Annotated in this window: 53 protein-coding genes (2 of these 53 cut by a window edge); 11 read left to right on the plus strand and 42 right to left on the minus strand. The window is 42.9% G+C overall.

Features of this window, described 5'->3' with window-relative positions; translation table 11 throughout:
* The 12 genes from DBT50_RS08330 to DBT50_RS08385 all read right to left on the minus strand — a co-directional run.
* Positions 1–1,855 carry the 5' portion of a G5 domain-containing protein gene (locus DBT50_RS08330; protein WP_181566088.1) on the minus strand. It extends 1,472 nt beyond the left edge of the window, so 1,855 of the gene's 3,327 nt are visible here — the first part of the coding sequence; its start codon is at positions 1,853–1,855; its stop codon lies beyond the left edge, outside the window.
* Between the two features lie 546 nt (positions 1,856–2,401).
* Entirely contained in the window at positions 2,402–3,334 is a 933-nt protein-coding gene (gene trxB / locus DBT50_RS08335; protein ID WP_111852033.1) for a thioredoxin-disulfide reductase, read from the minus strand.
* Positions 3,335–3,421: 87 nt separating this feature from the next.
* Entirely contained in the window at positions 3,422–4,297 is an 876-nt protein-coding gene (galU, locus tag DBT50_RS08340; RefSeq protein WP_111822242.1) for a UTP--glucose-1-phosphate uridylyltransferase GalU, read from the minus strand.
* A gap of 168 nt (positions 4,298–4,465) precedes the next feature.
* Entirely contained in the window at positions 4,466–5,548 is a 1,083-nt protein-coding gene (locus DBT50_RS08345) for an NAD(P)H-dependent glycerol-3-phosphate dehydrogenase (protein WP_111852032.1), read from the minus strand.
* A gap of 42 nt (positions 5,549–5,590) precedes the next feature.
* Positions 5,591–6,481, minus strand: a complete 891-nt coding sequence (gene lgt, locus DBT50_RS08350) for a prolipoprotein diacylglyceryl transferase (RefSeq protein WP_111852031.1) — start codon at positions 6,479–6,481, stop codon at positions 5,591–5,593.
* On the minus strand, positions 6,478–7,458 hold the full coding sequence (gene hprK / locus DBT50_RS08355) for an HPr(Ser) kinase/phosphatase (RefSeq protein WP_064293228.1): 981 nt from the start codon (positions 7,456–7,458) through the stop codon (positions 6,478–6,480). Before hprK ends, lgt begins: the two co-directional genes overlap by 4 nt.
* Positions 7,459–8,032: 574 nt before the next feature.
* Positions 8,033–8,398, minus strand: a complete 366-nt coding sequence (locus DBT50_RS08360; RefSeq protein WP_111852030.1) for a phage holin family protein — start codon at positions 8,396–8,398, stop codon at positions 8,033–8,035.
* Positions 8,391–8,747, minus strand: coding sequence for a PspC domain-containing protein (locus tag DBT50_RS08365; RefSeq protein WP_224785067.1), 357 nt, complete (start codon positions 8,745–8,747; stop codon positions 8,391–8,393). Before DBT50_RS08365 ends, DBT50_RS08360 begins: the two co-directional genes overlap by 8 nt.
* Before the next feature lie 513 nt (positions 8,748–9,260).
* Positions 9,261–12,383, minus strand: coding sequence for an AAA family ATPase (locus DBT50_RS08370; protein ID WP_111852028.1), 3,123 nt, complete (start codon positions 12,381–12,383; stop codon positions 9,261–9,263).
* 23 nt (positions 12,384–12,406) lie between these two features.
* Complete coding sequence (locus tag DBT50_RS08375; protein WP_111852027.1) at positions 12,407–13,573, minus strand: exonuclease SbcCD subunit D; 1,167 nt, start codon at positions 13,571–13,573, stop codon at positions 12,407–12,409.
* 745 nt (positions 13,574–14,318) lie between these two features.
* Positions 14,319–17,150 (minus strand): excinuclease ABC subunit UvrA, encoded by a 2,832-nt coding sequence (uvrA, locus tag DBT50_RS08380; protein WP_390624487.1) that lies wholly within the window; start codon positions 17,148–17,150, stop codon positions 14,319–14,321.
* A gap of 217 nt (positions 17,151–17,367) precedes the next feature.
* The gene (locus tag DBT50_RS08385; RefSeq protein WP_224785066.1) at positions 17,368–18,009 is read right to left on the minus strand and encodes an alpha/beta fold hydrolase; all 642 of its coding nucleotides are present in this window, start codon (positions 18,007–18,009) and stop codon (positions 17,368–17,370) included.
* A 159-nt stretch (positions 18,010–18,168) separates the two neighbouring features.
* Here DBT50_RS08385 and DBT50_RS08390 point away from each other — a divergent pair, with 159 nt between their 5' ends.
* Together DBT50_RS08390 and DBT50_RS08395 are read left to right on the plus strand one after the other, a co-directional pair.
* Positions 18,169–18,417 carry an AbrB/MazE/SpoVT family DNA-binding domain-containing protein gene (locus DBT50_RS08390; RefSeq protein WP_111852026.1) on the plus strand — a complete coding sequence of 83 codons (249 nt, stop codon included), beginning with the start codon at positions 18,169–18,171 and terminating at the stop codon, positions 18,415–18,417.
* The gene (locus DBT50_RS08395; RefSeq protein WP_111852025.1) at positions 18,392–18,649 is read left to right on the plus strand and encodes a hypothetical protein; all 258 of its coding nucleotides are present in this window, start codon (positions 18,392–18,394) and stop codon (positions 18,647–18,649) included. Before DBT50_RS08390 ends, DBT50_RS08395 begins: the two co-directional genes overlap by 26 nt.
* A 189-nt stretch (positions 18,650–18,838) precedes the next feature.
* Here the strand turns inward: DBT50_RS08395 and DBT50_RS08400 are convergent, their stop codons facing one another.
* Positions 18,839–20,731 (minus strand): purple acid phosphatase family protein, encoded by a 1,893-nt coding sequence (locus DBT50_RS08400; protein ID WP_111852024.1) that lies wholly within the window; start codon positions 20,729–20,731, stop codon positions 18,839–18,841.
* A gap of 233 nt (positions 20,732–20,964) precedes the next feature.
* Entirely contained in the window at positions 20,965–21,132 is a 168-nt protein-coding gene (locus DBT50_RS08405; protein WP_181566087.1) for a hypothetical protein, read from the minus strand.
* A 216-nt stretch (positions 21,133–21,348) separates the two neighbouring features.
* On the opposite strand from DBT50_RS08405, the gene DBT50_RS08410 reads away from it, so the two are divergent.
* The 3 genes from DBT50_RS08410 to DBT50_RS08420 are packed head-to-tail and all read left to right on the plus strand — an operon-like array spanning position 21,349 to position 23,102.
* Positions 21,349–21,660, plus strand: coding sequence for a PadR family transcriptional regulator (locus DBT50_RS08410; protein ID WP_111852023.1), 312 nt, complete (start codon positions 21,349–21,351; stop codon positions 21,658–21,660).
* Between the two features lie 3 nt (positions 21,661–21,663).
* Positions 21,664–22,275 (plus strand): DUF1700 domain-containing protein, encoded by a 612-nt coding sequence (locus DBT50_RS08415; protein WP_111852022.1) that lies wholly within the window; start codon positions 21,664–21,666, stop codon positions 22,273–22,275.
* The gene (locus tag DBT50_RS08420) at positions 22,275–23,102 is read left to right on the plus strand and encodes a hypothetical protein (protein ID WP_111852021.1); all 828 of its coding nucleotides are present in this window, start codon (positions 22,275–22,277) and stop codon (positions 23,100–23,102) included. The genes DBT50_RS08415 and DBT50_RS08420 overlap by 1 nt, the downstream gene beginning before the upstream one ends.
* Before the next feature lie 70 nt (positions 23,103–23,172).
* Here the strand turns inward: DBT50_RS08420 and DBT50_RS08425 are convergent, their stop codons facing one another.
* From DBT50_RS08425 to DBT50_RS08435, 3 genes are all read right to left on the minus strand, one after another.
* Complete coding sequence (locus DBT50_RS08425) at positions 23,173–23,340, minus strand: 2-hydroxymuconate tautomerase (protein WP_013669234.1); 168 nt, start codon at positions 23,338–23,340, stop codon at positions 23,173–23,175.
* Between the two features lie 652 nt (positions 23,341–23,992).
* A complete protein-coding gene (gene rihC / locus DBT50_RS08430) occupies positions 23,993–24,910 on the minus strand; it encodes a ribonucleoside hydrolase RihC (RefSeq protein ID WP_111852020.1) in 918 nt (305 codons plus the stop codon).
* Between the two features lie 320 nt (positions 24,911–25,230).
* Entirely contained in the window at positions 25,231–26,463 is a 1,233-nt protein-coding gene (locus DBT50_RS08435) for a NupC/NupG family nucleoside CNT transporter (protein ID WP_224785065.1), read from the minus strand.
* Between the two features lie 268 nt (positions 26,464–26,731).
* On the opposite strand from DBT50_RS08435, the gene DBT50_RS08440 reads away from it, so the two are divergent.
* Both DBT50_RS08440 and DBT50_RS08445 read left to right on the plus strand, forming a co-directional pair.
* The gene (locus DBT50_RS08440) at positions 26,732–28,702 is read left to right on the plus strand and encodes a fructose-1,6-bisphosphatase (protein ID WP_111852018.1); all 1,971 of its coding nucleotides are present in this window, start codon (positions 26,732–26,734) and stop codon (positions 28,700–28,702) included.
* Positions 28,703–28,740: 38 nt separating this feature from the next.
* Positions 28,741–28,959: an antitoxin of toxin-antitoxin stability system gene (locus DBT50_RS08445; protein ID WP_111852017.1), complete on the plus strand. Its 219-nt coding sequence runs from the start codon at positions 28,741–28,743 to the stop codon at positions 28,957–28,959.
* 60 nt (positions 28,960–29,019) lie between these two features.
* Here DBT50_RS08445 and DBT50_RS08450 read toward each other — a convergent pair whose 3' ends face one another.
* Complete coding sequence (locus tag DBT50_RS08450; protein ID WP_111852016.1) at positions 29,020–29,952, minus strand: NAD(P)H-dependent flavin oxidoreductase; 933 nt, start codon at positions 29,950–29,952, stop codon at positions 29,020–29,022.
* A gap of 176 nt (positions 29,953–30,128) precedes the next feature.
* Entirely contained in the window at positions 30,129–31,349 is a 1,221-nt protein-coding gene (locus DBT50_RS08455; RefSeq protein WP_181566086.1) for a CaiB/BaiF CoA transferase family protein, read from the minus strand.
* 490 nt (positions 31,350–31,839) lie between these two features.
* On the opposite strand from DBT50_RS08455, the gene DBT50_RS08460 reads away from it, so the two are divergent.
* Positions 31,840–32,352, plus strand: a complete 513-nt coding sequence (locus tag DBT50_RS08460; RefSeq protein WP_111852014.1) for a type 1 glutamine amidotransferase domain-containing protein — start codon at positions 31,840–31,842, stop codon at positions 32,350–32,352.
* Positions 32,353–32,495: 143 nt separating this feature from the next.
* Here the strand turns inward: DBT50_RS08460 and DBT50_RS08465 are convergent, their stop codons facing one another.
* The 6 genes from DBT50_RS08465 to DBT50_RS08490 are packed head-to-tail and all read right to left on the minus strand — an operon-like array spanning position 32,496 to position 37,644.
* Complete coding sequence (locus DBT50_RS08465) at positions 32,496–32,852, minus strand: PTS glucitol/sorbitol transporter subunit IIA (protein ID WP_111852013.1); 357 nt, start codon at positions 32,850–32,852, stop codon at positions 32,496–32,498.
* Positions 32,853–32,903: 51 nt separating this feature from the next.
* Positions 32,904–33,923, minus strand: coding sequence for a PTS glucitol/sorbitol transporter subunit IIB (gene srlE / locus DBT50_RS08470; RefSeq protein WP_111852012.1), 1,020 nt, complete (start codon positions 33,921–33,923; stop codon positions 32,904–32,906).
* An 11-nt stretch (positions 33,924–33,934) separates the two neighbouring features.
* The gene (srlA, locus tag DBT50_RS08475) at positions 33,935–34,489 is read right to left on the minus strand and encodes a PTS glucitol/sorbitol transporter subunit IIC (RefSeq protein ID WP_111822222.1); all 555 of its coding nucleotides are present in this window, start codon (positions 34,487–34,489) and stop codon (positions 33,935–33,937) included.
* 3 nt (positions 34,490–34,492) lie between these two features.
* Positions 34,493–34,975: a transcriptional regulator GutM gene (locus DBT50_RS08480; RefSeq protein ID WP_111852011.1), complete on the minus strand. Its 483-nt coding sequence runs from the start codon at positions 34,973–34,975 to the stop codon at positions 34,493–34,495.
* The gene (locus DBT50_RS08485) at positions 34,972–36,828 is read right to left on the minus strand and encodes a BglG family transcription antiterminator (protein ID WP_111852010.1); all 1,857 of its coding nucleotides are present in this window, start codon (positions 36,826–36,828) and stop codon (positions 34,972–34,974) included. The genes DBT50_RS08480 and DBT50_RS08485 overlap by 4 nt, the downstream gene beginning before the upstream one ends.
* Positions 36,829–36,843: 15 nt before the next feature.
* Positions 36,844–37,644, minus strand: a complete 801-nt coding sequence (locus DBT50_RS08490; protein WP_111852009.1) for an SDR family oxidoreductase — start codon at positions 37,642–37,644, stop codon at positions 36,844–36,846.
* A gap of 246 nt (positions 37,645–37,890) precedes the next feature.
* On the opposite strand from DBT50_RS08490, the gene DBT50_RS08495 reads away from it, so the two are divergent.
* Positions 37,891–38,562: a fructose-6-phosphate aldolase gene (locus DBT50_RS08495; protein ID WP_111852008.1), complete on the plus strand. Its 672-nt coding sequence runs from the start codon at positions 37,891–37,893 to the stop codon at positions 38,560–38,562.
* Between the two features lie 11 nt (positions 38,563–38,573).
* Entirely contained in the window at positions 38,574–39,254 is a 681-nt protein-coding gene (locus tag DBT50_RS08500; RefSeq protein WP_111852007.1) for an HAD family hydrolase, read from the plus strand.
* Between the two features lie 176 nt (positions 39,255–39,430).
* Here DBT50_RS08500 and DBT50_RS08505 read toward each other — a convergent pair whose 3' ends face one another.
* The 12 genes from DBT50_RS08505 to DBT50_RS08560 all read right to left on the minus strand — a co-directional run bounded on the left by DBT50_RS08505 (position 39,431) and on the right by DBT50_RS08560 (position 52,802).
* Entirely contained in the window at positions 39,431–40,480 is a 1,050-nt protein-coding gene (locus DBT50_RS08505) for an ABC transporter ATP-binding protein (RefSeq protein ID WP_111853280.1), read from the minus strand.
* Positions 40,446–42,170 (minus strand): ABC transporter permease, encoded by a 1,725-nt coding sequence (locus DBT50_RS08510; protein ID WP_181566085.1) that lies wholly within the window; start codon positions 42,168–42,170, stop codon positions 40,446–40,448. Before DBT50_RS08510 ends, DBT50_RS08505 begins: the two co-directional genes overlap by 35 nt.
* A 43-nt stretch (positions 42,171–42,213) precedes the next feature.
* Positions 42,214–43,266 (minus strand): ABC transporter substrate-binding protein, encoded by a 1,053-nt coding sequence (locus DBT50_RS08515; protein ID WP_111852004.1) that lies wholly within the window; start codon positions 43,264–43,266, stop codon positions 42,214–42,216.
* Between the two features lie 451 nt (positions 43,267–43,717).
* Complete coding sequence (gene celB / locus DBT50_RS08520; RefSeq protein ID WP_111853279.1) at positions 43,718–45,082, minus strand: PTS cellobiose transporter subunit IIC; 1,365 nt, start codon at positions 45,080–45,082, stop codon at positions 43,718–43,720.
* A gap of 2 nt (positions 45,083–45,084) precedes the next feature.
* A complete protein-coding gene (locus DBT50_RS08525) occupies positions 45,085–45,597 on the minus strand; it encodes a hypothetical protein (protein ID WP_111852002.1) in 513 nt (170 codons plus the stop codon).
* A complete protein-coding gene (locus DBT50_RS08530) occupies positions 45,597–45,929 on the minus strand; it encodes a PTS cellobiose transporter subunit IIA (RefSeq protein ID WP_111852001.1) in 333 nt (110 codons plus the stop codon). The genes DBT50_RS08525 and DBT50_RS08530 overlap by 1 nt, the downstream gene beginning before the upstream one ends.
* A gap of 15 nt (positions 45,930–45,944) precedes the next feature.
* On the minus strand, positions 45,945–46,262 hold the full coding sequence (locus tag DBT50_RS08535; protein WP_198434784.1) for a PTS cellobiose transporter subunit IIB: 318 nt from the start codon (positions 46,260–46,262) through the stop codon (positions 45,945–45,947).
* Positions 46,263–46,276: 14 nt separating this feature from the next.
* Positions 46,277–48,262 (minus strand): BglG family transcription antiterminator, encoded by a 1,986-nt coding sequence (locus DBT50_RS08540; protein ID WP_181566084.1) that lies wholly within the window; start codon positions 48,260–48,262, stop codon positions 46,277–46,279.
* Between the two features lie 150 nt (positions 48,263–48,412).
* A complete protein-coding gene (locus DBT50_RS08545) occupies positions 48,413–49,000 on the minus strand; it encodes a histidine phosphatase family protein (RefSeq protein ID WP_111851998.1) in 588 nt (195 codons plus the stop codon).
* Between the two features lie 31 nt (positions 49,001–49,031).
* Positions 49,032–50,468 (minus strand): 6-phospho-beta-glucosidase, encoded by a 1,437-nt coding sequence (locus DBT50_RS08550; RefSeq protein WP_111851997.1) that lies wholly within the window; start codon positions 50,466–50,468, stop codon positions 49,032–49,034.
* Between the two features lie 22 nt (positions 50,469–50,490).
* Positions 50,491–51,327, minus strand: a complete 837-nt coding sequence (locus tag DBT50_RS08555; RefSeq protein WP_181566083.1) for a Cof-type HAD-IIB family hydrolase — start codon at positions 51,325–51,327, stop codon at positions 50,491–50,493.
* A gap of 41 nt (positions 51,328–51,368) precedes the next feature.
* A complete protein-coding gene (locus tag DBT50_RS08560) occupies positions 51,369–52,802 on the minus strand; it encodes a 6-phospho-beta-glucosidase (RefSeq protein WP_111851995.1) in 1,434 nt (477 codons plus the stop codon).
* 186 nt (positions 52,803–52,988) lie between these two features.
* On the opposite strand from DBT50_RS08560, the gene DBT50_RS08565 reads away from it, so the two are divergent.
* Positions 52,989–53,864 (plus strand): MurR/RpiR family transcriptional regulator, encoded by an 876-nt coding sequence (locus DBT50_RS08565; RefSeq protein WP_111851994.1) that lies wholly within the window; start codon positions 52,989–52,991, stop codon positions 53,862–53,864.
* 383 nt (positions 53,865–54,247) lie between these two features.
* On the opposite strand, the gene DBT50_RS08570 is transcribed toward DBT50_RS08565, so the two are convergent.
* The 5 genes from DBT50_RS08570 to DBT50_RS08590 form a co-directional block, all read right to left on the minus strand.
* A complete protein-coding gene (locus tag DBT50_RS08570) occupies positions 54,248–54,931 on the minus strand; it encodes an HAD family hydrolase (protein ID WP_111851993.1) in 684 nt (227 codons plus the stop codon).
* Between the two features lie 108 nt (positions 54,932–55,039).
* Entirely contained in the window at positions 55,040–55,756 is a 717-nt protein-coding gene (gene araD, locus DBT50_RS08575) for an L-ribulose-5-phosphate 4-epimerase AraD (protein ID WP_111851992.1), read from the minus strand.
* Entirely contained in the window at positions 55,749–56,606 is an 858-nt protein-coding gene (locus DBT50_RS08580) for an L-ribulose-5-phosphate 3-epimerase (protein WP_111851991.1), read from the minus strand. The genes araD and DBT50_RS08580 overlap by 8 nt, the downstream gene beginning before the upstream one ends.
* A gap of 39 nt (positions 56,607–56,645) precedes the next feature.
* Complete coding sequence (locus DBT50_RS08585) at positions 56,646–57,341, minus strand: GNAT family N-acetyltransferase (protein WP_111851990.1); 696 nt, start codon at positions 57,339–57,341, stop codon at positions 56,646–56,648.
* A gap of 76 nt (positions 57,342–57,417) precedes the next feature.
* On the minus strand, positions 57,418–57,671 hold the 3' end of the coding sequence (locus tag DBT50_RS08590; RefSeq protein WP_111851989.1) for a 3-keto-L-gulonate-6-phosphate decarboxylase UlaD. It continues 385 nt past the right edge of the window; the window shows 254 of its 639 coding nt (coding positions 386–639); its start codon lies off the right edge, out of view — the gene reads right to left on this strand; the stop codon is at positions 57,418–57,420.

Below are 57,671 nucleotides of genomic sequence, written 5' to 3' on the forward strand. Positions count from 1 at the left end.
GGCGCTCACCTTTTGGAAGGTTGGAATTTTCACGAGTGATGGTTTGGTAAGGAATTTCCTTAACGGTTACTTGAGACTCTTGGCGAACCTCTTGGGTGCCCACTTCCACAATTTCGTCACGTTTGTCGCGAAGGACGCGGCGGGTGACTTGAGGGTTGGGCTGTGGGCGTCCATTGACGTAGGTCGTTGTTGTGGTTTCTTCAACACGACCTGTGATCCCGCTTTGGATCACCCGGCGCTCACCTTTTGAAAGGTTAGGATTTTCATGAGTGATGGTTTGGTAAGGGATTTCTTTAACAATTACTTGAGGAACTTTTTTAACTTCCCGGGTGCCGATTTCGATGATGCGATTTTGCCCTTGTTGAAGGACTCTTTCGCTCACTAAGCGGCGACTGACTTCTTTCTTGTTGATGGTTTTGATATGGATTTGGCTTTCGACAATGTTTTTCTTGCCTTCTTGGATCGTCCGTCTCAAGCCTTTGTCAAGATTGGGGTTGTACTTGTAAACAGTATCGAAACCACTTTCTCTTTCTTGGCGGACCAGGCGGGTTTCTTCGACCCGGGCTTTTTCTTGCTTAGAGTAAGTGATTCGAGCCGTACCGTCTTGACGAACAGCCACCCCAGCACCGCCACGATAGTAAGGGGCTACTTCGGAGGTAATGGCAAAGGTATATTGCTTACGGCGGTCAATTCCCAAGGCTTGGGCATTGATGGATTGCACAATACGACCGGCCCCGTCTCCATAGATTGCTTGGAATTGACCACTACGCGCACTATATTTCAAAAGAAGAGGTTCGAATTCTTCAGGACGGAATTGGTCAACGTCCCGTTCATAGCGTCCTTGCATCCGCTTATTATTGTATTCAAAGCCATGGCTAGATCCGACAATCCGACTGTTTCCTGCTTGGTCATTGCGAACGAAGGCTGTGTAGCCACGATGTTGGTTACCGGCAATACGGTTAGACATCCCTTGTTTATCCATCTGACTGGTTTCGGGGTTGTAACGAATGTCAATCTTATAACCGAATGCCTTGGCAACGCCGCGATTCTTGAGGATTCCGCCTTGATTGAGGTAGGCTTGCCCTTTGTTGGCACCTTCGATAAAGAGGAAGCCAAAACCGTCTGCGGCAGTCGTATTGTTGTGGTGGTCTAGGCGGACTTCTAAATTCAACTCGAAGTCTTTATCGAAGCTTACAGCTTCTTTTTTCACCAGGGCACCCCGTTGGCTCTGAACATTGTGAATCATCCGTGATCCTAAGGCATTGCTATTGCCGAATTGAACCGCTTGAACATTCTCTGGGCCACGGTCGGCCTTGGCTGGGTTATATTCTGTTGGGTCATACTTTGTCACATTGGGGCCAATCCGGTCAAAGTGGTTTCTGCCCAGTCCCGTTTCAGTGACGGTTCGGCTATCAGCCACTTCCTTATGGTCAATGACCCGATCTTCTACGGTGCGGGTTTGGTCAGCTTCTCGGTTCCGTTCAACGTAAGTGGGTTGCTCGTCTCCACCCACAAGTACTTCATCGCTGGCTTCCAGGTCGCTATAGTAAGCCGCCCGATTTTCTATACTGGAGACTGGTTGGCTCGCTGACTCGCCCACCTTCTCAGTCAAGGAATGACTGCTGTCTAGTGAAAGTGCCCGGCTGCCATGATCTGCCTCTTTTGAAGAATGACCTTGGCCGTTTGCAAGACCGGCGACATTTGCACTTGTTACGCCTTCATTTGAAGCCGCCTGAACCACAGAGGCCTCTCCCATAAAGAGCAAACCAACCGCAACAGCGACTGAAGCGACACCCATATTTAAACGTCTAATGGCATAGCGATAAGAGCGATTGCAACTTTTTTCACTGATCATTTTAAAATTATTCTTCCCTAGCATATGTTTTGATTACCCTCTTTATATTCTTCTTAGTTTTTAAGTGTAAAAAGCAAATAATGTATAATAAAATATAAAAATTCGCTATTAGTTAAGCAAAAAAGAAATTGAAAAACTAGCAGATTTTTAAAATTAAATCAAATCTCCTGATTATTTTTTAAACTAATAAGTATTTATCACTTGAAAAAACCCAGGAAGCTTGATATAACGGCATTCCTCTTTTGCTTATGGTATATATTTTTCAAAAGGATAATAGTCCAAAAACATTTTATTGTATTTATTATTAACTTTATTTGGTAATAATTTAATTATTTTTCGTTTTGCTGAACAAAAGCTTTTTTTACTTGATTAATATAAACGATTACTTATAATCGGACAAAACTTTCACCAGCTTAGCTAACCAGTCCTCTCCAGAAAATCTCTTCCCTGAGCGCACAAAAAAAGAGACCAGGACAAAAGTTCCAGTCTCTTAATAAAATATAAACTACATCATCAAAATTTGTTCTTCGACGCGCTTGTCGCACTCTATCCTAAAGCTTCCACGTATTGGTAGGCTTCTTGGCCTGCGCTGCCGGCGTCACCGACTGCAGTGGAGACTTGGCGTAATTTCTTCTTACGGACATCCCCACAAGCAAAGATTCCCGGCACGGCGGTAGCCATGTTTTCATCAGTTAGGATCCAGCCTTCTTCATCGGTAATCCCCAAGTCACTGAAGGGCTCACTATTAGGCAAGAGCCCTACATAGATGAAGACCCCACCGGCTGGGACTTCCGTCACTTCATGGGACTTCACATTTTCCACCACAATGCTGGTGACTTGCTTGCCGTCGCCTTTAATTTCTTTGACCACGCTATCCCAGGTAAAAGAAATCTTGTCGTTAGCAAAGGCGCGGTCTTGGAGAATTTTTTGGGCCCGTAATTGGTCACGGCGGTGAATAATGTCAACCGTGTTGGCGAATTGGGTCAGGTAGCTGCCCTCTTCCACGGCAGAATCGCCCCCACCGACTACCTTGATGTCGCGGCCCTTATAGAAGGCCCCGTCACAAACGGCACAGTAGGAAACGCCGTGGCCATTATATTCTTCTTCCCCCGGCACATCCAAGGTCCGATGTACTGATCCGGTGGCGATCACGATGGCCTTGGCCTTAAAGTCGCCATTATCGGTTTCAATCAGGTGGTAAGGCTTGCCAGGAGTCACTTTCTTCACATTGCCGAAGACATACTCAGCCCCAAATTGCATGGCACTTTCGTACATCTTGTTGGCTAGGTCAGGGCCGGAAATGCTCTTGTAACCGGGGTAGTTTTCCACCGTGGCGGTATTAATTAGTTCTCCCCCTGGGACTCCCCGTTCCAAAACAGCAACCTGTAAATTAGCCCGTGACGCATACAGGGCCGCAGTTAGGCCGGCTGGACCGGCACCAATAACGATCACATCATAAGTTTTACTTGCTTCACTCACGTTGATTCCTCCACTTTTTTCACTTTAGTCACACTTTATCCCCAGCCTCCACCAAGACGGGCGCACTGGGACTTGGAAACCGAGAGATTATTTCAAATCCTTTTCTAAGTCAAGTAGGTAGGCGCGTAAGTCGTCTTTGATTTCTGGATGGCGGAGGCCATAGGAAATACAGGTTTTCATATATTCTAACTTATTACCGACATCATAGCGTTGGCCAGTGAATTCGAGGGCAAAGACCCGTTGTGTTTTGTTCAAACGGTCAATGGCATCGGTCAATTGGATTTCGTTTCCGGCCCCAGGTTCTTGGGTTTCCAAGAGGTCAAAGATTTCTGGAGTGAGAAGATAACGACCGATAATGGCCAAGTCACTCGGCGCTTCGCTAGGATCAGGTTTTTCCACGAATTGGCGAACATTATAGATACCGTCCTTATATTGGGCTTCGGGATCGATAATGCCGTACTTGCTGGTATCTTCGTGGGGAACCCGCATAACGGCAATATTTGAGGCATGGGTATCATGATAAGCGTCGATCAATTGTTTTGTCAAAGGAACTGCATCTTCCATCAAGTCATCGCCCAGCATCACCACAAAGGGTTCATCGCCGACAAAGGCCTTGGCTTGTAAGACCGCGTCCCCTAGTCCCTTAGGATAGGATTGGCGCTTGAAGAAGAGGTTAAGGCCAATGGTTTCTTGAACAATTTCCAGTAAGTCGTCCTTACCCTTGGCGTGGAGGTTTTCTTCCAGTTCAATATTGGAGTCAAAGTGGTCCTCGATGGGGCGTTTGTTTTTCCCGGTAATAATTAGAATATCTTCAATCCCACTGGCCAGGGCCTCTTCCACGATAAATTGGATGGTGGGTTTATCAACAATTGGTAACATTTCTTTGGCCATAGCCTTGGTGGCTGGTAAGAAACGGGTTCCTAAACCAGCGGCAGGGATAATGGCTTTTCTTACTTTTGTCATAGCTACTCCTTTATTTGTGAATCAGACTTCACGGTAATTATTGTGACAGTTTGGGTCACTAGTCTCTTCTCTTAATGTAAAAGTTGTTTCGCAATTTAGCAAGCCTTAAGGGGATTCTTATCACTTTTTTATCGATTGCTAGTTCCCAGTGAGCGCTAAAAAATGCGCCTAATCCTTCAAGCGGGCTTGCTTGGCCAAGGACTGTTCTAAGGCCAGGCGGTCTAAGCCGACTTCTTGCTTGCCTTGGCGTTTCATTAGGTCCTCGACTAATTTTCTGAGGTCCTGGTGGTCATAGAGGACCTGGTAGGTAGTTTGGGTGATTGGCATTTCGATCCCTACCGACTGGGCCAATTCATAGGCCGACTTGGTGGTATGGACGCCCTCAACGATCATTCCCATGTGGTCGAGGACTTCACTGACCGACTTGCCCTGGCCAATTTGATAACCGGCCTGCCAGTTCCTAGAAAAGGGTGAGGTACAGGTAACGATTAAGTCGCCAATCCCACTCAAACCGGCAAAGGTAAAGGGATCCGCTCCCAAGGCTACCCCTAGCCGGGTAATTTCCGCCAGGCCCCGGGTCATCAAGATGGCCTTGGCATTATCACCAAAGCCTAGACCAGCTAGAGCTCCGGAACAGAGGGCAATAATATTTTTCAAGGCACCACCGAGTTCTACTCCGACCACGTCGTCATTGGTGTAGACCCGAAAATAAGCATTCATAAAGAGGGCTTGGAGAGCTTCCGCCGCCTTCAAATCTTGGCAGGCAGCGGTAATTCCGGTGATATCATGGCGGGCCACTTCTTCCGCATGACTGGGGCCCGATAAGACCACCGGCCCTTGAATGGCCAAGTCCTTAAAACTGTCTGCTAAGATCACCGAGACTCGCTCATGGGTCTCTAATTCCAGACCCTTAGCCGCATGGAAAATCAACGGCCGGTCTGCCTGTGCATCCTCGGCTTGTAAAATAGCGGCCACTTGGTCGGCTACCCCGCGGATGGCATTGGTCGGCACCACAAAGCCGATCACTTGGGCGCCTTTCACGGCCGCTTCCAAATCAGAGGTTGCGACAATGTCTTTGGGCAAAGTGACCTCTTTTAAATAGGCGGCATTGGTATGTTCTTGGTTAATTTCATCCGCCTGATTTTGCCGGTGGGTCCAGAGGGTCACCTGGTGGCCATTTTCCGCTAAGACCATGGCCAAGGCGGTCCCCCAGGAACCAGCACCGAGTAAGCTGATTGCTTGTTTTACCATTATCTTCTCCTTTAATTCACTTTCATCCAAATTGACTTGCCCTTAGGCTGATTTTTTGGCTTGGGCCCGCCGCTTGGTCAAGTAGTTATAGTCGCTGTAATAAGGCAGGTCTCCTTGCTTGGTACGGCGGTAGATCAAGAGGGCAATCCCCACAACCACCAGGACTAAGGACAGGGCTTGGGAGACCCGGATCGGTCCCAGGTAGAGAGAATCAGTCCGTAAGCCTTCAATGAAGAAACGGCCGGTCCCGTACCAAATCAAGTATAAGAGTCCGGTCTCGCCGAGTTTTAAGGTCTTATGACGGTGGCGGAGGAAGAGTAAGACCCCTACCCCCAGTAAATTCCACAGGGATTCATAGAGGAAGGTGGGGTGGTAGTATTGGCCGTTAATATTCATTTGTTCAACGATAAAATTCGGTAAGTGCAAGGTCTCCCGTAGGAAAGCTTCACTAACCGGGCCACCATGGGCTTCTTGGTTAACAAAGTTACCCCAGCGGCCAATTCCTTGAGCTAGGAGTAAATAAGGCATAATCACGTCCGCCAAGAAGCTCACCTTCATCTTGTGGCGCTTGGCATAAATAATCGCCGTCAAAGCCCCCGCAATCACTCCTCCATAAATAGCAATACCACCCTGCCAGATGGCAATAATTTCGCCCAGGTTTTCCCGGTAGTAGTCCCATTCAAAGATCACATAATAGAGCCTGGCCCCGATAAAACCGATGGGAACTGCCCACATGATCATATCCATGACCTTGTCACTATCAAAACCCTTGCGTTCAATCTCTTTAAGGATCAATTCCACCGCTAAGAACATGCCCAGGGCAATAATAATTCCGTACCAACGAATCTCAATTCCTAAGAAGGAAAAGGCCACCGGATCAATAGCTAGCAGGTTAAGGCTGGGTAAAAGTTTTCCAAGTAAAGTCGTCATCATGACTCATCGCCCGCTTCCGCCTGGTCTTTTTCGGCGTGAGTTTTGGCATCCGCTTCCTGGTTGGCTTGGATTAAATGGGTCAGTCTTTCCTCGAATTCCTTACCGGCATTGTAGCCCATATTATTGGCCCGAAGATTCATAGCCGCCACTTCCACGATATTAGAAGAATTCCGCCCAGTGCGGACAGGCACAGTAATTTGAGGGACATCTACTCCGAGTAGGGAAACCATTTCCGGTTCCGATCCTAAACGTTCATAGTCTTCATCATCGTCCCACATGACTAAGCGGACAATCAAGTGGAGTTGTTGGGCCTGTTTAACCGCCCCGGCCCCAAAGAGGGTGAGGACATTAATAATGCCCAGGCCGCGGATTTCGATCATATTTTGTAAGATGGCCGGCGCCTCGCCCACGATGGAATAGTCATCGCGTTTATGGAGTTCCACCCGGTCATCAGCCACAAGCCGGTGGCCGTTTTTAATTAATTCCAGGGCGGTTTCGGACTTACCGATCCCGCTGTCCCCTATAATCATAATTCCCAAACCATAGACATCCACAAAGACGCCATGCTTGGACACCCGGGGCGCCAGACGCTCTTGGAGGTAGGTAGTAATATTGGAATAGAGCCGGGTTGTCACTGCACTTCCCTGTAAAATTGGGATTTTATTTTCTTCTGCCGCTTGAAAGACCTCGTATTCCGGCATCAAGTCGCGGGAGAAAATAAAGACTGGCGTATCTTCCCGGGACATCCGCCGCATAATCAAGAGCCGCTCATCACTAGTCATTTTCTTCAAATAGGAGTGCTCATTCCGGCCAAACAATTGGACCCGTTCCGAGGGATAGTAGTTAAAATACCCCGATAATTCCAAACCCGGACGGGAAATGTCGCTGGTTTGAATCAAACGGTCTAAATACTCCTCTCCCTGGAGCACCTTCAGCCCAAGCTGGTCCCTGAGCTCTTTAACGGTTACTGCTTCCATAATTGTTTCCTTTCTCTTTTTAAATCTCACTTCATTTTACCATAGGCCCAAGCCATTAGTAAGGCTTGAGAGTGTGACGAGTGCACCAAAGATCGATAACACTGGAGCTAAAGAGCAAAAATTCTTGAAAAGAATTTCTTGCACTTTAGTGAAGTGGAGTTCGATCTGCACCCGGAGCACGTTTTGAGAGTGTGACAGTCACAACAAAGGACGAAATCGCTGGAGAAAACTGGGATAAGCTCAGTGAAGCTGAGCGTTACCAGTTTTTGAAGCGGACGTTCGTCCTGTGACTGGAACACGTTTGAAGAGAGTGCGACAAGCGCAAAAAGAGGGGAGAAAGCTACGCATACTATATCTGTAACTCGCTTTGCTTCGAACAGCTATAGCAATTGGAAGAAGTGCGCAGTAAATCCTCAAAGAGGATTTGCAAGGGCTTCTGAAATGGAGCTCACCTCGCGCTTGGAGCAGGTTTTGAGAGTGTGACAGTCACAACTTATAAAAAAGACTGCAACAGGCGTCGCAGTCTTTTAACGATTAATAACATTTAAGTAAAAACCTTCTCCCGTAGCACTCTCTAATAGTCGCTTCGATAAGGATCAAATATCTTCTTCAACAACTCTTGAGCCAGGCCATAAATTAAGGCCAAAACCATACAGTAGAAGAAGGAAGAAATCCAGAAATAAGCTGTTCCCATCAGGGAGGAAGCCAGCCAGAAGATAAACCCATTCAAGACCAGGTTAAATAAACCCAGAGTCAGAAAGTTGATCGGCAAGGCTAAAATTCTCAAAATCGGGTAAACCAACTTGTAAAGGATAGCGATGACTAAAACCACAATCACCGCCGAGGCAAAGTCTTGAATATAAACCTCTGGCCAGAAAATCCGGCCCAGTCCTTGGAGGAGGATGGCTTGGATCAAGAGACGAATAATATTTCTAATCATGGTCGACCTTAACCTTCTCCACTTCCTTAATTTGACGTTTGTTTAAGTCCCGATAGACCGGTTCCACATCGTCTTCACGCTGTGTGTAGGCCTCTTGGCGCGGATTGGTCCGCTGTCTAGTGCCTTGTCCCCCACCAAAGAAAGTCCGCTTAAAGTTAATCACACTTTCATTAGGAATTAAAACCATCAGGGCCAGGTAGATAAAAATAGCCAGGTAGCGTAGCGGGGTAAAAAGAGCCACCGCAAAGGCAATCCGGAGCCAAACTGCGGAAATGCCAAAGTAGTCAGCAAAACCACCACAAACCCCAGCAAACACACGGTTGGTTAATGAGCGTTTCAGTGCTTTCATAAAATCTCTCCTTATCTTGATTAAAACAAGTACTATCGATCCCGCTGTTCAAACGATTGAGAAATCGCTGCTAAGATATAAACAAAATTAGGTATTAGATAGCGGGATATAAGAATATTTTACCATAAGCACGCTCAAGACACGACTCTCCCTGCCTGACAAACAGCGAATTTAAAGGATTCTAAAGAATTCAGAGTGCGACGGGTCGTCAAAGATCGATAGAGCTACGCATACTATATCTGTACGTTGCTTCGCTTCCTACAGCTATAGCAACTAGAGCTAAAGAGCAAAAATTCTTGAAAAGAATTTCTTGCACTTTAGTGAAGTGGAGATCGATCTGCACCCGGAGCACGTTTGGATAGAGTGCGACAAGCGCAAAAAGAGGGGAGACCATTGGAAGAGGTTTGTAGAAAATCCTCTTTGAGGATTTGCAAAAGCCTCTGAAATGGAGCTCACCTCGCGATTGGAGCACGCTTGGAAAGGATGTGAGGAAGGACCAGGGAGGGAGATTCCCTACCCCTCCACTCCCGGCAAACCTTGCCAGTGACATTGGCTGCCGCTAGGGGTCATTTCGACCGCTAGCTGGATGGGTAATTCCTGTTTCAATTCTTCCCGGTGGGAGATGACAGCAATCAAGCGGCCCGAGCGTTGGTGGAGGTCCACCAGGGTATCGAGGGCCTGTTGGAGGGTTTCCGAGTCCAGGGTTCCGAAACCTTCGTCAATAAAGAGCATACCCACGTCAACCGTCCCAGCTTCTTCCTGGATCACATCACTAAGTCCCAAAGCTAAAGCCAGGGAGGCTTGGAAACTTTCGCCTCCTGACAGGGAATGGACGCTGCGCTCGCTAGCCGTATAGGAATCGAAAACATTGAGGTTAAGCCCCTTAGCCTGGTTGCCACCAATCTCGTCCTCCGCTCGTTTAAAGTAATACTTGCCATTGGTCATTTGATAGAAACGCTGGTTAGCCCGCTCGACGATCCAATCCAAGTAAATTCCTAAAATATAGCGTTGGAAGGAAATCCGCTGACTCTTGTTGAGCTTCCCATTAGCGACATCCGACAACTTCTTCAAGTCACCAAAGCTCTGGTAGCGGTCTTGGTAATCCTGCCATAAGTCAGTCAGGAGAGCGACTTGGTCCTTGAGCCGGATTAAATCTTCCCGGTCCTGACTTAATTGGCTAGCGGCTTGGGCATAGCTTTGGTCGAGCTCGCTTTTTTTCTTTTGGTAAGTGGCTTGGTCTTGATCAATAGCCAAGTCTTTTTCTTTTGCCTTTAAGGCCTCCAGCGACTTTTTATAGGCATATACCTGGTTAGAATAAGCAGATAGAGTTTGGCTGATGGCCTGCCAGTCCCGATCACTTTGGTGGAGGGCCTTGACCTGGTCGTCACTGAGATCCGATTCTCTTCGGGCTTGGGCTAAACGCTCAGCAATGGCCTGAGACTGTGCTTGATTTTTCTTAACCGCCGCTTCTTGGTAGTCCCGCTTGGTGGTTAAAACGGCAGCTTTTTCTTTCAAAGCTTGCTCTTTTTTGGCTAATTTTTGTGCTAAAGCTTCCAAGTCTTTGGCTTCCGTCTTAAGGGCTTGGGCTTTTTCTTCTAAGGTAGCTTGAGAGTCTCCAATCAAGAGAGTCTGGGCTTGTTTGAGTCGGTCTTTCACTTGATCCAAAAAAGCTTTCTGGCGGCTGACCTGGCCTTCACTTTTAGAAAGTTCCTGCTTAAGGGTTTGCAGCTGAATTTCTTGGCCTTTGACCCTTTCCTTTTCTTCCGCCAGGGCTTTTTGATTAGCCTGGTCTTTGTCATATTTCTCTTGGTAAGCCGCACTGGCTTGCTTATAGGCGCTTTTAGCTTGGTCCAGCCGGTCTTGCCAGTCAGTGATAGTGGCCTTAGGGTCAAAATCATATTGCCTGCACAAGTCGGCCCGACTCTGCTTGTGGTAGTTGAGGGCCTGGCTAGCTTCTTGGTAGGCTTGGCTAGTCTTTTGAGCCTGGGATTCTAATTGGTCCACTTGGCCATGGTCCAGGTCTTCAGTGGAAGTATCAGCGCTGACTTGGGCCGGATCAGGATGGTCCAAGCTCCCACAAACTGGGCAAGGACTTTCAGGGATTAAATTCTGAGCCATGATCCCGGCCAGATTGCGCTGGTAGGCCTGCTTAGCATTTAAATAGGTCTGGTTGGCTTTTTGCCAGGTATCTTCCGCCTGGTTGAAGTCCGCTTCTCCCTTTTTAATGGCTTGGTCGAAGGATTGGACCTGGTCGAGCCCGGCTTTTAAGTCAGTCAATTGGCGGCCGGACTCTTTGACCGCTTCCTTTTCCTGGTTCAGGCTGTCGGGATCAAGAATGGCCTGGCTTAATTGGTCCAATTGGGCCTGTCCTTGGCTGATGGCTTCTTCTAGACTAGCGACTTGGCCTTGCCCTTTTTGATAGCTGGCCTCTAGGTTTTCTAATTCAGTCTGACCGTCCTGGACTTCCTTTTGGGTGCTTGTATAAGTGGTCCAGTCCTTGAGGCCAGCTTGAACTTGGTTGATGGCTTCTTTAATTTGCGGCAAGCGGTCCAAGTTTTCTTTTTGATCCTCCCGCTCCTTATCATAGTCAGCTTTGGCAGCTTGATAATCTTTTTCCTCCTGGTCCAGTCGGGCCTGACTTTGGGCCAGGTCCTTGGCCTCTGCTTGAGCCTGGGCTTGGTCTTTTAAGGCCTGGTAAAAGGATAAAGACCCCTGGTAGTTTTGATAGGCCGTTTTTAAATCAGCCATCTGGCTTTGCTTGGCTTCTAGGCGGTCTTTTTCTTGTGCCAGGTCGGCTTGAGCGTCAAAGTAGTCTAGGACTTGGCTGAGCTGAGTTCGCTTGGTTTCCAGTTTTTCCAACGCTTGGCTAGCTTGTTTGAAGTCTGCTTCTTTGGTCGCTAAGAACTCAGCCAAAAGCTGGCCTAGCTTGGCCTCCCCCTGGTCTTTTAAACGATCTTCTAACAGCCCTTGGTCTTCTGGACTAAGCAAAGTCTTTAAGCGTGCTTGGGCCGCATCATGGTTTTTCTTAAGGCGGTCTAAGTCGCTCTTGACCTGGCTATATTGGTCTTGCAAGTAGTCTTGGAAGCGGTTAATGGCCTCGGTATGGAAGATGTGGGTAAAAATTTCCTCCTTTTCCCGACTTGAGGCTTCCAGCAGACGCTTGAACTCGCCCTGGGGCAGCATGACAATTTGGGTAAATTGGGACTTATCTAAACCAATGGCAGCTTTGAGATAAGTTTCTAGCTCATTTTTCTTTCCCGACACCAACTTGCCGTCAACATTGACTTCCAGAACTTCAGAAGGATAGGCCTTGGACCGCCCTTCCACCGCTCCCGGCCCTGTCTGTTTGGGTTGGCGATAGACCTGGTAGTGGTGGCCATCACTGTCAAAGGTAAAACGCACATAGGCCAGGTCCAAGTCGGTGGCAAAACGGGACTTGAGCTCGCTGGCTTCCCGACTCGATCCCGAAGCGCCCCCGTAGAGGGCATAGGTAATGGCGTCAAAGAGAGTGGTCTTACCCGCCCCAGTATCTCCTGAAACCATAAACAAGCCATAGGGTCTAACTCGGTCAAAGTCAATCACGGTCAGGTCCCGGTAAGAACCAAAGGCATTCATTTCTAAACGTAAGGGAATCATGGTCCACTTCCTTTCTCAGTCAGCTAGTCGTCTTCCTGGTCTTTTTGCGCCACTAACCAGGCCGTCTCCACTGCTTGACTTTGTGTTTCGGTCAGAGGCTGGCCCAGGGTTTCTTGGTAGAAGTCAGCGAAAAGTTCTAAGGGGTCAGCCACTTGGCGGCTGAGCTTGTCTTTACTGATTTTTCCCTCAATCTGGGCGCTGACCTGGCCGATATTCACGTATTCCAGGTTCATAATATTGGGATAACTATCCCGCAGCCGGTTCATCCCGTCATGGACCGGGGTCTGGTCAGTCAGTTCAAAATAAATATAGTCCTCCGACTGCCCCGTTAAAGCCTGGTCAAAGCTGGTTTTAATCACTCGGACATCGTGTTGGGGCTGGATCATATGCTTGGTGACTTGGATTGACTCCTTGGTTAAATCCACCTCCAAATATTGCTTATGGTGGTGGGCTTCGGACTTGGAATATTTGAGCGGACTGCCACTGTAGCGGACATGTTCGCCTTTGACCCGTTGTGCCCCGTGCAAGTGACCCAAAGCCACATAGTCAAAATCTTGAAAGACTCGGCTGGGCACATATTCGGTGGTACCAATCGATAAGGGGCGCTCCGACTCCGATTCTTCTAAGTCAGCCCCGGCTTCCTCCAAGCTAGACGAAGTCACGTAGCCATGGTAGACAATCAAATTCAGGCGTTCAGGATCAAAGGATTCCTGGTCCTTAATGGCTTGGACCTGTTTGGCTGCGGCCTTTTCCAAGCTGTCAATGGTCGGGTCTTGGTAGAGCTCGCGGATGACCTGGTAATCGGCATAGGGAAGGAGGTAGACCCGGGCCCCTGGTAAATCGACGTGTTGAGGAACTTTTTGCGGCAAACCCGCCAGGTGGATATTTTGCCGTTCATAGGCCCGGGACCCGTAGGCAATCCGCTCGCCAGCATCGTGGTTACCAGCAATAATCGCCACGGGGCAGGCCAATTCCACCATCAATCGGTCAATCAGTTCATTGGCCAAGCGGACACTATCCCTGCTGGGTAACGACCGGTCATAAAAGTCGCCCGCAATAATCACCAAATCAGGCTCAAGCGCCTTGAATTCATCAATCAGCTGGTGGAGGACCACTTCCTGGTCAGCCAACATGGACCGGTCATTAACAATCTTCCCAATATGCCAGTCGGAAGTATGGATAATTTTCATGGGTCAGCTCCTTATAATAGTATTTAAATTGACAATTAGTCTTGAAGAGCATTCGTTCTGCTTTTGAAATTTGCTCCTTGAAAAGCCATGGCACCGGCTCGAGCCAAGGTCTCTCACCTAGTGAGACTCAAATGGCTCGTAAGGCGGCTCGCCAACGATCCAGCTACGCATACTGAATCCGTAACTCGCTTTGCTTCGAACGGCTTCAGCATAATTCGCTTCGAGTCGGGTTCGGTCTGGCAGCTTTCGTGTCACTTCACAAGTTCCCACCGCAGTTCTGTAGACTGCTTTGGTAACTTGCTCCAGTGAACGAAAGCTTAGCGCCAGCCCTCACACCCTGATGCTTGCTTGTTCATGGCTAAGGACCAATTTCAAAGCGCCACTGCTGCTCACAGCTATTTAACAAAACACATTTCTACCATAACTATCCCTAAAAAATAGGATAACCGCCTAATCAAAACGTGTTCCAAGCGCAGAGCAAGCGTCCACTTCAGAAAACGACAACGAATTCTCTAGTTGAGTTCGTGCGCCAGACTTGAAGTTGCTTCAGAAAATTCCAACGCACAGTTTTCTGTGCTTATGGTATTTTCCTCCAGCAATTCAAGTCTCTAGCGGCGCCCTCTCATCCTTTTTGAGAATTTTTACGCCTTTTTCTTCCAGTGGTCTTGCTCTTTGGCGCGCTTGTCACACTCTCAAGAAAAACCAAGCTCCCCACTTGGAGAGCTCGTTTAAACATAAATTTTCATTATTTTTTATTTAATAGTGGCTTGAGGTATTGTCCTGTATAAGATTTCTTATTCTTAGCCACTTTTTCCGGGGTTCCGGTGGCGACAATGGTTCCGCCGCCGTCTCCGCCTTCTGGTCCCAGGTCAACAATATAATCAGCGGTCTTAATGACGTCCAAGTTGTGCTCGATGACTAAGACGGTATTGCCCTCGTCCACCAAGCGTTGGAGAACGCCAATCAGCCGTTTAATGTCGTGGCTATGGAGACCCGTCGTGGGTTCATCCAAGATATAGATGGTATTGCCACTAGCTACCCTTTGCAGTTCACTAGCCAGTTTCATCCGTTGGGCTTCCCCACCAGACAGGGAGGGCGCTGGTTGACCCAAGGCCACATAACCTAGTCCCACATCGGCGATAGCTTGGAGCTTGCGATGGATTTTGGGAATCGATTGGAAGAATTCCAAGGCTTCGTCCACCCGCATATCTAGGACTTCGGCGATATTCTTGCCCTTGTAGTGGACTTCTAGGGTCTCGGCATTGTAGCGGGTCCCCTTGCAGACCTCACAAGGCACGTAAATATCCGGCAGAAAGTTCATCTCCACCTTGACAATCCCGTCCCCCTTGCAGGCTTCACAACGGCCACCCTTAACGTTAAAGGAAAACCGCCCCTTCTTATAGCCCCGCAATTTGGCCTCATTAGTTTGAGCAAAGAGGTCACGGATATCGTCAAAGACTGAGGTATAGGTGGCCGGGTTAGAACGTGGCGTCCGCCCAATCGGACTTTGGTCAATATCGATCACCTTATCCAGCGACTCATAGCCTTCAATGGCTTTCACCTTACCAGGGACCACTTGGGCCCGGTTGAGATGGCGGAGTAAGTACTTCTTAACCACTTCATTGACTAGACTGGACTTCCCTGAACCAGACACCCCGGTAATCAGGTTAAAGCAACCTAATGGAAACTTGACGTCAACGTCTTTCAAGTTGTTGGCCGCTGCCCCTTTAACTTCTAGCCAGCCTTTATCGGTCTGACGGCGTTCTTCGGGCACTTCAATAGCCTGCTTACCCGACAGGTATTGGCCGGTCAGGGAATCCGGGTCATTAGCGACTTGATCAGGGGTTCCGGCTGAAACCACTTCTCCCCCATGGGCACCGGCGCCTGGTCCCATATCAATTAAATAGTCAGCCTGGCGCATGGTGTCTTCATCGTGTTCCACCACAATCAGGGTGTTACCCAGGTCCCGCATCCGTTTCAAGGACCGGATCAAGCGGTCATTATCGCGTTGGTGGAGCCCAATGGAGGGTTCGTCGAGAACATACATGATCCCGGACAGGTTAGACCCAATTTGGGTAGCCAAACGAATCCGTTGGGCCTCCCCACCCGACAGCGAGCCGGCATTACGGTCTAGAGTCAAATAATCCAGCCCCACTTCATCCAAGAAGCCGAGCCGGGCATGGAGTTCTTCCATAATGGGACGGGCGATCTTTTCGTCTTGGTCTTCTAGATCCAGGTCCTTAAAGAATTCAATGACTTGGCCAATGGCTTTTTCCGTCACTTCGGCGATATCCAAGCCTTCCACCTTGACCGCCAAGGCCCGTTCATTGAGGCGTTTGCCGTGGCATTTAGGACAAGGGAGTTCCGCCATAAATTGGCGCATGCTTTCCCGGATCATATTGGAAGAGGAGTTGTGGTAGCGGCGTTCCACATTATTGGCCACCCCTTCAAAACCCATATCCTTGTCGGTGACATTACCAAACTCATTTTGATAGTTAAAGTGGAAAGTTTGGTCGCCGGACCCGTAGAGGAGCAGGTCTTGTTGGTCTTCACTCAGTTCTTCAAAGGGCTTGTCTTGAGGAATATTAAAGGCCTGGCAAGCCTGGTCTAGGAGGGCTGGATAATAACCGGAAGCCTTATTATACCAAGGAACCAGGGCGCCCTCTTCAAGCGACTTGGTCTTATCAGGCACCACGATATCTTCATCTACCTTCATCTTGGAACCGATCCCGTCACACTCTGGACAGCGGCCAAATGGCGCGTTGAAGGAGAAGAGCCGGGGTTCCAATTCCCCCACGGTAAAGCCACAGAGGGGGCAGGCATAGTGCTCGGAGAAGAGAATTTCTTCCCCACCAATAATATCCACCAGGGCATAACCCTCAGTCAGACGCAGGGCAGTTTCTAGGGAGTCAGCCAAACGCGCCCGGATGCCTTCCTTAATCACCAAACGGTCAATGACCACATCAATGTCATGTTTTTTATTCTTATTGAGTTCGGGCAGGTCTTCCACGTCATACATCTCACCATCAATACGGACGCGGACATAACCTTGTTGTTGGACCTTTTCCAGGAGCTTCTTGTGTTGGCCCTTCTTGCCGTAGACAATGGGCGCCAGGATCTGGATCCGAGTCCGCTCTTCTAAATTCTTGACCCGGTCAATCATCTGGTCGATGGACTGACTTTGGATCTTGGTCCCGTCATTAGGACAAATCGGATGCCCCACCCGGGCAAAAAGCAGACGCAAATAGTCATTGACCTCAGTAATGGTCCCCACGGTGGAACGCGGGTTACGGTTGGTGGTCTTTTGGTCAATGGAAATCGCCGGACTCAAACCATCAATGGAATCGACATCCGCCTTCTTAATATTGCCCAAGAATTGGCGGGCAAAAGCTGACAGGGACTCCACATAACGGCGTTGTCCCTCGGCATAGAGAGTGTCAAAGGCCAAGGAGGATTTCCCTGAACCGGACAGACCGGTAATGACCACCATCTGATTACGGGGAATAGTTACATCAATATCTTTTAAATTATGAGAGCGTGCCCCACGCACGACAATTTCTTCTTTCAAATCGGTCACACTTCCTTAATTGCGTGAAAAGGTATTTGCTTTTCTTTTCATTCGCTATTTTGATACAAACAGGTGTTCTCTTTAATAGTTTATCATAAATCAAGCCCCAAACCTAGTATTGTCGGCTTAACCGCCCCAGGCCGAGATGCACCCTTCATTATAACCAGCCAAGAGACGGAATTAAAGCAAAGGACTCTCTTGTATCTCCTAGATGACCTGATCTATTCTATTTCTTCCAAAATTCCGAAATCAGCTCAGCTAATGCTTTGGGATTGTCGACATTGACTTCATGGCCTGAATTGTTCACCAGGCTGAATTCACTATTTTTAATTCCATCATGAAAGCGTTGGCTGCTCTTGCGATTAAATTGATCTTTGTCTCCGCAAATTAATAAGGTCTTACATTCTATTTTTTCTAAATTTGTAGCTATGTTTAAATCTTTCGTTGAGGCTATCAAGCTAATGACTTCATACTTGGCTAGACCTAATTTTTCAAAAGTAGTTTTGGGCATGAGTCTAAATACCATTGCCTGGATGTCCATGAGTAATTTGGGTATTTTGTAGGGAACCCCGATTAAAATTAAGGAATTGACCTTGTTAGGGTAATTTTTGGCATAATCTAAAGCCAGCAGCCCTCCTAAAGAAAGGCCACATAAGTTGACCTTGCCAGGATAATTATTGATGTGACTTTCAAACTGATTATAAAGATTTTGGTAAGTATAGGGTCCATTGTTGAGTAATTCAAAGAGATTGGGAACATAAGTGGTCCAGTTTTCTTCTTTCAAATGCTCTTTCACGTCAGCCCAACTTTTACTGTCTTGACCCAAGCCATGGATTAAAACATTATCTATACTTTTAGCTGTCTTCATCTATCGCCCTCCGTAAACTTGTTTGTAAGTATTATATAATCTATTATTTCATATCAGCTAACAAAACCAAATATAGACTTAAAATCGGCCTTATGATGTATGACAATTATCCTATTTATTGCAATAATATCAATGGGAAACATAAGGAGGGGGAGTATTATGGCGAATAAATTATCCGCTCGCGTCATCAAAATGGGTAATAGTCAAGCAATTAGTTTAAGTAAAACTGCTTCCGAACTCGCAAACCTTCACATTGGTGATCAACTGGAATTAAAAATTGAAAATGAAAGTATCCAAGTCACCAAGAAAGACAATCATTTGAAAGATAAGATCAGAGCCTTCTACAAAAATGGAGGACTTTATGAAGAAGAATTGATTAATTATGGCAATTCAGATGAAGAATGGTAAAACAATTTATATGCCGTCAATAAAATTAGACCCTATCCGTGGTCGTGAAAAAGGAATTATAAGATTTGGTGTTGATGAGAGGATACAAGCCTTCATCGACACCTTTTTTAATGTACAAAAGAAGCCAGGACGCTTAATCCCAACATCTACCATGATTTACCTTTTTCTTCTAATTTTTAATCCATTTCAACAATATCGGCTGCGCCCATGCCACCACAAAAAAAGCCGCTGACTTTCGCCAGCGACTCTAGTGAATTTGACTGCTGTCACAGTCTATTGAAAACGTGTTCCAGTCACACTCTACTCAAACGTGTTCCAGTCACAGGACGAACGTCCGCTTCAAAAACTGGTAACGCTCAGCTTCACTGAGCTTATACCAGTTTTCTCCAGCGGTTTCGTCCTTTATTGTGACTGTCACACTCTACTTCTCTTTCTTAATCCCGTAAGAGTCAACTAATTCAACGGTCCGTTCTTCCCCTTCATGAAGGTTTCCGCTCATTTCATAGAATTCAATTAAGAATTCATCTTCGGTGACGGTATAAACCGCGAAGTTTTGATTTTGAGATTGACGGTAGTTTTCGTGTTTGTGGTCGAATTTTGGTGAGTCATCGGGTTGCTTAGCCACATCGAAGAGACCGTTCCAAAGTTCCACATCGTCTTCAGTCATCCAATCTAATTTAGGACGAACCTTGTGGACATGGTCAGCACCCTTCATATAGATGGCGTCATAAGCCTTGGTCCCTGAGGTATTCGGGATAATGTAGGTGACGCCTTCTGGGTTCACGTGGTATTCTACCCCATCTTTTTCGACTTTTTCGGTGTCTTCAACTTCCCCGTAAGAGAAGTTATCGGAGGTGTAAACCAAAGACTTGGTCCGGGTTAAGTTGTGGTCGTGACCTTGGAGAACCACATCGACATCGAGTTCGTCCGCTAATTTAGCGAATTCTTCCCGGGTCACTTGCACATCCTCATCTTGAAGAGCGTGGTAGGAAGCTGAGTAGATGGGTTTATGGTAGGCTAGGATGATCCAGTTAGCTCCTGCATCACGAGCTGCTTGGATATCTTGCTTGGCCCATTCCATCTGTTCCTTACCAATGGCGCCTTGTTCAGGATTATCTTCCGATTCCTTGTTGTCATTGGTGTTTAGGACCACAAAGTGAGCGCCGTTGTAGTCGTAGGAATAGTAGGAGCCCCCGGTCATAGCATCGTTAGTAATTGGCACATTGGTATGTTCGTTGAAGGCAGTTAAGTCCTTTTCGTCCCCTAGAACCGTGTATTCATCGTGGTTACCTGGGGTGTAGGCATGGGGTAAGTGGAGGTTTTGGTCTTGGGACATGTCCAAGTTGTCTACCCACTCATCTTCCACTTCGGCCACTTCTACAAAGTCCCCGGTATGGAGGGCAAAGTCAGCGTCAGGAGCCACTTCTAAAGCATGGGAAAGGGTGTCTGCCCCGTAAGCCGCCTCGTTATTAACATTGGCATTCCAGTAAGCATTTTGGGTATCGGTATAGTGGATGAATTGGAAAGGCTCGCCCTTTTCACCAGAGGTTCTAAAGGATCCAGTCTTAGAATAGCCGCCCTCGTCAGAACCCACTTGGTAGTAATATTGGGTGTCGGGCTCAAGGTCATCCGCTTCGGCCTTGTAGGAGTATTCGGTCACATCTTGGAGTTCCAAATAACCTAAGGAGCTCCCTTCAGAAGTCCATTCGGTATTGTCGGTTGTGATTTGTTCGTCGGTGAAGTAACCTTCAACTTCTTCCGGTTTACCGTTCTCATCGACAATGAAATTGCCGTCTTCATCTTTTTTCGCCGCCGCATAAATATAGTAGCCATCCTTGTCGCGCTCAGCGTATTCAGAAGTCACTTCGGTCGCTTCTGCAGCGAATTCAACTGGATCGGACATATCTTCAGACTTGGATACTTTCACCTTGGCATCTGGCATTTTGTCGGTGGTATACCAGTTAAAACCCATGGCATCCGTGGTTTCTTCCAGGAGGTTGGTGGCAATCCGGTTAGGTTCATTATTAACGGGAACAGGCGCCACTTCGGGTTTGTCGTCTTGGAGTTCAATTAAATCCAAGCCATTCTCTTCGCCATAGACCGGGTCAACTTCCTCAGCCTCTTCACCTTCTTTAGAATTTTTGGATTCCTTAGCGCTTTCTTGCGAACTATTATCCCCTGAAGCCACGCTCTCTTCGACTGCACTATCGGCCGAAGCATTATCGCTGTTCTCATTCGTTTCAGCGCAGGCCCCCAAGACAAAAATCGAGGTCAGCAAGAGCCCCACTTTCTTGATACGATCATCCCAATGCATACGGTCAGTATCTCCTTTCAAAATATCATTTTTACTTTAAGTAAATCCAACTTGTTCTCACTATAGCAAAGCATTGTAAAAAAGCTGTAAATTTATCGTAAGTTTTAAGTAAAAGTGAAATTATGGTGATAAGACCGAATAATACTGTTGTTTCTATTAATAAAGTTCATCAATTTATATCATTGAGATAATAAAAAAGCCTATAACTTTTCGTCATAGACTCTTTAAGGAGATTATTCATCAATTAAATCACGATAAAAATGATCGACAATGACCTGGCCTTTTTCGTCATAGAGGTCTTGATCAGCGGTTTTTAGATAGTCAATCAAAGTAAGAAGATTCTGCAGCTGCCCTTCATTTAAATGGTTCAATTCGTTTTTAACCTTATCGAGAGTAGTCATGAAATCACTCCTTAATTATCAATAATTCGCTCATTCAATCATAAAACTTTCCTCCTCATTATAACATAGTGCACCGATTAATCGATAATATGAGATGAGCAAGAATTGACTTTCTAACTATTGTGCAATGCAAGCTAGTGTGCTATACTTTACTTGAAGAGGTACTAGGCATTGCAAGATACTAATTGAATTAAAATAGTGAGGGGAGTTGTCCATGTGAACAGTCAATTAAAAAAAGGCGTCCTAGAGATGCTGGTCCTCCAGCAGTTACGAGAGCGGGATTGCTACGGCTATGAATTGGTCCAAGAAATCTCTGAACATATTGCGATTTCTGAAGGCACCATCTACCCACTCCTACGCCGCCTCAACAAAGAAGCCCTGGTAACAACTTATCTGAAGGAATCCGAATCAGGTCCGCCCCGGAAGTACTACAAAATTTCCAGCCAGGGTTTGGCCACGCTCCAAAAACAGATCGCGGAATGGCAAACTTTCGTCCAAAGAGTCAATGCCATCCTTGAAGGAGGTTAGCTCATGAAAAAAGAAGAATTTATTGACTTACTACGTTTCTACTTACATAAACTGCCCAATTCAGTCATTAATGATATTCTGAGTGACTACCAGGAACATTTCCAAATCGCTATGAATCAAGGCAAGTCGGAAGAAGAAATCTGCCAGGAACTGGGCAGTCCCAAGCAAATCGCCAAGGAATACTTAGACAATGAGCGGGTCTTTATCGATGAACGTCCACCAAAAGAGCCCACTAGCCACAAGACCCGGCGCAATCTCTTAATCGCCCTCTTGGTGATCGTCTGCCTGCCCTTGATTTTAGGTGTACTCTTAGGTCTAGGCGGAGGGTTCCTGGGACTACTCACCGGCTTTCTGGCCCTGGTTTTTACCATTTTTGTGGTCGCTATCACCCTGCTAGCCAGCCTAGTTAACCCCCAAGCCTTTATCAGTGGACCCATCCAACTGGGCTTATTGAATGAGCTCCATCCCTTAACCAAGGTTTTTGCGGTAATCTTCTGCTTCTGTATAGCGATCATTATCATCTACCTAGTCTTTAGGCTGATTAAGGGCTGCTGGAATCTGATCAAGAAAACGTGGTATGCCATTCAATGGCGGCGCAAACGAGGTGATTACTAATGAAGAAACAAGGCAATACTGTCGTTCGTAGTATCTGGACCCTCTGTGGGGTCGCTTTTCTAGCCCTGGTTTTAGGATTAATGTCCTTCTTTTACTTTGATTATGACCATATCGTCAGTGAAATCCAAGCCTACCAGGTCGAACAAAACGCTGACCACCGCCAATTGGTCTATGAAAAGAACTTTGACACGAGCTTTGATCTGATGGAAATCGATATTAAAGACCACAGTGAAATCGAAGTCATCCCTGCCGACACCTATTCCATCAAGATCTGGGACGTTAAAGGCGAGGACTTGAATAATGAGGAAATTCCTAATGATACCAAGTTCTTCGATGTCCAAGATGATGGGGCCTTCTTAAAAATTAATGAGAAGATTCTTGGTACCGGTCAATTCCGTCGCCACCCCATCCGCATCCAAATTGCCGGACCGGACTTCTCCCAAAGTCGTCTTAACGCCAGCGGGAACTATGCTGATCTCAGTCTCAACCAAGCCCTCAAGGACCTCTATTGGGAAGTTTACGACGGCCAAGTCACCATCAAGAGTCCATCCACCTTTCCTATGACCTTTAGTGGCGACGATGTGGCAATAGATATGACGGTCGACGAGGCCAATGCGACCTTGTCCTTCAACCACGGTTATTCCCAAGCAACCATTAATGGGCGAAGCTTGGAAATCCCAGCAAGTCAAGACCTTGACGACTTGGCTACTGAAGAACGCACCAGTCAGCCTGACCAACCCTTTGTCCACCAAATTGGTGAGGGACGCGACCCTATCCACTTCAATGGTGAAGATAACACGGTGAGTGTCCGCTACCCAGAAAACTAAATCCCCCTAGAAAAACAAACAAGCCCAGGAGTTAATCAAAAGCTCCCGGGCTTGTTTTGTAAGTTGGTGGTTAATTATTGTTGTAGTAGTCGCCTTTTTTCATATCGTTGAAGATCACGTGGACATGGTCTTTAGGAGTCTTGGCGTGCTTAGAGATACTTTCAGTGATTTCCTTAGCAATGGCCGCCTTGACTTCCTGGGACCGTCCTTCGATAAGTTGAATGTTTACAACTGGCATAGCTAAAACCTCCTCATAAGAATTTAATTTAAATTATACCTTAAAAGAAGAAAAGCGATCAATCCAAGAAGAGATTTTTTCTCGAACTGATAACTAAAAAATTTGATGTGACTGTCGCACTCTATCCAAATCTGCTCCGGGTGCAGATCGATCTCCACTTCACTAAAGAGCAAGAAATTCTTTTCAAGAATTTTTGCTCTTTAGCTCCAGTTGCTATAGCTGTAGGAAGCAAAGCAACGTACAGATATAGTATGCGTAGCTCTATCGATCTTTGGCGCACCCGTCGCACTCTATAGTTGAGCTCGGTCGCCAGACTTGAAGTTGCTTCAGAAAATTCCAAGGCACAGCTTTCCTGTGCTTGTGGTATTTTCCTCCAGCAATTCAAGTCTCTGACGGCGTCCTCACATCCTTTTCAAACGTGTTCCAAGCGCAAGGCAAGCGTCCATTTCAGAAAATGACGACAAATTCTCTTTGAGAATTTTTACGTCTTTTTCTTCCAATGGTCTTGCCTTCTTGCGCGCATGTCACACTCTATCCAAACGTGCTCCAGTCACAGGACGAACGTCCACTTCAAAAACCGCCAACGCTCAGTATAGCTGAGCTTATGACGGTTTTCTCCAGTGGTTTCGTCCTTTGGTGTGACTGTCGCACTCTATTTACATTTCAAGATGCTTTCCTTGAACCATTCTTTGAAGCGGTTGCGGTCGATGGTGGTTGGAACGACGCAGTTTACGGGGCGGTCGGTTTTGTGGTCGAGGTCAACGACGGTTTGGCCGTAGGTTAAGGGACTACCGAGTTCCACTTCGACATTACATTCCACTTCTTCAAACATTTCGGGTTCCAAGAGGTAAGCGATGGCGGTTGGGTCGTACATTTCCCATTCTTGGTTGGTTTGGGCTGACCGGTAGTGTTGGAGCATGGAATGGATCATCTTCCCGGTTTCGGTTTTCTCCGCCAATTCTGCAGCTTCTTCCAGACCAATGGTAGCAATATAACCGATATCTAAACCTACCATCACGGTCTTGACTGAGGATTGGAGCACCATTTGGGCAGCTTCAGGGTCAGTTCCGATGTTAAATTCGTCCATAACATGCTTGTTGCCCCGAGTGAAAGACCCACCCATGATGATAATCTCTTCGATCTTGTCTTTGACTTCTGGATACATGGTCAAGAGCAGGGCCACATTGGTTTGCGGGCCAACTGCCACGATAGTAACTTTTTCATCGCTTTCCATTAAGACCTTGCGCATGGCGAGAACGGCGTGTTCTTCTAACAGTTGACTCTTGTCCGGGTCAGGGAAGTCGTAACCGTCCATACCAGATTCGCCGTGGACTTCAGAAGCATCGGTAAACTCGGTTAAGAGCGGTCCGTGGTTACCAGCAGCCACGGGGATATCTTTTTCAAAGAAGTTGACTAATTTTAAGGCATTGGTGGAGGTCTTTTCTAAGGCCACGTTCCCACCCACAGCTGTAATCAATTCCACTTGGACCTGGTCCGAATTCAAGAGAATAGCAGTCGCAATCGCGTCATCAATTCCGGGGTCTGTATCAAAAATGACTTTTCTTACCATGAAAAAATTCCTCCTTGTAAATACTAAGTAACTTTCAATTCATAACTTATTAAATTGTCTAAACCTGTTCCAGTCGCACTCTTCTCAAACCTGCTCGGTGACAAAAGTGAACTCCGCTTCAGAAATATTTGCTAATCTTCTTCGAAGATTACCGCATATTTCTTACAGCGATTCACTTTTCCCATCACCTCACACTCTATAGTCGAGTTCGGAAGGGTGAGGGGATGTCCTTTCAGAAAAGTTGAACGATCAACAAGTTGATCTTATCATCTTTTCCTCCAAGGAATCTCCCTCACTGATCCTTCCTCACATCCTTATCTCTAGAATAAAAATCCAACGATAGTCGCGGTAACCATGGAAGCCAGGGTGGAGACGAGGACGATTTTTAGCGAATACTTGGCCACAACGTTACCTTGGTGGGCGTCGATGGCTTTGACGCCGCCGATGACCATGCCTAGGGTACCGAAGTTAGCGAAACTCATGCAGTAGGTCCCCATAATGGCGGCGGTTTTTTCACTTAAACCTTCTAGGGCCGAGAGAGAAGTCATGGCCACAACTTCGTTGGCTAGGACTTTTTGGGCCATGACTGAACCGGCTTGGACCATGTCTTCTTTAGGAACGCCCATCAAGAAAGCGAATGGCGAAAAGACATAGCCGACCAACTCGGTAAAGGAAATATTGATCAGCCCTTCAAAGAGACTGTTCAACATGGAAATCAAAGCCACGAAACCAATCAGCATAACAGCCACGATCACGGCCGTATTCCATCCGGTTACCATGTAGTCACTCAGCATAGAGAAGAAGGGTTCTCTTTCCTTTTCTCCTTGAGCTTCCTCAGCTTGGTCGCCTTCAATGCCTTCCCGTTCCTGGTAGGCCTGGGTACCTTTGGCAATCTCTTCCTTGTCATTATAGGGGTTAACGATCACAGAAACCGCTAAGGCCGACAGGAGTTGCATGAGGACCCCGACCACCACGTATTGGGGTTTGACTAATTTCATATAGGCCGCCAGCATGGAGACCGTGACCACGGACATGGGAATAACAGCCAGGGTAAATAATTGCTTCTCACTAGCTCGTCTGACTTGGTCGACCACCGATAAATAGTTAGTCGGCGTCCCAAAGACGGTAGAGGCAATGGGGAAGTAGGATTCCAATTCCCCAGCCCCGGTCAGTTTGTTGATGCCAAAACCAACCCACTTGACTACAAAGGGCAGGACGCCCAGCCAGTTTAAAACCCCGATCAAGGCGGTAATAAAGACTAGGGGCGCGAGGACGTGGAGGAAGAAGACAAAACCGTCAGCGGTCAATTGAATTCCGCCAAAGACGAAGTTAACCCCTTCAATCCCTTGGGCCATCAGCCAGTCCATCCCACTAGCAATCCCGTTCAGGATAGTTAAACCCAGGCTGGTTCGAAACAGGACTAAGGCCAAGACCACTTCAGCAACTAACATAATGGCCACATTTTTATACTTAATCTGCTTCCGGTCGAAGGACAGGAAATAACACAAGCCAAAAATGACCAGTAGACCCACAAGGCCTTGTACAATACTCATTGAATCACTTACCTTTCCAAAGCTTAACAGCTTATCCATTTATCTAGAAAAGAAAGTCGACCGCCCCCTTTTGGCTTCATTGTTCATTTAAAAACGCTTTCATCCATATTTTACCCAAATTTTCGAAATAATGCTATAATCTCTAAATAATTTTTAAATCATACCCTGTAAAGGCAAATCGATAACGCTTTCAGGTAGAATAGAAAGAGATTAACAGCGCCAGCGAGTTTAAAAGCTCCCTGGGCGCCTAGAGAGGAAGGAAAGTCCCATGGCATATAGTCCTGCATTCTTACAATTACTGGCCGAAAAATTCCCCAACAAGGCCGCCGCATCCACGGAAATGATTAACCTAGAAGCGATTATGTCGCTCCCCAAAGGCACCGAGCACTTTATGACCGACCTGCATGGTGAATTCGACGCCGTTAACCATGTTCTCCGCAATGGTTCGGGGAATATCAAGGAGAAGATCAATGAAATCTTCGGCGACCGGCTCTCGACCAAGCGTCGGGCCGAACTGGCCACCATTATCTACTACCCCGAAGAAAAACTTCGCGCCCTGACTAAGGAAATGGACTCCCAGGCTGAAATTGATGAGTTCTACACCCTGACCACCAGCCGGTTAGTGGAATTAACCCAATTTGTGGTTTCCAAATACACCCGGTCCAAGGTTCACAAGGCTATGAACCCAGATATGGCCTATATCATGGATGAGTTGATCTTCAAGGACTCCATCCTTTCCAACAAGGAACACTACTATAAACGCATCATCCAATCCGTCATTGACCTGGACGAAGCGCCCCGGCTGATCACCTGCCTGGCAGAATTGATCCGGGAACTGGTGGTCGACCACCTCCACATCTTAGGCGACATCTATGACCGCGGCCCCGCTCCCGACCGGATCTTAGACCTCTTAATGGAGAAGAATTCCTTAGACATTGAATGGGGTAACCACGACATGATCTGGATGGGCGCCGCTTCGGGTTCCAAGGCCTTAATCGCCAATGTGGTCCGGATCCAAGCCCGCTATGATAATCTCTCTGTGATTGAACATGCCTATGGGATCCCGCTCCGTCCCCTAGTTAACCTGGCTGATACGGTTTACCGGGAGGCCGACTTGACTGGCTTCATGCCTAAATTAGCCGATGACCATGACTACCACCATGATGAGGTGGAACAATTGGCCCGGATGCAGCTAGCCATGGCCATTATCCAGTTCAAGTTAGAGGCCCAAGTTATCCGCCGCCACCCTGAATTTGGCTGTGACAACCGCCTGCTCTTGGATAAGATCGATTACCAGGCGGGGACTATTAACTGGCAAGGCAAGACTTATCCTTTAGTCAATACTTCCTTCCCAACGGTGGATCCCAAAGACCCCTATGCCCTGACTGAAGAAGAAGACGCAGTCATGGAAGCCCTGCAAGCTGCCTTTCTGGATAGTGAACGCCTACAAAAACACGTAGCTTTCTTGATTAATAAGGGGTCCATGTATAAGATTTATAACAATAACCTCATGTTCCACGGCTGTATTCCTATGAATGAGGACGGCACTTTCATGGCAGCGACTATTGACGGGGAAACCCTGGCTGGTCAGGAGCTTTTGGATAAGTTCGACCAGGTAGTCCGGCGCATGTATGCCAAACGCCAAAGTGATGAAAGTAAAAACCCCGACCTGGACTTTGCCTGGTATCTCTGGCAGGGTGAAGGATCAGCCCTCTTCGGGAAGAAACAAATGGCTACCTTTGAACGCTACTTTATCGCTGACAAGGAAACCCACCAGGAACACCGCAATGTCTACTACTCCTGGCGGGAAGACATTGACTTCGTCCGAAGGGTCTTAGAGGAGTTCGGCATCGATCCCGACAAGGGCCACATCATTAACGGCCACACCCCCATTAAGGCCAAGGACGGGGAAGATGCTATCAAGGCTGGTGGCAAGATGATTGTTATCGACGGCGGTTTTGCCCGGGCCTACCAAAAGACCACCGGACTGGGAGGCTTTACCCTGCTCTATAACTCCTATGGCATGCAGCTGGTCGCTCACCATCCCTTCCATGGTAAGGAAGACGCCATTAAGTACGAAACCGATATTGAATCCACCCGCCGCGTGGTCGACAAGGAGTTAGAACGGATTTCAGTCAGAGAAACGGATATCGGTAAGCAGCTCACTTGCCAGGTTCAAGCCCTGAAAGCCCTGATTGAAGCCTACCAAGCTGGGGTGATTGGGGAGGAAGTGCATTAGGCTAGTATCATTACTTTCACAACTAGGAGGTCATTCATTTGGAAGTTCAGGTTAGACGAGTGGGAAACTCACTGGTTCTTCCCCTACCTAATAGCGATAAGATTAGTAAGGGGATGAAATTTTCGGTCGAACGTTACACTAACGGATCCATTGTCTACACGCCAGTCAAAGAAAATCTCTTTGAAAACCCAGCTATCTTACAATATGCTGACGATTATAGACAAAATGAACTTTTACTGGAAGAAGATATCGAATAAAATTTTTTGCGACAAGAAAAGGACTAGGAGAAATTTCCTAGTCCTTTTTGTCGCACTCTACTACAGAGTAGGCATGTTTTTCAAAGCTTCACGGGCTTCTTCAACGATGGAGTCAATGATTTCTTTGACAGGGCGAATTTCAGTGATGTTACCGGCTACTTGGCCGATGGTTACGATTCCGTTTTCGGTGTCGCCTTTAGTGATGGCGGTTAACAACATTTGGAGGTTGGATTTTTCGAATTCGTCACGGGTAGAGCCGTTGTCGATTTCTTCTTGGAGTTTAGCGACCATGTCATTTTGGATTAAACGGACAGGAGCACCGATGGAACGACCGACAACCACAGTATCGGTTAAACCACAGTTAACGATGGCTTCCTTGTAACCTTGGGCGATTGGGGCTTCTTCACTGGCACAGAAGACGGTCCCTAATTGCACCCCTTCACCACCAAGAGCAAAGGCTGCAGCTAAACCATGACCGTCAGAAATCCCACCAGCAATGATCACTGGAATGTCAACGGCAGCAATCACCGCACGGGCTAAAGGCATGGTGGTCACTTCACCCACGTGGCCGCCAGCTTCGGTCCCTTCACAGACCACGGCATCGGCACCAGCGTCTTCCATTTTCTTGGCTTGACGGGCATTAGCCACAACCGGAACCACTTTGATGCCCGCTTCATGTAGAGGTTCGATCAATGGGGCAGCATTCCCAGCACCGGTCGTTACCACTTTAATGCCTTCGTCAATAATCACTTCCATGATTTCTTCGGTGTTGTGAGACATTAACATTAAGTTAACAGCAAAGGTCTTGTCAGTGATTTCGCGGACAGCTTTAATTTGTTCACGTAACCAGTCCCCTTTACGGCCAGCGGTAGCAATAACCCCTAAACCGCCTGCTTCAGAAACAGCGCCTGCTAAGGGAGCTTCAGCGACCCCTGCCATGGAACCTTGGAAAATTGGGTAGTCAATATTTAATAATTCACAAACTCGGTTCATGCAATCTCTCCTTTTTAAGCTATTTAGTCAACAATTTTATACTGTAAAAGAAATAGTTCTAACAATTCTATTATGTGCTTATATTCACAACATGTAAAATAGTAAGTTTAGGGGTCTGGGATAACTATATTGTTATGGAAAAATTATGAGTAGCTTGCACTCCTAGATGCTATGAATTATCTTCTGCTTTTACCAAAGGCTCCTTGGTCTTTCAATGCTGTTATCTCCTCTGCCCCATAGCCTAAAGCTTCCAGAACTTCCTGGTTATTTTCACCTACCAAGGGAGCAGCTTGGTAAGGCATATCTAAATTATCGGAGAACTGGACCGGAGAGGTCGGCATCTGCGCATGGTTACCGTTAGCAAATTGGTAATCATAGAGGTAATGATTTGCCTGAGCTTGCGGATCGTGGGCGATTTCTTCAAAGTGACGGGCCCGTTCAAAAGTAATATCAGCCGCTAGGAAACGCTCAGAAAGCGTTTGACTATCAAATTGGGCAAAGGCCTCCTCTAAAATATGGGTCAACTCCTCCTTGTATTGCGAGTTGGCCATAGCTGCTTGGGTGGCATAGCGCTCATCGGCGATTAGGTCTTCTCGTTCTAATAGCTTCATTAATTGGGGGTAACCCTTATCATGAACAGGCAGGACAATGACCATAATCTCGTCATTCTTAGTGCGGTAAGAATGCATCAATGGACTGGTCGGACGATGATAAGGCTTAGGAAAGACATCTTGATATTGGGTGGAAATCACTTGGACTCCATTTGCATAAATGGCTGTTCCATATAGAGACACCCGAACCTCTTGTCCCTGGCCAGTCTGTTCGGCTTGACGTAAGGCTCCTAAAGTTCCACTCAAGAGGGCAAGACCACAAATCCCATCCCCAATTCCAGTGGGAAGATGGAGGGGATGTTCGCCTTCGGGGGATAGGTCAGCGACAAAGCCGCCACGAGACCAATAAGCGGCCATATCATAACCAGGGCGCCCTGCTTCCTCTCCCTGCAAGCCGTAACCAGAAAAATGCGTCCAGACTAAACTGGGATACTTAGCAGACAGGGTCGCATAATCCAAGCCAAGCTTCCTGAGGGATTCTAGCCGCACATTAGAAATAAAAATATCAGCCCAAGCAATTAATCTATCCATCACTTCTAAACCAGCGCTTGTCTTTAAATCTAAAGTGACCCCCTTTTTATTGGCATTATAGAGGTCGAAGATCGGATTTTCTTCAGCCTTAGCGGGGGCTCCCATACTAGCTCCAAGGACACGAAGCACTTCGCCCCCAGGAGCTTCGACTTTAACCACTTCTGCTCCCCAATCAGCCATCATTTTTGCTGCTGCCGGTGCAGCCACCATGGTCGTAAAGTCAACCACCTTAACCCCTTTTAATAACTCAATCATCATAACCACCCTTTCTAAGATAGCGTTTTCTTTTTTCTTATTATGGATGAAAATACAGTAAAAAGGAAGAACTTTTGTTTTGCTAAAGACCTATAACTATAAAATAATCAGGCTTTGCAGTAGTTGTTTTGCTTAATGATACGTATAATGAAGTCAAGAAAGTGATTCAGATAACAACTTTTACTTCAACCCGACTAATGGATAGCGTTAGTTAATAAGCTAATTTTGAAAGGAAAGTTTATGATGTCAACCACTAAAGATGATAAAAAAGCCATCCAAGAACGGCAATTGAAACTCCTTAAGAAGCAAATTCAACAACATAAGGATGTCTTTATTCGTTTGAAGGATAAGTAAGTAGTGAGCACGAGGTTCGCAATTCTAATCCAGTCATGCTAGGATAAAACTGTAGTCGTAAAAAGACAAGCTGTCTGTCAGTGGCACGCGATTTGTCACACTGACGCACAAAGACCAATAAGGAGGAAAACAACTTATGGCAAAAATTGCAAGTATTATGACCGACCTTTTCGAAGATTCTGAATACACTTCACCTAAAGAAGCCCTCGAAGCAGCGGGTCATCAAGTCGTTCCTGTCGGTTTAGAAAAAGGCGCTACCGTTACTGGTAAAAGTGATGGGACCGAAGTCGAAATTGAAGTCGGCATTGACACCGCTAAGGGCGAAGACTTTGACGCCTTACTGATTCCTGGTGGTTACTCCCCAGATAAGATCCGTAAGTATGAAGATGTTTTAAACTTTGTCCGTCACTTCGCTTACAAACATAAACCCATCTTCTCTATCTGCCACGCCCCACAGCTTTTAGTCAACGCGGATGTACTCCACGGTAAAGACATTACCTCCGTTGCCCAAGTGGCTGTTGACGTGAAGAACGCCGGTGCCAACTACTTTGATGAAGAAGTGGTTATCGACTCCTCTGGTTTAATCTCCAGTCGGACCCCAGACGACCTCCCTGCCTTCAACAAAGCCATTGTTGACGCTTTGAAATAGAGTAAAAAAACGAAAAACCAGCGCCTGCCAAAGCTTGAGTGAGCTTGGTGGGCGCTGGTTTTTTGGATTAATTTATCATTCAAATTTACCAATAAGTAATAGTCCACTCATAAACAAAGGATGAGTGGACTTTTTGAATTCTCTTAATGAATCGTTACCTTGGTACCAATGGTAATTTCTGGAAGCTCTTTTTGTTCCACATAGATGGTTCCAGCCAAATCAGCATCGCTTGAATTGTCGAAACGTACCGAGATATGGCCTAAGTCAGTAAGGTTCTTCTCTACGACGCTACCAACAGCAGTGATTTTATAGTCTTGGTCATCAAAGGAGATGGTTTGCCCTGCTTCAATAGTCCCTTGGATAGGATTAACGTCGATATTATAGCAATAATCAGCTAAGTCAGCAGGGGCGTCTTCTCCAAAGAGGATGATCATGTTTTCACTTTTAAATAATTCAGCATCGGCACCAATATTTTTTACTTCTGTTTGATAAATAGTCATCGTAGATTTCCTTTCTGTACTTTTGTTTTTATGAGCGCATTTCTTCTTTGATTAGCTATAGAGACCAATACTTGCTAACCATGCCACTAGGACACGGGGCACACCGTTTAGGAAACGGGAATAAAGGATAGCAGGCACGCCGACTTCAACAGTTTCAGAAGAAGCTTCTGCTAAACCTAAACCAACCGGAATGAAGTCACAACCGTTTTGGGTATTGATGGCAAAGAGAGCAGGTAGGGCTAGTTGTGGCGGAATATTACCCTTACCAATTTCTACCCCAATTAGGGTCCCAACGATTTGGCTGATTACCGCGCCAGGCCCCAGTAATGGGGATAAGAATGGGAGGGAGCAGACAAAACCAATGACCACTAAGCCAATTCCATTCCCAGCCAGTGGGGTTAAGGCCCGGGCGATCCAGTCACCAACCCCTGAGCCTTGGATAAGTCCAATGAGTAAGGAAACAAAGGCCATGAAAGGAATCACGGTGTGTAACATGGTTTCAATCGCTTCACGGGCGGATTGGTTGAAGACGGCAACAATTTTACCAGCACCCATCCCGATTTTAGCGATAAAACTAGGATTTTCAGTTTGTTCGGTAATCTTCTTAGAGGTGTCGTAGCCAGCCTTTTCTCCACTGCCTTCCGCTTGGTCAGCTGCTTGGCTAGCTGCTATCGAACTTACTGGTTCTTGGCTCCCATCGGCCAGACCAATTTGGTTAACGCCAACATTAGAAACATAGATATCTTCGGTAATATATTGGGCTAAGGGACCAGACTTCCCAGTAGCGATAATATTTACGGTAGGAATCCCCTTCTTAGGATAGATCCCGCAACGGAGGGTCCCTCCACAGTCAATAATAGCTAAGGCAATTTCTTCATCAGGGATGGAGGTTTTAAAACCGTTAACCGCTTCCATCCCAGAAAGTTCTTCAATACGGTCCACAATGGCTGGACGTTCGCCGCCACCCACCACATAAATGAATTTGTGTTTTTCTTCGGTTGGGGTAATTACTAGGGGGCCACCAAAGCCGCCTGACCCTTTAACAATTTTTATGCTTTTGTATTCACTCATGATAATTCTCCTTAATCAATGTCCACATCAACGGTTTTTGACAAGGTAATGCCTTGTTGTTTACATACGCGAGCAGTAATGAAGTCTGTGACCCAACCACCAACAAAGTTCATCACTAACCCCACTAAGAGGTAGCGAATGGCTAATTCCATTTGGTTGAGGCCTAAAGCTTCAATCCCTTGGGCAATCCCTAACCAAACGAATAATTCACCGGGGTTAATATGAGGGAAGACCCCGTTGGAGGTATGGCAGAATTGCATTTGTGCGGCAATGTAACCGGGTTTATAGAATTCAGGCAGGAAACGTCCCATGGTCATTGACATGGGGTTCCCTAACATAAAGGCGGACACAAAGGGTAGGATCATGTAACGGGTAAAGACATTCTTAGAAGCCACCCGGGCTAAGCTGGTTACCCGTTCTTCTCCTAAAAGATTAATCACAGCGTTCATGGCCACCATTAACATTAATACCAGGGGAACAATGGATCCCATCCAGGCAATGAAGTTATCGGCACCGGTTTGGAAGAGGTTCATGAACCCTTCCGCAAATTTAACAATATATTCCATTTTTTATCCACGTCCTTTAACTTTATTTGACAGTGTGTATTTCATCTGTGTGGCAAAATTGCCTAATTGTTTGAAGGTGGATTGCGGTTTTTCTTCCTTATAGTCACCGATTTCCACCCGAATGTAGACTTCGCGGGCGTCTTCCATGGCAATTTGGGTTAATTTATTTTCTTTTTGTACCAGGGGATGCTTGCGATCGATCAAATAGAGATCTTGCCCAATATATTGGGGGAGGCGCTTGAATTTCGCTAATACCGTGACTCCTTGCATCTTATAGGCATCAAGGATTCTGGCTTGGTCATTGACGGCAAACATCACGATCGTGCCTTGGCGAATCTTGCCAGACCGTCTCCCGATGGCGACTTTGCCTTGTTTACGCAGGTCTTGGTAAACTTGGTTAAAGTGTTTGATTTGCAGGAAACCAAGAAAGGCTTGGCCCAAGTAGGCCAGTAAGGCCATCCCACCAAATACGATCATAAAGCTCACAATGCGTCATCTCCTTGTAAAATGTCTTGTATCTCTTCCAAAGAATGCGTAGTTTTTAATAAGACCTTTAAGTCCTGGTTATTAGCCACCGCAAAAATGGCTTCATAGATATTAATCAGTAACTCATCCATGACTTGGTTGGTCTGACTGGGAATTCCTAAGAGAAAGACCAGGTCAATGGGCCGACCCTTTTCTTTGATATCGGCTTCCACTTGACCGATGAATAGGATGATTTGATCAAAATCTTCAACCACCGTATGGGGCATGGCTATTCCTTGGTCAAAAACCGTATCACTAATGGTTTCCCGTTCAAAGATAGCTTGTTGGAAATCTGAGGAAATTCCGGTCTCTTCAATGACTTTGTCCGTCATCACTCGGAGCAAGTCTTCGTAACTTTCCCCTTGGTCTAAAGTAAGAAAGTCCAAATAAACCAACTGGGAAAAGAGAGGATTATGCCGTTGGACACTATTCCACTGCGACCGAATATAAGACTCATCGAATAAATTATCCAGTTGAATAATGGGCCGTTTGATTCTGGTCTTGTCTAAAGGAATAGTAGTGAAGATCGCAAAGTATTGACTAGGATCTTCCTGGTTAAATTCCCCTTCTGAGAAAGTGGATAACTCTAAACTGGTCCCTAAGATGCGTTGAATCTGCATCTTAATCAAACGGGCTGTGCCCTTACCGGTGTGACAAACGATAGCAATTTTTTGACTTTTCAAACTTACTTGCCGGTTGATAACCAATTCAAAGTAGAGACTCAGGTAAGATAACTCAATGCCTGGTACCTCACGGTCTAAGACTTCTTCCAAGACCCGGCCAGTAATCTCTGCCAGGGTGAAGGACAACGGGTATTGTTGCTGGACCTCATGGAAAAATAAATCATCACTATTGACCCGGAATAACAAGCGATGAAGAAGAAAAATTAAATGATTGCGCATAGCTTGGTATAACTTTTCCTGGTCAAATTCAATAGCTAAGTCACGTTGAATGGCTTGGAGTATTTCTTGGTAAACCTGGTCAACAAAGGCTGAGTTAAAGCTCTCCGGCACAATGTCTTCCTTATTGTAAATATTAAAAGGATAGGCCAGGTACTGGTATTCATAATGACTTAGGGTGAGGTTGAAATAATCTTCAATTTCAGCAATAAAGACTTCGTAGTCCTCTTGTCCTTGTAAGAAATTCTGGTAATGAGGCATCTCACTCATCAAACCGTGCCCTTGACGGACACGGAGTAGAGTGACATAAACAACTTTTAAGAGTAAATCTTTGGTGAAATTGGTCATATTAAAATTAGGGGCCAAATTCAACAAATGCGTCTTATCTTTGATAGTGAATTGATCTTCCTTGAAGTAAGAAAGAACGATATTGACATATGCCGTGCGGATATCGAGCTCATCCCCTTCCAGAGTCAAACCCTTATTTGGGGTGCCAACAATGGTGAGGTGATAATCCGTTAACTCTTGGCGAAGGTGGCTGATATCATTATTCACCGTCCCGCGACTAACCGTGGTCACTTCAGCAAGGTCATCGATAATGACAGCCTCTTGGTCTTCAATTAGCTGTTTAAGAATATAGGCTTGCCGTTTATTGGAAGAATTAAAGTCAGTATCTTGGCGAAATTTTCCTGCTAAGATTTTCTTAAAAGCAGCAAAATCTTTAATGGTCAAGTGATAGACCTTATCTTCTAAAGTAATGCTGGCAATGCCTCCCAGCTCCTGGTTAAGGAGTTGGATATTCTTTTTGAGGGTTTGGCGACTTGTCTTCAGCCCCGCTTCGAACTCCGCTTGGGGAATCTTGGGGTGCATATATAAATTATTTAAAATTTCATACCAACGATCAACAAGTGCCATAACACCACTCCTTAACTAGCCTCTTGTCTTGCCTCCCGCAACGTTGATGGTTACTCCGGTAATATAGGAAGAATGGTTAGATACTAAGTAAGCGACCACATCGGCCACTTCACTTAATTTACCGCTGCGGCCTAAAGGAATTGTGGTGGTCTTTGAATACCCAGCACGTAAATCATCGACCGTAATGCCACGGGTATAAGATAGGGATTCTTCATAAGCTAGGGTTCTTAGACCGGTTTCTTCTAAAATCCCAGGAGCCACACCAACCACACGCACATTGTGTTTGCCTAATTCCTTAGACCAAGAGCGGGTAAATGAGTAAACCGCTGCTTTTGTTGCTGCGTAAGGGCTTTGGCCTTCGGAACCTTCTAGTCCTGATTCAGAACCCATATTGATGATTACGCCTTCGCCTTTATCTACTAAGATCCGCCCCACCGCTTGGGCAACCAAGAAGACACCTTTTTGATTGATTGCTACCATTTTATCAAAAGTTGCGTCATCCAGTTCATACTTTCCGTTAGGATCTTTAGGATCTACTAATAAACGGGGAACGTTAATCCCAGCATTATTCACCACAGCGTCCACAGTACCGAAGTGGTCCACCACTTTTTGGACACTGGCTTCCACATTTTCTCGGGAAGACACGTCGGTTTGAACGAAAAGTAAGTTCTCATGTTCCACATGGTTATCGGAAATATCAAAGTTAGCCACCTTACAGCCATCATTTAATAATTCTTCCACCACTGCAGCGCCAATCCCTGAAGAGGCACCTGTAACAATAACTACCTTACCTTCAATACCTAACCAATTTTCCATAATCGATTCACCTCTCTAAATTCTTTTTGTTCTTTTCTTTACACTTAGTATTGTATCGGTAAGCGCTGTCAAAATTAATACAAGGTTTTTTCGCTTGATAAAAAAAGTCTTTGACTAATCCTTTATATAAAAGCGCTGACAATTTTGATATTTCTAGTAAACTATAGGTAGAAGTGATAAGAAGCTTTGCTTGGAAAAGTTTTAAGTGAAGTTCCACAAAGTGATTAAGAAGAAAGGAAGAATGGAATGAAACTTGTTTTAGATACCGCTAATTTAGACAAAATTAAGGACTATGTGACCTATTTACCAGTAGAAGGGGTCACCACCAACCCCAGTATCCTGAAAAAAGCTGGAGATATTGATGTGGTTGAACGACTGAATGCTATCCAAGAAGTGATTGGGGAAGACAAAGACCTCCATGTTCAAGTGGTGGCTAAGGATTATGAAGGGATTGTTAAGGACACTCACGCCATTTTAGAAGCAGTCAATGACCGAGTATGCGTTAAAATTCCAGTGAATAAGGAGGGCTTACGGGCGATTAAAACCTTAAAGGCGGAAGGCGTTCGGATTACCGCCACTGGCATCTATTCTAAAATTCAAGCCCTGTTAGCCGCAGAATTAGGTGCTGACTTCTTAGCCCCTTACGTCAACCGCATGCTTAACTTAGATACCGATCCTTATGAAGTGATTTCTTCGGTTTCCTATCAATTAGCGCGGACCAACAGCGACACCGAAATCATTGCCGCTTCCTTTAAGAATATTAACCAAGTCACCAGCGCCCTAGAAGCCGGCGCCCAATACATTACAGTTGGGGATGACGTTGTGGATAAGTTTGTAGAAAACGCCAATATTCAAAAAGCGGTCAGCGATTTCTCTGCCGATTGGACCGCGGTTCATGACCGGGAAAGTTTTGTATAAGGGATAGTGAAATGAAGAAAGACCTTAGTCAAATTAAATTAGTAATCTTTGACCTAGATGGCACCCTAGTAGATACGGAAAAGATCTATCATGCCGGTTGGCGCCATGTCTTAAAGGACTATGGCGTAACGATTAGTCAAGAAACCCTGGATCAAATGCGGGGAGGAACCCGCCAACACAATAATCATGTCATTCAAAATCTACTAGATGGCGATGAATCATTAGCTAAAGAAGCAAGAGAAAAAAGGAACGCGTATTTTAAAGAAGCGATTACGAAAGAAAGCATAGACCGCAAAGAAGGGGCCTTAGACCTACTCATTTATTTAAAGAATATGGGAACGCCAATTGCTGTAGCAACTTCGTCACCACAGGAACGCGGAGAAAGCGTCTTAAAAACTAGTGGTCTAATGCCTTATATTAATTTTGGAGTTTACGGTGACCAGATTGAAAACGGTAAGCCAGATCCAGATATTTATCTTAAAGTTTTAGAACACTACCAAGTTAGCGGCCAAGAAACGCTTGCTGTTGAAGATTCATTGAATGGCTTAATGGCAAGCACACGTGCAAAAATCCCCAGCTTTTATGTGCCGGAAATTCCATTGAAAGATGGGGAGTTAGAACAAGTGGATGAGAATTTTTTAATCGGTATTTACCCTTCTTTAATAGCAGTTAAGAATGAATTGAATAAATAAAATAGGAAAACCAGCACAGGTCTAGCTCATTGAAGCTAGACTAAATGCTGGTTTCTTTTTTAATCTATAATGCAAGTCAACATTCGCTAGGTGAAAATAGAGTTTTTTTAAGCATAAATCATCAAGCCCGGTCCTCATTTCCGGCTTTTTTTAAAATATTTACGTGACTGACTATATCACTCTGCATCCAAAAATACTAAATCATTGACATTAACATTTATATAATCATTAGAGGAGATAACCTCAACTACCATCTCCTTTTCGTATTTGAATTGGACTAAATACTTGATATACTTGCCCATAAATTGCTTATCTGTCACTATTCCTGGTATCCCTTTCTCTTGCTTGTTTAAGATAAATTCTTCTGGTTTAACCGGATAGATATTATGCTCAACAAAATAATTAGCAATCTTCTTTGGCTCCCATATCGTTCTTACCCCGTTTTCAGGAGTGAAAGCTCCCTTATTCCATGTCCCTTTCACTATAGACGATCTCCCGATGAATTGGGCGACAAAGTCGTTAGTTGGGAAATGATATAAGTTATAAGGTGTATCCATTTGAGAGATTTCTCCATTATTCATCACAACAATGCGATCGGCCAAAGCCATGGCTTCTAATTGGTCATGGGTAACATAGAGAAAAGTTGACCCTACAGTCTGATGGATTTTTTTGATTTCATGAATCATGGAATCTTTTAAATGGGCATCTAAGGCGCTGAGGGGCTCATCCATGAGTAAGACATTTGGGCCGGAGACCAAAGCTCGTCCTAGGGAGACGCGTTGTTTTTGTCCCCCAGATAATTCATGTGGGTAACGATTTTTAAGCTCCTGAAGTTGTAACATGTCTAAAGTCTGATGGATTCGTTTCTTTTTTTCTTCCTTACTCAATTTGTTCTTAAGTACAGAGCTATTCAATGGATATAATAAGTGTTCAAAAACTGATAAATGAGGCCAAAGGGCAAAATGTTGGAATACCATTCCGAAGCCTCTTTCTTCCACAGGCACATTTTCACCTTCCTGATAGAGAAGTTTATCCCCTAATTGAATAGTGCCCGCATCAGGAGTTAAAAAACCAGCGATCGACCGTAAGAAAGTCGTTTTCCCACAACCTGAAGGACCTAATATCGCAATAAATTCTCCTTTATTGAATGAAACAGAGATATTATTCAATGCCACATTATTCCCATAGGCCTTACTTAACTGAGTAATTGTCATTTGATCCGTCAATTGATTTTTCCTCCTTAGCTAGGAAATAATTTCTACAGAATAAGAGCAATAAAATGAATAGGGTCAGTAAAACAGAATATGCTTGAGCTGTATTGGTATCGCCACTAGTTTGTAAATTATAAATGGTTAAGCCAATCGTTTTCGTATTGGCAGCAGCTAAGAGGGAGGATAAAGTTAATTCCGTCAATGCACTACTAAACATTAAAAAGGAACTCGATAATAGTTGCCCTTTCATCAAGGGTAAAATAATTTTTCTCCAAATTTGAGGCTGCTTTGAACCTGAAATCTGTGCCGATTGTTCCAAGTCAACAGGAATACTAGTGATAGCTGTGGATGAGCCGTTAAAAATAACCAAAAAGTAACGTGTGATATAAGCAATAAACAGAATCAATAAGCTGCCATAGACATTAGGAACATTACTCCAATAAAGAATCATGCTTAAAGCCAAAACGATCCCAGGCGTTGAATATGTGATTGACGCACCCAACTCCAATAAAGAGGTTGCTTTGGAATCGATCCTTGATTTGTAATAAGTAGCAAAAATGCTTAGCATTAAGCAGACTAAAATAGCTAAAGTCGTTAAGATGAAGCTGTTCCAAAAGCCGTTATACATCGAGGGCGTTTGTAAAATAAAGGCATAATTATCCAAAGCCATATTAGAAACATCGAAAATACTTCTACTATAACCAACTTGTAAGGACGAAAAGAACATGGTCACCAAGGGCAGAATATTTAGTGTTAGTAAAATGATAAACATCATACCTTCGACCGTTCGTCTATATTTAGGAGTTAACTGAATACGGTCATTAGAACGAGCTCTCTCCGTATCAATGGCAACAGATTTTCTCAGCATATAAGCCCTAAAGGCCACTCCAGTAAAGGCAATCAATGACAAAATGATCGATAGAACAGCAGCCTCATTAAAGCTATGCGGTCCGAAACCAATCGCTTTTTCGTAAATATAGGTACTTAATACCGGAATCCCACTAGGCGTCCCCAAGGTAGAAACAATAGCAAAATTGTCAATAGCACTTAAAAAGGCTAAAATAATTCCGTTTGCTATCCCATACTTAGCGGAAGGCAAATTGATATTTTTAAGCGTTGATACAATGTTATATCCAGATATACGAGAAGCCCATTCTTGTTCAATAGGAACTTTCTTTAAGATATCAATGACATTTAAATAAACAAGAGCTGCATTACTAAGTCCTAATATAAAAATCATCCCTCCCATTGAATATAAATTGACCATGGGAAGCTTCAACTGAGTTAAGAGACTATTCATTGGACTATTGAAGGCAAAGACCGATGTCCAAGATAGCGTCATAATATAGCCCGGAATAACAAAGGGCAGAATGGTTAATAGCTCAAAAGCTTTTTTAAAACGAATGTTTGTATAGGCAACAATGATCGCCACCAATAATCCAAAAATAAATGAAATACAAGTTGAACCAAGGCCTAATATTAAAGTGTTTTTAATGGCTTGAAATGTCCGGCTTGAATCGAAAATAAGCGCAAAATTTTCAAAACCAAGTCCAGCGGGCGTCTCAATCCCCTTAATTATTATGGTAAGTAAGGGGCAGATAAAAACGGTTAAGGCAATAAAGGAAAAGATTAATCGCCAAAATAATTGGGAATGTTGTTTTAGCATGATTTTCACTCTTTCATATAAAGAAAAGGCTAAAGACAAAACCTTCCTTAACCTTTTCATCTCTCTATTCAGTTAAAAATTCTTATTGACCGAATAATTCTGCAAATTTTTCCTTATCTGCATCACGTGTTTCCAATACTTGTTGAGAGTTATAGTCCATGGTTTTAATATCAGAAACCCCTTTTAGCCCCTCAGGCGCTTGAACGCCTTCACGAACTGGCGTGTAACCAATTTCTGCAGTGACTTCTTGTCCTCTTTCTGAAAGAATAAAATCAACAAAATGTTGGGCTAATTCTGCGTTTTTAGCCCCATTAATAATTCCAATCGGCTCGGTAACATAGAGGGCTCCCTCTTCTGGGTAAACAAATTCAATAGGTGCCCCATCATTTTTAGCCCGAATAGCCATATAGTCAACTAACATTCCCATGCCTTGCTGGCCATTGAGTAGGGCATCGCGAACGGTACCATTACCTTGCCCGACAAAGACATCGTTAGCTTTGAGGTCTTCATAGAAATCCCAACCTAGATTACCATCCTGGGTCAAAATCGATAAGTTGAGAGACGCAGCCCCTGAGTACAATGGACTTGGGATCATCGGCATGCCTTTATACTTCGTATCGGTCATACTTTTAAAGCCGTCAATTTCATTGGCATCAACCATATCCGTGTTCACTGCCATACCAGTCACAATTAATTTGGTCCCCGCATACTTAAAATCAGGATGAACATAATCACTAGGAATCTTATCGAGCTCAGGAGATTCATAGGACTGAAGCAGGTCTTCATTGGCTAATTGGTCAAAGGTAAAACTATCCGAAACAAGCAATGCATCTGCTAAAACTTCGCCTGTCTCTTTTTCCGCCATAACTTTTGAAATAACTTCTTCGGTACCTGAACGGAATATATTTACTTTTATATCGGGATACTCTTTATTGAATGCTGCAACCAATTTATTGATGTCTTCTTCAGGTTGAGAAGTATAAAGAACAAACTCGCCAGAAGCTGAATTGCTTTCCCCAGCTTGGCCTGAGCTCGTTCCCGTGTTATTTGATACATTAGGTTGCTCAGCTGTAGAACAAGCGGAAAGAAAGATAAAAGTAAACAATAATAATAAGGGTTTGAACAACTTTTTCATTATACGAATCCTCCACAAATTAAAAATGCTACTGATAAGTTTATTTGTCGACGTACTCTAAAATAACGCCAGTTATGTCTAGCTTGGCCTTAGATAATAATTATCAGTCGTATAGCTTATTTTCTTTTTACAGGAATGCTTACTTACTGACACCAGAGTTCCTTTTTAACAAATTCATTGTAGCAATTTCATGTAAATTTAAGGTAAAAATACAATATAGTTTGCGTTAAGCCACCGAAAAATATGTAAAGAAATTCAAGTAAGATAATAAAATTTGTTCAATACAATCAAATAAACTATCCATAAATATATATTAGACAGATTTTTGTAAATTTTTCTTTATTGCTATGTCGCTAGGTATCACTTTGGGGATATTTTTGAAAATAAAAAGCTCCTCTCAAGGTCAATTCACTATATACCTTAAGAGGAGCTGCCTATATAATTTTATATCTTATTGCATTTCCTTCATTGCTTCTTGTTCTTGTAATAATAACTTCTTGTCATAGCTTCTAATAAATGGGTAATAGACTAAGAATGCTACAGCAGCACAAGCTAATGCAAGGATACCGGCCTTAATATCGCCACCACTACCAATAAATGCTCCTAAACCAACAGGCGTTGGCCAAGCCATTTGAGCGATAACAGGACGAGCGAAGCCACTAGCAATTCCGATATAACCAACAGTCATTGACGCGATTGGAGCTAGGAACCATGGAATCATTAGGTCCACATTATATAAGAATGGAATACCAAAGATTAAGGGTTCATTAATATTAAAGAGTGCTGGAACTGCAGACGCCTTGCCAATCGCACTTAATTGTTCTGATTTTGCCCGAGTTGCTAACCAGAAGCAAAGTACTAGGGTAGCACCCGATCCCCCAATAGTAACATAAGCATTATTAAATTCACCAGCAAATGGGATGGATGCGCCAGCAACATTAGCGGTTAAGTTAGCGAATGTAATGGGTTGTAGGAAGGAAGTCACCAAGGTCGCCCCATGAATCCCAACAAACCATAATGCTTGCATAATAATATAAATAACAACTAGACCTAGCCAAGAATTGGCTAAATTAGTAATGAATCCAAAAGGAACTTCTAAAATTGTAAAGATATCGTAGCCCAAAGATAGTAATAATGCATTAATCAATAACACAACAATAGCGATTGCAAAGGCAGGGATTAAAGCGGTAAATGAATTAGCCACCCCTGCAGGTACAGCTTCTGGGAGTTTAATGGTAATATTCTTTTTCACACAGAAACGATAGATCATCACAGCGATGGTAGCCATAATAATTCCTGTAAAGATCCCCACAGTCCCTAAACGACTTAAGCCATCGGCACCGACACTCCATCCATTAACAATTTGGACATCGGCTTCTGGGTCAATAAGGTGGACTAACTTAGTAACGCCACCTTCCATGACAAGGTTCGGAATGGTCATAAAGAAGGCGAAGGCTGAAAGTAAGCCACCGTTAATTGCTGAGAGGTCAAGATCTTCTTCATCAGCATAAATTTTAGTTAATTCATAACCTAATAGAATATTAAAGTATAATGCCAAAATTCCCATCGTTGCTTTATTAGCTAACATGTACAAATCGCTAAACTTGAAGAAAGTAGCTTCATAAAATCCTTGAAGGGAGGGAAAGGCTTGTGGGAGAACATTAATAACCAAAAACATTGACCCTACAATAGTAAAAGGAATGGTTCCCATCCCAGTATTGGTAATTGCCCGAACAAATTTATATTGAGAAAAAGTCCCTAAAGGCCCCAGTATATATTTATCCATCCAATTATTAATCTTATTATTTTCAGACATATCTACTCACTCATTTCTTTTAATATTGACTCATATTTTAATGCGGATAAATACCATTTATCTTTTTTCCTTCTAACCGTAGCGAGTTGATTTAAATTCCAAACGCATAACACAATACCAAATAAAAGTATCCCTAAAACAATCACTCTTCCCGATTCTACATTACTTAAAAAAGGGAAAAATATCTTGATATCATTCATTATTAAAATCGGTAGTGAGATGATAAGATTGACTACTATTTGGCTGATAAAATACAATTGCGTCATAGGAAATTTCACCATGCTGTCTACAGAATGATGGCTGCTTTTAATAATTTCAAACATAGCAAGTATTGAAGCAATCATTAACAAAAGAGGAATCAATAAAAATAGATTCTTAGTTAAGATCAAAGGAATCAACCAATTTAAGTTAACGAAGAAAAAGATTGGTAAAGAATAACGCGCTAGAAATAAACGCCTGTTTTTCATATTTCGGGTAGCCATTTTGTATTCACTAATCTTTTTATTCATTGCCATCACTTGCCTTCAATTAGGTTTGCAAAACGTTCATACATCCGTAAAAATTCATTTGCCATTTCTTGCAGGGTCATTGTGGTCATCAAATGATCTTGTGCATGAACTAGGATAACTTCCATTTTTACATCTTCCCCTGAAGCATATTGTTGCAAGAGTTCAGTTTGGGCATTGTGAGCCTTATTGAGATTATCGGTTGCGTCTTCTAATTTTTGTTTGGCGTCTTCAAAATTGCTGTCATACATTGCATCTAAGGCTTCATGAACCAGCGCTCGAGCATCGCCTGAATGCAAAATGATTTGAAACGCAACTTCTGTGATTTTATCCTTATCCATATAATTACCTCTTTATTACAATGACTCTTCAACGATTCCTGCTAATTTTTGTGTAGCTGTTGGAATTGGAACATAAGTTTGCGGTGGAATATTAATAATTGGTTTATCTTTCTTATCAGCCTCACCCTTCAAATTTTTGAATTGCATTTTTGCTTGTGGGCTTACCATATAAAGATCATAAGCATCTTTTTGAATCAAACTTGGCCCTTTAGAAATTGTTGTTGCCTCAACCTCAATTTCTTTGCCGTTTTCACTAAAATAATCCGTTAATTTTTTGGCAATCATCGATGATGACATACCTGCTGCACAAATAATCAAAGCCTTTTTCATAATATAAACACCTTTCTTTAATTTAATTTATTTTTTAACCACTTAATAAAGTTATCAAAATTGCTGATATGATTTTGATCAATTTCAGATGCTAATTCCCTATCTTCTAATAAAGGAAGTAACAGACGACTCAAGGAATCAATATTACCCTGGTTCATTTTACCGGGAGATAATAGAAAAACTAGCTTGATTGCTGGATGGTCATTGTCCCAATATATCCCCTTTTGACAGACTGCAACTCCTATGTGAGTCTCTTTACTGACTGCATTTATCGGATGGGGTACTGCGACCACTTTAGAAAAAGCGACACTACCAAATTTTTCTCGATAAGTTAATTGATCAATCATTTTTTCTTTCTCAAAATCTGGCTCGACCTGCTGGATTTTATCCAACAAATTTCCAACGACAGTTTCCTTGGAAATTTCTCTTTGATAATAAGTAAATAAATCACGCTTTAAATAAGTAAACAACAAGGAAGTATGGGATAAAGAGTTCCAAATGTCATCATTATTATTGAAATGACTTTTGCTTTTCTCCCTTTTAATACATTTCAAATTGTGATCAATTTTTTCTTTATCGACGTCACTTAATAAAATCGATACATTGACCACTGGAACATTAAATATAATGCCTGATAAATCGATAGCAGAAATAATAATGTCTACATCCTTTAATGAATCATTATTAATTTCAAAATAGCCTATTGTATCCTTAACGTGCATATAATTGCCATACTCATTGATCAGTCGCTGCTTTAACATTTCAGCACTACCTATCCCTGAAGCGCACACCACCAATGCATTAATCTGCAGACTTCTCTTTGAACGTTCCTTTGCCGCTAAGAAGTGTAAGGCAATGAAAGCAATCTCATCTTCAGACAAAACTAAGTGCTGCCATTTATCAATGGAATGTAGCGATTCCTTAATTTCCAAAAATAAACTTGTATCTTCATTTTTTATTTCATTGAGTAAGGGATTTTTAAAGACATGCTTTTTTTCAATACGATTTAACATTCCTTCCATATGACTCATCAAACTATTTTTTAGCACTGAATCACGATAAAAAGGAAAATCGGTTTTCTGAGAAACTCTTTCAATCAAATCTTGAATAATTTTTGCTAAAGTATCAGGGTGAGCTAACAGATCTTTGACCATCCCCTCTTGACTAGTAGTATCCCCTAAAGCAATAGAAATATACTCAATTTCAACCTTTGGCAAAGAAATATTTAATTCGTTTTCTAAACGATTGACAATGTTGGTGGCAATATTAGCCTTAAAGGGATAAGAACTGATATTTTCTTCTTCAACTGAATAGCCCATTTCTAGTCGTTTTATAGCCAAGGCAATGTGAAGGAATAGATTATAAAGAACATAATCTTGAAGTTCGGCGTTCTCTTTTTGAACCTCTTCAATAATTATGGTTATTATCTTTTCTGTCGGGATCCCCTCTAATAATGAACTATATAGAGGAAAAGCCTCTGTAAAGGCATCAATATTACTGATAAAGAAGTAATTAATAATAAACTTCCGTTTGTTTTCTTCTTTTCCGGTAATATAGATTCCTTTTTGCTGTTGATTATGTAAACAAAGTTGATAGTTCGAAAGTTTCTCTTTAATTTTTGATAAATCATTCTGCAAGGTAGACTCTGAAATAGATAATTCAGACAAGAGAGAATCAAATGCAAACTTTCTATTATTAAGCAATAAACCTTTTAATATAAAATGTTGTCGATCATTTGCTGTATTAATTTTCTTTTGAGAAATTTCCGTTTGAAAATATTGATTAAACAATCTTTTATTATTGAACTGTAAATAATAGCCTTTCCCGCGCTTGGATTTAATTTCTGCCCCATAATCTTCAAGAGACCCTTTTAAAGATTTAATGGTATTCCTAATTGTGCGATCGCTCACATTAAGAAATCCAGCTATCTCTTGGGCAGTAATATAGTCTCCAGACTGCTTCATCAGGATTCGAACAATATCTATTGATCTTTGATCTAACATACGCTTCATCTTTCATAGGTATTTCATTCAATCAACAAGTATAATATATATAAAACGCTTACAATATTAAAGCTAAACTTTTTCCGTTGAACAACGGAAAAATGATCATAAAAAAAGACCTGCTTTGTGCAGGTCCTCTCAATTTATAACTTATACAACATTGATGCTTTTTATAAGGCTAAAATCTTCACTGTCTTCATCATAGCTATATTCTAGGATACAGCAATTTGAAAAATGAGGGCGTTGATCAGTCTGCTTACGCCATTTTAAATAGAACGCATACATGGCGCCACCATGACTCACACATAGGACCTTTTCTTCTTGTCCGGCTGTGTCCATGACTTCGGTAATAGTCTCGGTCATTCGCTCAGCTACCTGGTCTACAGATTCTCCGCCGTAGTCCAAGAAATAATCTCCATAGGATTCTTCTCCTTCTTTATGCGGAGGATTCAAGTATTCTGAGGCTCCTTCATATAGCCCAAAATTCCATTCCTTTAAACCTTTTTTTCTAATATAGTTTGTTTGGGGAACAACTATCTCGGTAGTATCGCAAGCGCGCTCTTGCGTGGAAGAATAGACTGCTTGAAAATCGATACCTTCTTCTTGAAAATAGTCATAGACTTTTTGGGCTTGTTCCCTACCTAGATCAGTTAGAGGAGAATCGCAGGCTCCTTGAATTCGATTAAGTTGATTAAAAAGTGTTTGACCATGGCGCATTAGATATAATTTTTTTACCATGTCTAGCCTCCTTTGCCCTTAAAGTGACGACTTATAGATTTAAATTTTCACCTTGTGAGTCAATGACTTCTTTATACCAATAGAAAGAATCTTTTGCTTTTCTTTCTAAGCTTCCTGAGCCGTCATCATGTTTATCCACATAGATAAAGCCGTAACGTTTTCTCAATTCTCCAGTACCTGCAGAAACTAAGTCAATACATCCCCAAGTCGTATAACCCAAACATTTAACGCCATCTTCAACAATTGCTTTTTCCATTTCTTGGATATGTTGTCCGAGGTATTCAATACGGTAGTCATCATGGACAACCCCATCATCACCCACTTCATCAATAGCGCCAAAACCATTTTCAACGATAAAGAGAGGAATTCTATAACGGTCATAGAGCCAATTCATCGATACTCTTAAGCCAATGGGATCGATTTCCCAATCCCAATCTGAGCGATCGAGGTGAGGGTTTTCAACGAGGTCATGGTTTTCATTATAGTCATAATAAGTATTTTCTTCTTGGTGTTGGATAGTCGCTGATTTATAGTAAGAAAAACCAACATAGTCGACTTTACCAGCCTTGAGGATTTCTAAATCCTTCTCTGTAATGTCTAAATCAAAGTTTTTACGTTTAAAGAAAGCCTTCATATATTCTGGGTATTCTCCAAAGACATGAACATCCGAGAAATAATAGCGTTTTTGCATGGCTTTTTGTGCTTGTAAGACGTCTTCAGGTTTCGAATTTAATGGATAAATCGGTTGGAAATTCACCATACAACCGATTTCAAAATCTGGATTAATGGCATGCCCGATTTGAACTGCCTTTGCACTCGCTACTAACTCATAGTGAGCGGCTTGATGCATGATCGCCTCTCTATCTTCACCCTCTTTAATCTTGATTCCTGAGTTAGTAAATAAGGTAAAGTCTCTTTCATAGTCCGCTTGATTATTGATCTCATTAAAGGTCATCCAATATTTTACTTTGTCTTTATAACGCGCGAAACAAGCAGTAGCAAAACGAGCAAAGAGATCAATCACTTGCCGATTTCTAAAGCCACCATATTCCTCAACAATATGTAAGGGTAATTCAAAGTGTGACAGGGTAACAACGGGTTCAATATTGTGTTTCAAGCATTCATCAAAAAGGTCATCGTAGAATTGTAAACCTTCTTCATTTGGTGCGCTTTCGTCGCCATTTGGGAAAATACGGGTCCAAGCAATAGAAGTTCTAAAGCATTTAAAGCCCATTTCTGCGAATAAGGCAATGTCTTCCTTATAGTGATGATAATGGTCAATGCCATCATGGTTAGGATAATGTTTTCCTTCAACAACCCCATCAGTGATCTCACGTTCTTGCCCATGTTTAGCACCTGTCATGACATCAGCAACGCTAACACCCTTACCGCCAACGTTCCAAGCGCCTTCTAATTGGTGAGCCGCTACTGCGCCTCCCCATAAAAAATCATCAGATAATTTATACATCTCTATTCCTCCTAATTACTTTCTATATCAGATCATAATGAGCAAAAGCCTTATAAAGGCCATCCTTATCGACATCATCTGTAATATAATCGGCGACAGCCTTTGTCGACTCTCCGGCATTACCCATAGCAATTCCAGTCCCACAATATAACAACATATCATTATCTACCCGAGCGTCTCCAAAGGCATAGCTATCTTCTGAAGAAGCGCCTACAAAGCCTAATATATAAGCAATTGCATCACTCTTTTTAATATTTTTAAGCGCAATATCTCCGAATAAGGCCTCCTCATTGTGGCCACCCCAGGTATTGACTGCAAAATCAGCGAATTCTTCTTTAGCATCCAGGTAGTCCTGATAGTCTTCTAAAATAAATGAAATTTTATTAACGTCATCGCGATATAAGTTTTGATCAAATAGCATTTCTGGAAAAACGGACTCCACTGAAATATCAGACAAGTCTTTCTGCCCCTTATAAGCGCCATAACTTATCATGGTAGACTTTCCACGTTCGCGAAAATTTTCGCTGCCATAAAGTCCACTGTTGGATTCCAAATAAAATTCTAGGCCTCTATTTTTGAGCCAATCAACAATTCTTTTCTCTTGTTCTGCACTTAAACTATGATGGTAGATTTCCTTCCCAGCTATTTCCGCATAAGCGCCATTTGCTCCTATATAGCCATCAAAGCCTATCGCTAGAATATCGTCGTACATTTCTGCCTTACTTCGACCAGTCACTGGAAAAACTTTATTTCCCTTTTTTTGGCTAGCATGAATGGCTTGAACAGCCGATTCTGGCAGCTCATTCTTATAGGTTAATAAGGTTCCATCAACATCGATGAAGATATATTTGGCTTCCATCATTCTAGTTCCTTTCATAGACGATTATCTTTCACTATTAATTAAAGTTTCTCACCATTTGATTCAATGACATCTTTATACCAGTAAAATGAATCCTTAGGAGAGCGGTTTAAGCTGCCTTCGCCTTGGTCATTTTTATCCACATAAATAAAACCATAGCGCTTTTCCATTTGACCTTCACTAGCAGATACAAGGTCAATACATCCCCAAGGGGTATAGCCTAGTAGTGGAATGCCATCTTCAATCACTGCTAACTTCATTTGTTCAATATGCTGTCTTAAGTAATCAATCCGGTAATTATCATGAATGCTACCGTCAGCTTCAACCGTATCTTTAGCTCCTAGACCATTTTCGACAATGAATAGGGGCTTTTGATAGCGATCCCATAAAGTATTCATAGTAATTCTTAAACCTAACGGGTCAATCACCCAGCCCCACTCTGTGGTTTGGAGATGAGGGTTACTAATATTATCCACAGCATTACCGCTTTGTAACTCTTCTTCACTAACATCTGCCTTAGAGGTTCGTGATGAATAGTAAGAGAAGGTAATATAATCGACAGTGTTTTCTTTCAGTAACTGTTTATCTTCTTCCGTAATTTCAATATCAATATTTTCTTTATCGATATATTTCAATACCCAGCGTGGATATTCTCCTCTGGATTGAACATCAACGAAGAAGAAATTCCATTGATTATCTCTTTGCGCTTCACGAACATCTTTAGGATCGCAAGAATAGGGATAAAAGTCACCAGCAGCTAACATACACCCCATTTGCGCATTAGGATCAATTTCTTTCAGGCGTTTGGTGGCTAAAGCAGAGGCCAATAATTCATGGTGAGCCCCATTTAAAGTAATTTCATCTTTATGGCCTTTATCCTTACCATCGAAATGAATCCCCGCCCCAGTAAACGGCATATGCAATAGCATATTAATTTCATTAAAGGAAATATAATACTTAACCTTTCCTTTGAAACGGTTAAAAATGGTCACTACAAATTTTTCAAAATATTTCACCATATCACGGTTACGCCATGAACCAATAGCATCCACTAAATGTAAGGGCACATCAAAATGGGATAAGGTAACCACTGGTTCAATGTCATATTTCAATAATTCATCGATTAACTCCTCGTAAAACTTAAGTCCAGCTTCGTTAGGAGTATCTTCAATTCCTTTTGGGAATATTCTTGACCAAGCAATCGAGAAGCGATAACATTTAAAACCCATTTCTGCAAATAAGGCAACATCCTCTTTAAATCGATGGTAGTGGTCAATCGCTTGGTGTGAGGGATAGTATTCCCCCTCCGGCACGTCTTTATAAGATAGAAGGCCTCTGGCTACTTCCCAACGATACTTCCCTTGAGGAATAACGTCCACATTGGTAAGTCCTTTACCATCTTCTAAATAGGCACCTTCAAGTTGATTAGCAGCGGTAGCGCCGCCCCACAAAAAGTCATTTGGAAATGTACTCAATTTATATACCTCCAATGGTTTCAATAATATTGAATTACTAACATCTTTATCTTACTAAAAATAGCATTTAAAAAGTCGCTTTCAAATTGAATAGTTATTTCGTACACAAATGAACATTTATTTCCTCCTGTTTTTGTGTATAATAAACACAAATAATTATTTAATTTGTGCGCAAAGGGGATTGAGATGTTAATTAAAGAACGCTTGGATCAAGTCCAATTTTCACCCGCTGAACAGAATATTGTAAAATATATTCTAGAAAATCCCAGTAAAATCGAAGAAATGACTACCCAGGAAATAGCAGATATCACCCTCACTAATCCCACTAGTGTTATTCGCGTCGCCAAAAAAATGAACTTCAATGGCTGGTCATCCTTTAAAAAAGCCTACGTCAAAGAATTCACTTATCTAAACAATCAATTTGATTCCTTAGACGCTAATTTACCTTTTAAATCAGAGGATTCACCATTGGCAATTGCCGGTAGATTAGCTGCTATCGAGCAACAAACCTTATCGGATACCATGAGTCTATTAAATGAAAAGGAATTAAAAAAAGCTCAGAAATTTCTAACTAGAGCTAAAGAGATTAAGTTATTTGCTAATTTCTCCAATGCACTCATTTCACAAGATTTTGTACGAATGATGAAAAGAATCAATAAGCACACTTTGATTGCTAACGAATATGAGTCATTAGTGGAAGCTTACAATTCAGATAAGAACACATGCGCTATACTTATTTCTTATACTGGACAAAATCCGGAAATTTACAATGTTATTCCCCTATTAAAGAAAAATAAAACACCAATCATTAGTTTAACGGGAATCGGAGATAACCCAATCGCTGAAAAAAGTGACTGCAATTTGAATATCACCACTAGAGAGCGTCTATATTCAAAAATAGGTAACTTCACTTCAAATCATTCCATTATCTATCTCTTGGATCTGTTATATTCCCTGGTATTTGCTGCAAATTATGATAAGAATTTGGAACATATCGTCAAACAAGGACAAGTTACAGACCGGAGAAAGGCAAGTAGTTCAATTATGGAGGAAGATGAGTAAAAGGAAATAGAAAAATACGCAGATAGATTTTTAATGTGTAAGCGTATCAGATAGAAGAATAAAGTTTTCAAAACAAAAAACTTGATAAACCTAGCTTAAAGAGTATTTCACAGAATTCTTCGCTAGCTTATCAAGTTTTTTAGAATTAAATTTTCTATTTGACACTTACGGCATTCCATGGCTTTTTATGTATCAAAAGATGCAAATAAAGGCCCTATGGCTCTCATCAACCACAAATATTAGAGATTCTTTTAATACATAATGCCAAATCAACATTAGTTTGACTAGGAGCAAAAAGCATCAAAAGAAATAAATTTATCCTATTCCAGTAATATAAATTATAGATAAATAGCATACTAATGACTTATGTGTAGAATGTAAAATTAATGCTTACTATAAATTTTTTCTTTAACATCATATAGATTTTCAAAACTACCTTCAAGATATTCATTATCAATCTGTGATAATTGATAGGAAGTTAAAGGAATTTCGGGAACTAAAAAAGTAGATATTTTTGCTTGGGTACCTGCTAATAAACCAGCAAATGAGTCTTCTACTACTATAGATTGTTCCGCTTGCATCGAAAAATGATCTAATACCCTAAGATAAATTTCAGGATCGGGCTTTCCTTTTTTTACCTGTTCACCATAAATAGCATATGAAATGTAAGGCGTAAAGCCGAGAGTATCTATAATTTCTTCTGCACGCTTTTGTGGTGATGATGTTGCTACAGCAACAGGAATTTCAGATCCCTTTAATGACTTTAGTAGACTGATTGCTCCTGCTTTCGGCTTTACGTTTTCTGCTCTTAATTGATCATAAAAATATTCATCGCGTTTGACCATGATATCTTGAACTTCTTCTTTACTACAATTGGCTAAATCCATAAGAATCTTATTATTATGTTCGCTTGTTTGGCCAATCATAGAATTTAAAGTTTCTTGGGTAATATTTACATTATACTTTGCTAGTTCTTTACGCCAACCATCATGATAGACGTAGATAGTATCTGCTAATGTACCATCTAAATCAAAAATTACCAACTTTATATCTTGATAATTTCTCAAAACTAATTCACTTCCTTTTTTAAACTATTTTTGATAAAAATATAACAATAATCAAAAGGTGTTGACCACAATATATGTCAACACCTCATAAAGTGTATTTATATTAATCTACCCTTGACCATAGTATGCATTCTTACCATGTTTACGATAGTAATGCTTATCTAAGTAGTACTGTGGAATTGGTTCCTGAGCATTTCTTGATAATGTTTCAGTTCTTTCTGCCATTTCACATACAGTTTCAATAACCTTTCCAACTTCAACAGACTTCATCGCTGAACTTCCCCATGAAAAAGTACCGTGATTACGCACTAAGACCCCAGGAACTGCCATTGGATCAATATCACGTTCTTTAAAAGTTTCCACAATAACGTGCCCAGTATTTTCTTCATAAGCCTCTTCGACTTCTTCTTCAGTTAGATCACGTGTGCAAGGAATAGGTCCATAGAAATTATCTGCATGGGTAGTTCCGTATACAGGCACATCTCGGCCAGCTTGAGCCCAAGCTGCACCTTGAATGCTATGGGTATGGGTAATTCCGGTAATTTCTGGAAATTCTTTAAAGAGAACAACATCTGTGGGAAGGTCTGAAGAAGGTCTTAAACTATCTTCCTCAAGAACATTACCATCCAAATCAGTAACTACCATGTCTTCTGGCTTCATAGTTTCATAAGGGACTCCACTTGGTTTGATAACAATAACACCAAGCTCTCTATTTACCTCAGCAACATTCCCCCATGTTAGTGTAACTAAGCCATATTCTGGAAGTTTTAAGTTAGCCGCACAGACATCTTCCTTCATTTTTTGAATAATTTCTTTTCTAGACATTAAATCCTGCCTCCTTCATAATTGGTAGCACATAATCTTTTGCTTTTTGGATCTCTTTAGCGGGATCATCAGAAGTTTCCGACCACATTTCAATCATAAATGTTCCATGATAATCTAACTGCTTCAAGGTTTTAAAGCAGCCTAAGAAATCTACATCTCCTTCTCCAAAGGGGACTTCTTTAAATTTGCCTGGATAGTCTTCAGTAACATTTTTAGTGTCTTTCACATGCAGAGCTACAATTTCATCAATCCCTAATTCTAATTCATAGGCAACATCATTCTCAGGCCATGCACTTATATTTCCTAAATCAGGATAAACTTGTAGCCATGGTGAATGAATTTGGCTCTTAATACGATTGAACTTTGTTACTGAATTAATAAATGGATCATCCATTATTTCAATAGATAGCATAACCTGTTTCGCCGCAGCCATATGTACGGCTTTTTTTAGATTTTCCATAAAGAAAGCACGTGAAGTTAGCGTCTTTTCTTCATAATAAACATCATATCCGGCTAATTGAATGTTACGAACACCTAGGTCAACTGCTAGATCAATTGCTTTTTCCATCATTTCAAGGGCGTGTTCCCGAATTTTAGGATCGCTTGATCCAAAGGGATAACGGCGATGTCCACTTAAACAGATAGAAAAAATTCTAATTCCTGTCTCATACATAGCGTCGACTACTTCTTTACGTTCTTCTTTAGTCCAATCTAAACGAGCTAAGCGCTCATCGGACTCATCTACTGACATTTCGACAAATTGAAAACCTAATTCTTTAGCCAGTTGAAGTCGTTCCAACCAAGTAATATTTTTAGGTAAGGCTTTTTCATAAATACCTAATGTAACCACAATATACCCCTCTTTTGCTTATATATATTTAATAAATAACTACATCAAAGATAATGAATGTATCTGCTTTCCATTATCATCAAAATTTGAAGGTGACAACCATTTTAATAATCTTTTTTTATTCAATGGCCACTCACTATCCAACATTGAAAACCAAGCTGTGTCACGGTTTCTACCTTTATAGATTTTTTCTTGCCTAAAAGTTCCTTCATATTTAAAACCTAAACGCTCAGCTGCATGCCAGGAAGCTTGATTTAAACTATCACATCTCCAGACATAACGTCGATATTTCAAATTTTCGAACACATATTGAGCCAATAAATACTGTGCTTCAGTTGCTTGAATGGTTTTCTGAAGATCTTTACTATAAAAAACATGACCCACTTCTATTGCAAAATTTTTTGAATCTATCGCTTGAAGAGCAAGACTCCCATTGACTTTTTTACTAACTTTATCAACTATCACTAGATAATAAGGATCTTTAGATTCTGCCATTTTTCTTAACCGGTCTTTATATGTTGATAGGTTTTGGGGTGGCAACTTACTTTGATAAGTCCATAATTCTAAAGGAGAAGATGGCCCCAATAAAGACTCCAAAGCTTCCACATGTTTAGAATAATTAAGCTTTTCAATATGACAAGTATCGCCATGGAGACAAACAATATTTGGCAATCTTTCAATCATTTGCTCTTCAATTTCATCGCCAATTGTTTGATTAAATCGATTTAATCTCATAATTTCCCCCGATGCAGAATATAGGAAAAGTTCAGTGTAAATTATTAAAAACACTGAACTTTTCTAAAGGTATTATCTATCCCCAAATTTCTTTGATTTTATTTTGGAAATCGGTAGCTGCTTGAGCAGGATCCTCAGCTTGTGTAATTCCACGTCCAGCAATAAAGCAGTACACATCTACTCCCTTAAAGAGGTCTAAAATATCTACATTTAATCCTCCTGTCACAGATACCTTAAAGCCCATCTCAGTAAGTTTTTTCACTTTATTAAGATCTTTCTCTCCCCAAGTCTCACCTGCTAGTAAGGCATCACGGCTTTGATGATAAATCG

It is taken from the genome of Aerococcus tenax (assembly GCF_003286645.3).
GTDB lineage: Bacteria > Bacillota > Bacilli > Lactobacillales > Aerococcaceae > Aerococcus > Aerococcus tenax.

What these genes read in the sequence shown, in the direction of transcription:
- galU (WP_111822242.1), bottom strand. Translation starts at nt 4,297, where the DNA reads ATGACAAAAGTAAGAAAAGCCATTATCCCTGCCGCTGGTTTAGGAACC.
- DBT50_RS08345 (WP_111852032.1), bottom strand. Translation starts at nt 5,548, where the DNA reads ATGGTAAAACAAGCAATCAGCTTACTCGGTGCTGGTTCCTGGGGGACC.
- lgt (WP_111852031.1), bottom strand. Translation starts at nt 6,481, where the DNA reads ATGATGACGACTTTACTTGGAAAACTTTTACCCAGCCTTAACCTGCTA.
- hprK (WP_064293228.1), bottom strand. Translation starts at nt 7,458, where the DNA reads ATGGAAGCAGTAACCGTTAAAGAGCTCAGGGACCAGCTTGGGCTGAAG.
- DBT50_RS08360 (WP_111852030.1), bottom strand. Translation starts at nt 8,398, where the DNA reads ATGATTAGAAATATTATTCGTCTCTTGATCCAAGCCATCCTCCTCCAA.
- DBT50_RS08365 (WP_224785067.1), bottom strand. Translation starts at nt 8,747, where the DNA reads ATGAAAGCACTGAAACGCTCATTAACCAACCGTGTGTTTGCTGGGGTT.
- DBT50_RS08370 (WP_111852028.1), bottom strand. Translation starts at nt 12,383, where the DNA reads ATGATTCCCTTACGTTTAGAAATGAATGCCTTTGGTTCTTACCGGGAC.
- DBT50_RS08375 (WP_111852027.1), bottom strand. Translation starts at nt 13,573, where the DNA reads ATGAAAATTATCCATACTTCCGACTGGCATATTGGGAAGATTGTTAAT.
- DBT50_RS08385 (WP_224785066.1), bottom strand. Translation starts at nt 18,009, where the DNA reads ATGAAGACAGCTAAAAGTATAGATAATGTTTTAATCCATGGCTTGGGT.
- DBT50_RS08390 (WP_111852026.1), top strand. Translation starts at nt 18,169, where the DNA reads ATGGCGAATAAATTATCCGCTCGCGTCATCAAAATGGGTAATAGTCAA.
- DBT50_RS08395 (WP_111852025.1), top strand. Translation starts at nt 18,392, where the DNA reads ATGGCAATTCAGATGAAGAATGGTAAAACAATTTATATGCCGTCAATA.
- DBT50_RS08400 (WP_111852024.1), bottom strand. Translation starts at nt 20,731, where the DNA reads ATGCATTGGGATGATCGTATCAAGAAAGTGGGGCTCTTGCTGACCTCG.
- DBT50_RS08405 (WP_181566087.1), bottom strand. Translation starts at nt 21,132, where the DNA reads ATGACTACTCTCGATAAGGTTAAAAACGAATTGAACCATTTAAATGAA.
- DBT50_RS08415 (WP_111852022.1), top strand. Translation starts at nt 21,664, where the DNA reads ATGAAAAAAGAAGAATTTATTGACTTACTACGTTTCTACTTACATAAA.
- DBT50_RS08420 (WP_111852021.1), top strand. Translation starts at nt 22,275, where the DNA reads ATGAAGAAACAAGGCAATACTGTCGTTCGTAGTATCTGGACCCTCTGT.
- DBT50_RS08425 (WP_013669234.1), bottom strand. Translation starts at nt 23,340, where the DNA reads ATGCCAGTTGTAAACATTCAACTTATCGAAGGACGGTCCCAGGAAGTC.
- rihC (WP_111852020.1), bottom strand. Translation starts at nt 24,910, where the DNA reads ATGGTAAGAAAAGTCATTTTTGATACAGACCCCGGAATTGATGACGCG.
- DBT50_RS08435 (WP_224785065.1), bottom strand. Translation starts at nt 26,463, where the DNA reads ATGAGTATTGTACAAGGCCTTGTGGGTCTACTGGTCATTTTTGGCTTG.
- DBT50_RS08440 (WP_111852018.1), top strand. Translation starts at nt 26,732, where the DNA reads ATGGCATATAGTCCTGCATTCTTACAATTACTGGCCGAAAAATTCCCC.
- DBT50_RS08450 (WP_111852016.1), bottom strand. Translation starts at nt 29,952, where the DNA reads ATGAACCGAGTTTGTGAATTATTAAATATTGACTACCCAATTTTCCAA.
- DBT50_RS08455 (WP_181566086.1), bottom strand. Translation starts at nt 31,349, where the DNA reads ATGATTGAGTTATTAAAAGGGGTTAAGGTGGTTGACTTTACGACCATG.
- DBT50_RS08460 (WP_111852014.1), top strand. Translation starts at nt 31,840, where the DNA reads ATGGCAAAAATTGCAAGTATTATGACCGACCTTTTCGAAGATTCTGAA.
- DBT50_RS08465 (WP_111852013.1), bottom strand. Translation starts at nt 32,852, where the DNA reads ATGACTATTTATCAAACAGAAGTAAAAAATATTGGTGCCGATGCTGAA.
- srlE (WP_111852012.1), bottom strand. Translation starts at nt 33,923, where the DNA reads ATGAGTGAATACAAAAGCATAAAAATTGTTAAAGGGTCAGGCGGCTTT.
- srlA (WP_111822222.1), bottom strand. Translation starts at nt 34,489, where the DNA reads ATGGAATATATTGTTAAATTTGCGGAAGGGTTCATGAACCTCTTCCAA.
- DBT50_RS08485 (WP_111852010.1), bottom strand. Translation starts at nt 36,828, where the DNA reads ATGGCACTTGTTGATCGTTGGTATGAAATTTTAAATAATTTATATATG.
- DBT50_RS08490 (WP_111852009.1), bottom strand. Translation starts at nt 37,644, where the DNA reads ATGGAAAATTGGTTAGGTATTGAAGGTAAGGTAGTTATTGTTACAGGT.
- DBT50_RS08495 (WP_111852008.1), top strand. Translation starts at nt 37,891, where the DNA reads ATGAAACTTGTTTTAGATACCGCTAATTTAGACAAAATTAAGGACTAT.
- DBT50_RS08500 (WP_111852007.1), top strand. Translation starts at nt 38,574, where the DNA reads ATGAAGAAAGACCTTAGTCAAATTAAATTAGTAATCTTTGACCTAGAT.
- DBT50_RS08515 (WP_111852004.1), bottom strand. Translation starts at nt 43,266, where the DNA reads ATGAAAAAGTTGTTCAAACCCTTATTATTATTGTTTACTTTTATCTTT.
- celB (WP_111853279.1), bottom strand. Translation starts at nt 45,082, where the DNA reads ATGTCTGAAAATAATAAGATTAATAATTGGATGGATAAATATATACTG.
- DBT50_RS08525 (WP_111852002.1), bottom strand. Translation starts at nt 45,597, where the DNA reads ATGGCAATGAATAAAAAGATTAGTGAATACAAAATGGCTACCCGAAAT.
- DBT50_RS08530 (WP_111852001.1), bottom strand. Translation starts at nt 45,929, where the DNA reads ATGGATAAGGATAAAATCACAGAAGTTGCGTTTCAAATCATTTTGCAT.
- DBT50_RS08540 (WP_181566084.1), bottom strand. Translation starts at nt 48,262, where the DNA reads ATGTTAGATCAAAGATCAATAGATATTGTTCGAATCCTGATGAAGCAG.
- DBT50_RS08545 (WP_111851998.1), bottom strand. Translation starts at nt 49,000, where the DNA reads ATGGTAAAAAAATTATATCTAATGCGCCATGGTCAAACACTTTTTAAT.
- DBT50_RS08550 (WP_111851997.1), bottom strand. Translation starts at nt 50,468, where the DNA reads ATGTATAAATTATCTGATGATTTTTTATGGGGAGGCGCAGTAGCGGCT.
- DBT50_RS08555 (WP_181566083.1), bottom strand. Translation starts at nt 51,327, where the DNA reads ATGGAAGCCAAATATATCTTCATCGATGTTGATGGAACCTTATTAACC.
- DBT50_RS08565 (WP_111851994.1), top strand. Translation starts at nt 52,989, where the DNA reads ATGTTAATTAAAGAACGCTTGGATCAAGTCCAATTTTCACCCGCTGAA.
- araD (WP_111851992.1), bottom strand. Translation starts at nt 55,756, where the DNA reads ATGTCTAGAAAAGAAATTATTCAAAAAATGAAGGAAGATGTCTGTGCG.
- DBT50_RS08585 (WP_111851990.1), bottom strand. Translation starts at nt 57,341, where the DNA reads ATGAGATTAAATCGATTTAATCAAACAATTGGCGATGAAATTGAAGAG.